This window comes from Rhodococcus sp. 06-462-5 (assembly GCF_002258315.1).
GTDB lineage: Bacteria > Actinomycetota > Actinomycetes > Mycobacteriales > Mycobacteriaceae > Rhodococcoides.
This window is the reverse complement of the sequence record NZ_NOYD01000023.1, coordinates 57,672-100,484: the sequence shown is the minus strand read 5'-3', so window position 1 is coordinate 100,484 and position 42,813 is coordinate 57,672. Positions and strand designations below refer to the sequence as shown.

Sequence of the window (42,813 nt, the reverse complement as noted above, 5' to 3'; positions counted from 1 at the left end):
GGCGGTGGCCGAGTTGCGCGACGCCCTCTCGTCGTCACTCGATCGAGCCCCGGTCTGCTGAGCGCGGTCGATACGAAAACGACTGCGCCGCCGCCGGGTTCGACCCGGCGGCGGCGCAGTGGCTATCGATGGTGCTCGAGCGGACTCAGGCAGCGGTGTTGGCTCCCAGACCGCTCAGCAGGGGTGTGAGCTCTTCACGCATGTAGTCGACGGCCGGCGGTGAGGCTTCGAGCACCGAGCCGTTGATCGGCTCGTTCGTCGTGTCGAAGAAGATCACCGATCCGGACTTGACCGCAGGCAGGTTCTGGAACAGCGGATCCTGCTCCAACCGAGCCCGGTCCTCGTCGGCGGCGAGACCGACGAACAGTACGTCCGCCTGGAATTCGCGCATGTTCTCGTAGGAGATGCCGTTGGAGGACCAGCTGTTGTCCTGGTTCGCGGCCGGCTCGAGTCCGAAGTACTCGACGGCAGATCCGTTGGGCATGTTGAACACTGCGCCGTCTCGAAGGGAGACGTAGTTGTAGGTCTTGCCCTGCAACCCGGCCAATTCACCTTCCTTGAGCGGATCGAAGCTGGCGTTCAGGTCGTCGAGCGTCTTCTGCGCCTCGGCTTCCTTGCCGACCAACTTGCCGTATGCGAGCAGCAGATCGTTGGCCGGGCTGATGCCCTCCTGGGTGCCGACGAACGTGGGTGCGATGGCCTCGTAGTCGGGGTAGATGCCCTCGTCGACCTCGAACGAACCGGTGTTGAGGATGAGGTCCGGGTCGTGGCCTGCGATCAGTTCGAGGCTCGTACCCGCGTCGGTCCAGATGTCCTCGAACTCCCCGGTGAACACACCGTCGAGCCAGGGGTAGTCCGCGGGGTCCGGTGCGTCCTCGCCGATCAGGATCGGCTGCTCGCCCAACGCAACCATGATGGCCGCTACCGTCGATCCGGTGGCCACTATCCGCTCGGGCTTGCTCTCCACCGTGACCGGTCCGTAGACCGATTCCGCCGTGGCCGGGAACGCACCGTCGCCCGATGCGGCACCTGCCGTCGCGTCGGTCGATTCACCCGACGATGAGCATCCTGCCAGCATCAACGCGGCCGACAGGCCGGCCACGATCAGCCGGTTCTTCTTGTACGTTTTCGAGGTCACTCGATTGCCTTCCGTGCCGCAGTGCGGCGTCCTCGCATCGGCACTCACCGACGCGCAAAGGTTTGCCTACGCTAATATGCCTGCTGTACGTTAATAACGGGCCAAAGCTCTCGTCAAGCCCAACTGCCCGAACCGAGTCGATAGGACACCCGAGGATGACCACGTCCGGACGAATCGACGGCACGGCGAATCACGCGGACCGGCAACCTGTTTCGCGGCAGCCGCGACTCGAAGCACGCGAGGTCACCCTCGGATACAGCGAGCGGGTCATCTCCGACGCGTTGTCCGTGGAGATTCCGGCCGAATCGTTCACGGTGATCATCGGGCCGAACGCCTGCGGAAAGTCGACCCTGCTTCGCGCCCTGTGTCGAGCGCTCAGCCCCAGCAGCGGACAGATCGTGCTGGACGGCAAGGACATCGACGCATACAAGTCCAAGGACGTCGCACGGCGGATGGGGCTGTTGCCGCAGAGCCCCCTGGCACCCGACGGCATCCGCGTCGCCGACCTGGTCTCACGTGGACGCCACCCGTACCAGTCTCTGTTCCAGCAGTGGCGGCCCGACGACGAGCGAGCCGTTGCGCACGCCCTGGCAGCGACACGAGTGACCGAGCTGTCGGGTCGTTTCGTCGACGAGTTGTCGGGGGGACAGCGCCAGCGCGTGTGGTTGGCCATGTTGCTGGCCCAGGAGACACCGACGCTGCTGCTGGACGAGCCCACCACCTTCCTCGACATCGCTCACCAGTTCCAACTTCTCGAGCTGCTCAAATCGCTTCACTCGCAACACAAGACGCTGGTCGCAGTTCTGCACGACCTCAACCAGGCGGCCCGATACGCCTCGCATCTGATCGTGATGAAGGACGGCCGCATCGTCACCACCGGGGCACCCGCCGACGTCATCACTGCCGAACTGGTCGAGGAGGTGTTCGAGCTGCCCTGCATGGTCGCCCCCGACCCGATCACCGGCACACCCAACGTCTATCCCCTCGCGCCCGAGACCTCGAAGAGTCTCGAGCGGTGAGCCCGAACCCGAACTCGCCGGCCTGGAATCCACCCCGCCGTCTCCCGGTCTTCTTCGAGGTTCCCGCGGCTCCACCCAAGCAGCGCATCACCATTCGCGAGGACATGTCTCCCCTGGCACTCGCGGCGTCCATCGTCCGGTCCGCGGGGTGGCACGCCGTTCTGGGTTGCCTGCTCCTCGTCGTGTTCAACATCGCGACGACACTGGTCCCGCTCGCCCTCGGTGCGGCGATCGACCAGGGCATCGGCCCTGTCACCACCGGGACGCCTGCGGGCGACGCGGTCGGCGGGTTCGCGATCTGGGTGTCGGTCATCGCCGGTCTCTACGTGGTGATGAATCTGACCTACCGATTCGGCGGTCGCATCGGGTGGTATTCGGTGCAGCGCGCTCAGTACGAGTTGTCCGCCCGTGTGGTCGAGCGGATCCTCGACGTCCGCGGCACGGCGGGCGGACCGCAGCTGCCCGGACGGTTGCTGTCGGTGGCCACATCCGACAACGAACGCACCTGCGCCGCCCTGTACTTCGCGATCTACCCACTCGGAAATCTCGTCGCCATCGTGGTGGCTGCGGTCTCGCTGTTCGTCATCCACCCGATCCTCGGGATCACCGTCGTGGTCGGGGCACCACTGCTGCTCGTACTGATGGCCCTGGCGGCACGCCCTCTTCGGGCGCGCACCGAGCGCGAGCAGGAGGCCATCGCCGACGCGGCAGGCACCGCCGCCGATCTCGTCTCCGGCTACCGCGTCATCGCCGGGATCCACGCACAGCGCGCCGCCGCCGGCCACTATCGAGGAGTTTCTCGCGCCGCCTTGCGGGGCACATTGGCGAGCAATACCGCCGAGGGCGCTCTCGTCGGCGTGAACGCAACCCTGACCGCCCTGTTCGCCGGGATCGTCACCGTCGTCGCGGCGCTGTTGACGTTCGACGGGTCCATCTCGGTCGGGGGACTCATCGCCGCTGCCGCGATGGCCCAGATGCTGCTGGACCCGCTGAAGATCCTCATCGAGGAGGCAGCGACGCTGGGTGCGGAAGTTCTCGCCTCCGCGCGGCGCGTGCTGAATCTGCTGTTCACCGAACCGAATCCGGACGCACTCGGTGCCGCACCGGTCGCGCCGACGCCACACCTGCGCATCGACTCACCGACCGGAGACTCGATCGACATCCGTGCCGGTGAGTTCGTCGTGATCGATCCGACCGCAGTGGACGCCGACGTTCTGACCGCTGCCCTCACCATGACGGCCCGGGCAGGCACCGCACCTCACATCACCCTCGACGGTCGAGAACTGCGAGAGCACGATCCGACCGAGGTCCGCCGTACGATTCTCGTTGCACCCCATCGAGCGGACCTGCTCGAGGACACCGTGCTCGCCAACGTTCTGCACGACTCGGACGACGTCTCCAGCGCACGGGCGGCACTGGACTCGGCCTGCTGCGGCAGCCTCGAACACGAACTGCCTCTCGGGTACGACACCTCCATCGGCGACGGCGGTCGCACGCTGTCCGGCGGACAACGACAGCGAGTCGCGCTCGCGCGCGCCCTCTTCCGGGAACCACCGGTGCTGGTGCTGCACGATCCGACGAACTCGGTCGATTCGGCGACCGAGTTCGATATCGCCCACCGACTTCGCAGTGCCCGTTCCGGTTTCACCACGGTCGTCGTCACCTCGTCGCCGGCGTTTCACGCGGTCGCCGAACGCAGCATCGGCCGCGACGAGGTGATGCAGTCGTGAGCGCAGACCAGGCCCGTCTACCGGTCGCCGACTGGCGGGAGATGCGCCGCGAGGTCGCCGATCTCGCGGTGGGACGGTGGTGGCGCATCGGCGGCATCCTGCTGCTGCTGTTGATCGCTGCGGCAGCAACTCTCGTACTGCCCTTGACGATCGGCTGGATCGTCGACACCGTGACCGACCGAAGCAGTTCCGGGATTCCCACCGTGTTCTGGTGGCAATTGAGCGCCCTGGGCGGCGCAGCCGTGGTCGGCGGAATCGTCCAGTTCTCGGGAATCGTCGCACTCGGCCGGGTCATCGACACCATGGTTGCCGAGTTGCGCGAGAAATTCATGGCCTCCGCGTTCGACCTCCCGGAACGAGAGATCGAACGCGTGGGCGTCGGCGACATCGTCACCCGCGCCGCGACCGACACCCGCAACGTCTCCGACGACCTGCCCGGCATCCTGCCGACCGTCGCGTCGGCCGCATTCACCATAGCCCTGACCGTGGCCGGAACGGTGGTGATCGACTGGCGGTTCACCATCGCGTTCCTGTTGGCCGTGCCCCTCTATGCACGGGCGCTGCAGTGGTATCTGCCTGCCGTGCCTCCGGTCTACGCCGAACTGCGATCGGCCGACACTACTCGCGGCGAACGCGTACTCACCACGCTGACGGCACTTCCCACCGTCACCGCCTTCCGCGCAGGACCGCGTCGAGTCGACCGAATCCGCACTGCCACCTGGGAAGTGGCGCGGTGGGAGATGCGCGCTCGCATCATGCAGAACCGGTTCTTCGGACGCATCAACCTGGCCGAGGCCGTCGGATTGCTCCTGGTCCTCGCCTGCGGTTTCGTCCTCGCAGCGCGGTACGGCACCACACTCGGCCAGATCACTTCGGCCTCGCTGCTCTTCCTGCAGATCACCGGACCGATCGCCGGGTTGATGTTCGTGATGGACGATCTGCAGTCTGCGGCTGCGTCACTTGCACGGGTTGTCGGGGTGACGCGGACGACGGCCGATGTCGATATGCCTGAACTCGATCCTGCGAGCCGGCGCAGCGAAGGCCCCGTCGTCCGCGTCGAGAACGTCGAATTCTCCTACCGTACAGGGCATCCGGTGCTCCTCGGAGTGAACCTCACCCTGGCGGCCGGTGAACATCTGGCGATCGTCGGCTCGAGCGGATCGGGGAAGACGACTCTCGCCCGTCTCGTCGCGGGTGTACGCGAGCCGGGCGCAGGCGTCATCCACACCGCGGTCGATCGGACGCGCATCGCCTACCTCAACCAGGAGGGTCGCATCTTCGCGGCCACGCTTCGCGAGAACCTTCTGCTCGCCGCGCCCGACGCCGCCGACGATGTCCTCCTCGACGCACTGAGAACCGTCCGCGCGGACGAGGTATTCGCCTCGCTTCCCGACGGTCTCGACACCCTCCTCGGAGAAGAGGGCCATCGCCTCGACGCAGCCGATGCTCAGCTGATCTCGTTGGCGCGGTTGGTACTTCACGATCCGTCCGTGGCCATTCTCGACGAGGCAACCGCAGAGGCGGACTCACGAAACGCCGCAGTGCTCGACGACGCCACGGTTCGAGCCCTGGACGGGCGCGCGGCGATCGTCATCGCACATCGCCTCTCGCAGGCTCGTGCGTGTGATCGCATCATGGTGCTCGAGCACGGCGTGGTCGTCGAGGAGGGGACACACGACGGCCTGGTCGCCTCGGGTGGCCGGTACGCAGACCTGTGGGCCGTGTACAGCGTGGGACGAACCGGCGTCGAGCACGCCGTAGAGAATTCGAGTTAAGTAAGGCTAAGATAAATCTTGGCCGAACCGGTCCCCGAGAAGGAGCGTGTGTTGAAGACGTGCATGGCAACCGTGTCGCTCGGCGGGACGCTGGAAGAGAAGATCGACGGTATCGCGACAGCGGGCTTCGATGGTCTCGAATTGCTCTGCACGGACGTGCTCGCGTCGACGCTGACCCCGCGTGACATTGCCGATCGATGTGCAGCTCTGGGCCTGAAAATCGATCTGTACCAGCCGTTCCGGAGAGCCGAAGGGGTCACGCCCACCGAGTTTCCCGACGTCCTCGCTCGCTTTCATCGCGAACTCGAGGTGATGGAGGCGCTTGGAGCGACATCGATTCTCGTCGTCTCCAACACCGATGGCGACGCCGACAGCAGTCGAGACCTCTCGGCCACCCAGGTGGCCGCTTTGGGTAGCGCTGCAGCCGAACACGGAGTGACGGTCATGTTCGAGGCATTGGCGTGGGGCACCCACATCAACCGCGTCGCACACGTCCGAGATGTACTGGCACGGGCCGACCATCCCAACGTATTGCTGGCCGTCGACACGTTTCATCTGGTCGCGGGCGGAGAGGGTGCCGAGGCCGTCGCCGACCTCGAACCCGGTTCGGTCGGTCTGCTCCAGGTCGCGGACGCCCCGTGGATGCCGCTCGACCTCCTCACGTGGAGTCGCAACTACAGATGCTTCCCCGGAGCGGGCGAGTTCGATCTCGTCACTCCCGTTGCCTCCGTCCTGAATTCGGGTTATACCGGGCCGGTGTCGCTGGAGATCTTCAATCCCGGATACCGCGAGCGCTCCGCCGCAGACGTCGCACGGCACGGTGCGGAATCGCTCCGACGCCTGCTGGCCGATGTCGACACGCTGGCCACCTCCACCCTGCCCGCGTAACAGCACACGAGAAAAGGACCTTGTCGCGATGTCGGTGACCGAGAATTCCGTCGTACAGAGTTCGATCCAGCCGATCGAACCTCTCCGTCTGGACGGTGCCGTTCCGTATCCGGAGGAGTTCGCCGAACGGTATCGGGCAGAGGGGATCTGGATCGATCAGACGTTCTCGGAGTTCCTGTTCGACGCGATCGAGCGCTCCTCCGGCCGGGTTGCATTCAGCAGCGGCGATGCACACACGACCTACGCCGAGCTGGGTGAGCGAGTTCTTCGGCTCGCTGCCGGATTGCAGCACGAGGGCATCGAACGGGGCGATCGGGTGGTGGTCCACCTGCCGAACGTGGTGGAGTTCGTCTCGCTCGTCTTCGCGCTGTACGAGATCGGTGCCGTTCCGGTTCTGGCACCGGTGGCGTTACGCAGACACGAGATCGAGTACATCGTCGATACCACCGGCGCTCGTGGCTACATCACCGCCGACTCCCACGACGGGTACGACCTCGCCGCACTTGCCGCCGAACTCGTCGGATCGTCGGCGTCGTTGCGGCACAGCATCGTTGTCGCCCGCGACGGCGGTGGTGCCGACCTCGAGCGACTGCTCGCCCATGGTTCGGTGGAGCACACCCGGCGTTCGCTGCCTTCGGACGTTGCGTTTCTGGCGCTGTCGGGTGGAACGACGGGTCGGCCGAAGATCGTCGCGCACACCCACGAGACCTACCTCGCGTCGGTGCGCGCGGCGGTCAGTGTCGCGGGAGTCAGCGAATCGACCGTCCAACTCATCGTGCTGCCCATGTCGCACAGCTTCGCCATGCGGTCGCCCGGATTCCTCGGCGTGCTCAGCGTCGGCGGCCGAGTTGTGTTGATGCCGAACGGAAGTCCAGACGTCGCGTTCCCAATCGTGGCGCAGCACAGGGTCACCCACGTCGCCCTGGTACCGCCGCTCGCTCTCGCGTGGCTGAACTCGACCCTGAAAGACGAGCACAATCTGTCCTCCCTCGAGGTCGTCCAGGTCGGCGGCGCGAAGTTCGGGCGAGAATCCGCGATCCGGATACGCAGCGAACTGGGTGCCACCTTGCAGCAGAGTTTCGGAATGTCCGAGGGCCTGCACACCTTCACCGGTCTGGACGAGGACGACGAGACGATCACCACCCGCCAGGGGCGACCTGCGACATCGGCCGACGAGATCAAGGTCGTCGACGACAACGGCGACGAGGTGCCGCGTGGTACGTCCGGGAATCTGTGGACCCGAGGGCCGTCGACCATTCGCGGATATTTTCGCGCACCCGAACACGATTCGAGCTTCACACCCGACGGGTACTACATCACCGGCGACATCGTGACCCAGGACGAGCGCGGATACCTGACGGTGACCGGACGGACGAAGGATCAGATCAACCGCGGCGGCGAGAAGATCGCACCGGCCGAGGTGGAAGACCTGCTGCTCGCCCACCCGGCTGTGCACGAGGTCGCCGTCGTCGGAATCCCCGACGAGTTGCTGGGCGAACGGATCAAGGCTTCGATCCTGCCCCGCGACGGTGCCGACCGAAGAGAGCTGACGCTGCCTCGAATTCGCCAGTTTCTTCGAGGTCGAAACCTCGCCTCGTACAAACTGCCTGACGTCGTCGAGATAGTCGACGCCTTCGAGCGAACTGCGGTGGGAAAGATCAGCAAGCGCAGCTAGCGTCGACTGCGCTCATTGCTGGCGTCGCTTCTGGAGATTCAGCTTCCTCCCATTCAGTTGACTGCGTCCTCGCTTCATCTGCTGATGGTGCTCCCCTGCGCCCTGACACACCTGTTGTCGCGGCGAAATTGGACAGTTCATGACATGGCCAGGAGCAGGCTTCTGACAAAGAGATTCCCCGAAAATGAGCGTCTGCTTGTGACACCCGACAAAACACGACGACATGAACCACCACCGGGGCCGTTCGATATCATGACGGGGCATCACGCCGACGCGGTACTGCGCCCGGTCGCATTCGGCGTGGACAGTCGACACTGTGGTGATGTTGGTCGCCCCGACAGTCTCGACGATCACCTTGTGACCAGTCAGAGTCATGCCACATCGGTAGATAGGGATGTGGAGAGCAAGCGATGCTCGATCTCGACTCACTTTGCTCGTCCCGGGCAACAGATGACACACGGTGATCGCCAGTCCGGTCTCCACGAACAGCGCGGCTATCTCGCCCTTCCAAGCCCGGTGCGTTACCCGTTGGAGTCACCGCCGTCAGCGCCCGATAGATGTCAGACCGCGTTGGAATGCAACAGTTTTCCAGCTCTACCGGATGCTGAGTCCGCCTAAGACCGCAAATCGGTGGCCGTGTTGTCGAGCCTACACCCGTCCGGGTTTGCTGAGTTGATGCCCAAAAACCTTTGCCGAATACTTGGACGAAGAAGCACATTGCGCATCGAGATTGGAACGAAGCATCAAGATGACCTGTAAGCCGCGCTGCGCGTAGGTATCCAGTCGATACCGGATGCGCCGATACCGTCTCCAATCCCTTTGAGCAACAATCGAATTCTCGGACACGGCAGTGTCCCGCGGGCTCTGTGTGCCGCCTGCTGCAGTTCCGCACCCTCAGCCGGTAGACGCGCGTACGCTCACACGAAGTCGGGGAACGAACACGATCAAGGGCCACGAGCGGGACCACCTGAAGTTGCCGAGGTGGTCTCGGTCCTGCTGATCGCCGACCCCGGCAAACCCACAGCTCTCGCTCACAAGCTCGCCAAAAACCTACCGGAACGCCTGCGACACCGAGACCGCAACGAGCGCCGATGGACTGTGTCCGTGCGCAGCGAGCCTTACCTCTCCGATGAGCAGGCCAACTTCGCAGACGCCATCGACGCAGTCGAACCGTCCTCGGAGAACGACGATGTCGTCGTCTACCTCACTGATCTACCGCGGCGTGACGACACCGTGCCGGTGGTCGCCGACGTCAGCGCCGCACATCTGTTCGCGCTCGTCTCCATCGCCGCCGTCGGCGGGATTCGCATCGAGGACCGGGTGCGTGCCGTCGCCGAACTCGCGATCGCGTTCGTCCTCGGTGAACCGACACTCGCGCCGGCCGGTGCACGGCGGCGGTTTCCCTCCCAGCAGATCGACAGCGGTACGCGATATTTCGCTCCCCGGGGTCTGCGACGGCTGAGGTTGCTGTCGGGGATGGTGCGTGCGAACCGGCCGTGGCGACTGGTCACCGGGCTGTCGAAAGTTCTCGTCGGCGCATTCGCCACCGGTGCGTTCGCCTTGGCGACGAACACGATCTGGCTGTTCGCCGACACGATGGGCCCGTGGCGCATGAGCGCAGCAACGTTGCTGTCGATCACGGCCATGGTTCTGTGGCTGGTCCTCGATCACCAGTTGTGGGAGCGGCCGACGTCGCCGGACGCGCGCGAGCGGTCCGTGCTGTACAACACCGCCACCGTCGTCACCCTGGTCATCGGTGTCCTCGTTCTGCACGTGGCCTTGTTCGGGTTGCTTCTGCTCACCGCATCGATCGCGTTACCCCCTCAGCTGCTGTCCAGCACGCTCGGACATACGGTCAGCTTCTCCGACTACCTCACGCTCGCCTGGCTGCTGGCATCGATCGCCACCATCGGCGGTGCACTCGGTTCAGGACTCGAGGACGACACCGCCGTCACAGACGCCGCCTACGGGATCCGGCAACGACAACGCCTCGACGAGCAGACACAGAAACGCTCGACCAAGGCGCAATGACGGTCCAATCGGCAACCTTGGCTGAACTGCGGGTCGACCGCGACGCCGGTGGTCAGCAGTACCGGTTGCCGCACCTCTGCCGGTCGGTCTGCTTGCGGCGGGCCGGTGATTGCCGACGTAAGCCCCGGAGCAATTACCGGCACATATCCACATGTAGCTACACCACCGGGGCTTCTGAATTTTCCGCGCGCGGAACCCATGTTTTGTCGGTCGACCCATCGGAGGCTCCCGTCTGTGGGCACCAAATTCAATTAAGGAACGAGTAGTGACACTGAGCGGCACGGAGCCCTATTTTGGGCCGACAAAGGCGGTCCCGGACTTCTCCGAAACCGCCTCTGGCCTGTATCTGTGTCGGGCTGACAGGATTTGAACCTGCGACCACTTGACCCCCAGCTAGATTGGCCATACTTGGATGGTTCCACCCGGACGCACCGCAAGTACCTTGACCAGGCGTTGTTGTCCGAACCGGTTCACGTCGATCCACCCCAGGTTGCACCGAGTAGTGACACGCTCGCGGCACGCTCGAATACCGATTGCTCCAGGTGGATCCACCTCGGTTCGCAGAAGATCATGTCAGTACACACGCCTGCAAAGCAGCAAATTTGTCTGCTTGCAGAGCAGCCCAACCTCAGCACGTGAGCACACGTGACCCGTTCCCGAGCTCCGCCGCCTATCGACGGACCATCACCCAGAACTCTTCTGCAACAACTCGAACGCCTTCTGCCGTCGTGCAATGAGCTTCGCATGCGTTGCGCCAACCCATTTCGATGAGTCCCCCGCATGCGCCAGCCACCGATCGACAACGGCGATTTCGCCACGCAGGTCACCGAGCTTCCGGTAGACGATGGCCGCATTGTGTGTCCAGCCCGGCGGCGTCTCACGGACTACGATCTCCTCGACCGGTCGGCCGAAATATGCCGCTCGCACGGGCGCATTCGCGTGCTCCTGCGCCTGCTCTCGCTCTGTTGCGGCGATCACCTCGAGCAACATCTCCAACGCTTCGACGAGATGACCTTCCCTCTTCAGTCTGGCAACTTCCTCACCCCACTTCAGGAAGTGCGTGCCTCTTACTAACCCCGCCTCGTACTCGACCGCGTGAAGCTCGTCGAATTTGTTCAGAGACTCCCCTGCACGCTTCTTCCGCCACGCCACCTCACCCGACCCGATCGGATCCCCAGCGAACTGGTCGGGAACTACGATCATCGACACCGCTACGCTCCCAGCCTCGCCACCATCGACTCTCGCGTCAGCGTCCGAATCGACCTCGATCCCGTACGACTCCACAAACGCAGACACGCCATCCGACCATCCTTGAGAGACCGCCCGAAGCTTCCATCGCTCTCTGGCGCGATACACCTCCACGAGCACAACGCATCTCTCCGACGTCAGCCCACCGAGCTGGTGAATTGCGTCGAACCCCTCGTCGGAACGAACCGACACGACGCCACCGTCAAAGCAAGTCCGTCCCGCACTGGTTCCACCATCCGCAACCGCTACCACTACTCTCGGCACGTCCACGGACAAGCGATCCAGCCTCAACTCGATCTGCCGAGCCCCCGCAAGCACAACACCTTGGCAAGGAGAGCTCACCCGGTTGAAGAACACCAAATCCTCGTCGGACCTCGCTCGGGAGTCTCGACCTACCAACACGGCCATCAACTCGGCATCGGAAGCCCCCTTTTGATCGGTGAATTCGATGCTCAGGTGATTGCCACCCAGCACGCAGTTTTGGCCCATCTGCAACTGCTGCATGTTACGACCCTTCGTGATTCGCGTGCGTAACTACTGGAGCAGAAGCCTAGCGACCGCGCAGGACCCATCAGGCGACATACAGATGTTCCCCCGAAACGCGGCAGGGTGTTCGTTCTTGATTCGGGCGGCGCAATCGCGAATATTTCCCGATCGACCTACAGATTTCGGGTCATGAGACCGGTCGCCCTGCGGCGTGATCGCTTGTGAGAGCCGGACGCGCCCTGGCCATGTGTGGCGGATCCCGCGGGTAGCCTGCGCTCGTGGACGAATCGTTGGTCATCTCCGCGGATAGATTCAAGTACTGGCACGTCGACTACCAGACCGGCACCTTGCGAATCGTGTACCAAAGCGGGGAGGTTCACGACGCGGAACTCGAGACCGAATACCGGCCGACCAACTCCCCGGTTGCGACCTCGACGTTCGATTGGGAAAAGTGGTGGATTTTATCGACCACGACCAGGAACGACCTCATCATTACAGAGGGATTCAACCCGACATCCCCACCCGCTCTGAAAGGTCGACCATCTGTCTACCTGGACCAAAATCGATGGCGAACCGTCGCTGACGCGATGCACGACCCGCTGCGCGTGGACAACCTCGACGAACGACACGCGGCTGAGGAGCTCATAATTCTTGCCTCCGACTCCGGCATAGTCTTGCCCCTCTCAACTGGACACCTCCTCGAAACGGCTGGGCTGCACGGCGAACTACGCTATGAGATCGGCCTGGCCATGGCACGCCTCGCCGGCGGATGGCAGATCAGGCACCCGCTCGACCTATGGAAGCACGAGGTTGACCGCTCCATACGACTGCACCTGGGACTCACCAAGGACTCACCCGTCCTGCATCCCATTGTTACCGAACCCGGCGCGTTATTCGGAAGGGACACGTCCCTCAGCATCACCGATAAAACACCCAACATCGACAAGTTCATGGCGATGCTGACCATGCCGAGCGTTATTCTGAGTCAACTCATAGACCCCAAAAAACTTGAAAAAGATCCAATCAGAAAATGGGTACGCCACCACGAGACCATCACCGCGCAAATCTGCGCGACGCGCCTCCCGAAAGAACAACGCCGCCAACTCGCACGACGCCGGTACTGGAACGAAAACATCAACTTCTACACCACTGCCTACCGCCGGCTAACCAAATCCAACGACTTCCCCACCTTCAGTGACACCGATTTGGCGTGAATGTTCGCTGACTCGCCCATGGTTGGGCTTGTCTCCGACCTGTTCGTTCGGCGTTTCATCGACCACAGAAATAAATGGCGACGCAACGACCTGGTCGACATGTTTCACCTGTCCAGCGCCGCCGGCTACGCAGACTACGTCTGCGCCGAAACTCATACCGGCACACAACTCCGAGAGGCGCAACGCACGCTCGGACGACCCGAGAACGTCTTCACGACCCTGAGCCAACTGGTCACGGCTCTGCGCGCCGACGGTGTGCAAGCCGACTCCGAGCGAGCCACTTCGAACTGAACGTCTACGCGGGTTGCGCAACGGCAATCCCCCCAAAACTGCGCGTTGTCCAGCACCAGATGCGCCAATGGCTCGCGTCGATGGTGACATTAAACCGGTGTTGTCACTCGAAGCCCACGAGTGGAAGTGGCTAGTCGGACAACAACAGTGCACCAGGTACGACCTCAAGCCTGCTTGCGCGGAAACACAGATCGTGGAATTTGCCGGCGAACACTGTCAACACATGACGTTCGTATGGCGCGGCGGCCGTGGAACCTTGACGGTAACGTTGGATGCCTTGACATCGATTGTCTCAACCGTGCCGCGATTCAGTTGTTGCTCGGATTCAACCTGGCCGACTTGCTGGCTGATCGCGAAGTGTGTCGGTACCACCAAGTATTTTCGCCGTATGCGAGGACATTGGTCAGGATCTGCACGCGGTCGATACTTCAGAGGTGATAGTTGTCCTGCATGCGTGGGCGACCAGCCGCGGTCCTCACGTCTGGAAACGCAGATTTTCGACTTGCTGAATTTTGTTCTCGGAGGCGGCGAGCAAGATTTGAAGCTACCGAGCGACGGGAGAATGCACTTGGACATGCGTTTCCGCACGGCGGGCGGTGACACGATCGGACTGGAGTACGACGGAGCGTACTGGCACGCAGGCAACGAAGCCGCAGACCAAAGAAAGGCCCACAGAGTCGTCGCAGACGGGATCGCGGATCTGGTCGTGCGTATACGCGAAGACCCGCTTGCCGCACTGTCTCCCTACGATGTATTGATTCGGCACAAGGAATCGGCACCGACAGTAGTCATCGCTACACTTCTGCACCTAGTTCACATGGCTGTGGTGGACGCGCAAACCGCGCACCGCATCTCTGCAATATTGGTGGCGTCTAGTACGGCACCGTCCATCGAGAGCATTACGTGTGACGAGTGCTGGCTGCTCGATGGTTCGATCCGGCATGCCGAATACGAGTATCGTTGGAATGAAATTAAGCGACGACGCCGCGCAGCCCGTCGACCTGCCGGGAAAACAGTCCGCCGAGCAAGCCAACGGCACCAAGTGTTTTACAGAGATTGACGGTCATGGGAGACGACGCGGTTCTATGCCGGCCCGACACTGGTCGGTATCGACGAACTCGGCTACGTTCCACAACCGGGAGAATCAGCCTCAGCCATGTTTCAAGTTGTCTCGCAACGTTGAATGAAGACATCGATCGTGATTGCCGGTAATCGTGGTGTCGGTTCGTGGGGAACGGTTCTCGGTTATGACACCGTCGCAGCAGCCGTGCCCAACGCCACACGTTCGTGCATCGATCCGAATTGGTTGCTGCAGTTGACAACTGGATGAACTTCTACAACACTCGCCGTAGGCACTCCACGATCGGAATGCTCAGCCCCCACAATTACGAACAGTCACTGAACGCGCCGATCATGGCCGCGTAGCCACTGTCCACTTTTCGGGGTGAACCTCAGTGGGTTGTTCGCGTTCCGTCGATGCGTGCGCGGTAGACGCGACTCAGCAGTTCGCATAGGTGCGAGTACTCGGCCGAGCTGAGCGGCGAGAAGAAGTCGGATTTTTCCGACCGTAGCCGATCCGTGATCGTTTCCATCAGAGTCGCCCCCTTGCTGCTGATGCGAAGCATTTTCGCGCGGGCGTCACCAATGTCCGGTTCGGCCAGTAAAAGACCACGAGCGGTCAGGCTTAAATGATGGGCACGGCGTTTCGTGCGTCGATCGCCGCTCTGGTCGCCACATCACGTTGCCTCAGACGGGCCCCCTCACTGAGCACGGTGAGGATCGTGAACTCCGTCTGAGTGAGGCCCGTCTACCACCTCAAACGAGTCCGCGCAATCGCAGCCGCAGGCAAGCCCACCCGCGGACCCGTCCACGCCTCCAAACAGGACATCACCGAAACCATCAAGTTCCTGACCGGGCTCCACGACACCCACAGCCGCACCGCCGCGACATGCCACCAACTCGACGTCGACGAATGGCTCGCCACCGGACCCACCACCCGCCAGGTGATCCGAACGTTCTTCGTCTGGGCAAAGACAACCTGCATCAACCGGAACGTGGCGATCGCCCACCGCTCCCCCGCCCCGACGGCCACCTTCGCCCAAGACGAGCGACTGCACTGGATCCGTGAACTCCTCACCGGCAGCAGTGAATCGCTACCGTATCGAGCGGCCGGCATTCTCCTACTGCTCTACGCCCAACCGATGGTCAAGATCGCCGCACTACACACCGATCACGTCATCACCGAGAGTGATGGGCTACGGATCACCCTCGGTGCCGAACCAGCCCCGGTGCCCGAACCCTTCGCGGTGCTTCTTCGAGGTCATATCGCCTCACGCACAACGCAACTCACTGGTATCGACACCGGCTGGCTCTTTCCCAGCGTCCGCACCGGCCGGCACCTGCACCCCAACACGATGATGGGCCGCATCCGATCATTGGGCATCAACCTGCTCGGCGCGCGCACAACATCTCTCCGCACTCTCGTCACCCAGGTGCCACCGCCGCTCGCCGCGGAAATGCTCGGATATAGCTACTCCGTCGCCCATCGCCACGCCGAATTGGCAGCGCAGCCGTGGGCGCGGTACTCCGCGCAGCGGAAGTAGTCTCCAGCTCGGGTGACCACCGTCAAGCTTGCCTGCTTGTGGATCTGCGCCGTGGGCGCTGCCACATTGAATGAAATTCACCATTGCCTGCGATTGCGTTCGCGAAGGTCGGCGGAGCGGGTAGTCGGGCATTTGGATTTGGGTTGTATTCGAGCGTGTATATGGTGTCGGACTTGAGAGCCATGCGATTGGGTCTGTGATGCAGCACCCCAGACAGCCAGGCGTATCTCGGATTTGCCCACATCCGTTTCTCGATCGTGAGGCCGAGAAGGTCCCAGGTGTCAGTGAATTCCTCAGACCCAGTGGGAATTTGGGGTGCGGTCGATGCAAGTGCGAGAAAGTGAGGTGAGGTGGGGTCGTGTTGTCGCTTCTTTCGGTCAATTGATTTGCGAAGCGATTCGAAGGCGGCGGCACGGTCATCGTCGTTGAAGCAAGGGTTGACGGAGTACCCGAAGGCGTGGCCGATGGACGGGCCGGAGGTGAAGGGTAGCCTGCCGTTAGCGTCTACTGCGTCCCAGTCGATGTTGCTGTCGTCTGCGAAGTGGAGCATGGGTCGCCAAGTCGCCCGGATGGGTCGTTCTGCGGCTTCGGGGGTCGTCGTAATCTGACCAGAATCATTGTTGCACACCATGTCGCAGAACTCATGGCTCCACAGTGTCGACACCAGGTCCTTGGGCGACCCGATCGGCAGTTCGACACGAATGTTCCGGGCAACGTCGCGTTTGCGCATTCGCGCGGAGAGCGTTGTACTGATCATGTTGCTCATCCGCTGCCAAGCCGCGTAGGCCTCCCAGTGCCACACGGTCACTTCTATCGTGACAAGACCTTCAGGCATCCGAAGGCCGTAGTCAGGGGACATAGGCTGGTTGCCTTTGCTGGGCCTCCAATCGCTCGGAACCAGTGGCTCGAGCAACACCGGAGTCATGCGTAACGCGAGGACACTGCCAACCTCGAGTTCCGCAAGCGCCTCCTCGTACCCGTGGTCATCAACCGGGCGCAGCACGCTCTTGATGCGCTGAATGATTGTCCGCCCGACCCCCGGCGAGACGTTCCCCGCGAGACGTTGCAGCATGTCAGCGATATTTATCAAGTAGTTCGTTGATTGTCCGTTTCCGACGCCCCGCCAATGGTTGCCGAGCGGACCCACCGGGTCCTCCGCCCAAGCCACATCATCGACGAACTCAAGAACTTGCCGGTAAAATTGCTGTACTTGCACGACTTCTTCTGGGCCACCTTCGCCCAGGTTTGCTGCCTCGGCGAGCGCCAAAGGGTCGCTGTTGTGGAAGTAGGTGTGCGGCGGATCTTCTGGGGTGCTCACGGACGGTGGGTCTGCGGAATCGGCGTCTGACGGCATGCTGAAGGCTACCGGGATTCCTTCGGGTGATGCACTGCGACCGGGGCCGCGTGTCGGGTCACTGCGTTGCGGCGAGTCCGCCGGACCTTCGTGGTGAGCGACGGGTCTACTTTCGTAGCCGTTGCGCACCCGGTCCCTTCGGCCCAGTACGTCGGCGGGGTTCGACATTGGAAACGAGGTCAAGGACAGGCTTCCGCAACCGATGCAGTTGGAGAAGTTGTCACGAAGCGCGGTGAGTTCTTCGATGTGTTCGGTGAGGGCGTCGCGCCACTGCCGCGAAATCCAGGTCGAGATGCGTGCCGTTCTTGACCTCGAGGGCGCTTCATGTTGTGAAATGCCGTCATGAACATATCCAGCACGAGCACTGGCGACATCGATGAACTGGTGTCCCTTGTGGCAGAACTCGAACGCACGCAACGCACAGAGGATGTCGACGCATTCCTGGCACTGTTCGACGATGACGCAGTGTGGGTCACGGCCGGTGGAGCCCGGCTTATCGGCAAAGCGACGATCGCAGCATTCACGAGAAAAGTCCTGCCGGGCGCGTTTGCCGACGGCAGTGTCCGATACGAGGTCGAGCATGTCAGATTCATCACCGACGACGTTGCTTTGACACGTGTGAAACAGGAGTACCTGACCGCTGGTGGGGACTCACTATTCCCACCTCAAAAAGGGAAGCCGAGCTATCTCTGGCACCGACAGCATGGTCGGTGGCTGATTGCAAGCGGGCAGAACACAACCGTCCCGATCCCTTGAAGCAGTTACCGAGCGATCAAGCGAAGTAATACCACCAGCCCTTCTATGCAGAGTTGCCGGACGGTCACGTAACCCGCAAGGACATAGTGACCAAGATTCTCGCGCTCCCGCGGCATCACGGGGCACCTGCAGGCCTCTGGCGTCCACGTCCGACTCGTTGCACTCTCGGCGTCTCGAACGATCCCTAAATCGGCGGGCGGGTTGAGTCCTGCGGCAATAACGGGCGCGTTCGCGTCGCACCACGAAAAAGTCTCCCCCACTGGTCCGCAATCTGCGTCATGAACCGATCGTAGCGGCGGAACAGACCACGCCCGGAGTCCTCGTGGGGGCGTCATTCACCCGGAATGTCGAAACGGTCCCTCAATGTCGCGATGAACTCTTCGTATCCGTCCATACCGAATGTGTCCAAGGCCCACATATAGCTTTCCAAAGCGCGATGCAACGCATCGTAGGGGACGGGTTCGTAGAATCCGGCCAGCGTCTTCACTGCCTCGTATTGCTGTAGCGACTCAAGCCTGGACGGTACGCCGGGAACGATCCGTTTCGGGATGGTCGGATCCCACTTCACACGTTCGGCCAGATCGAAATAGTCCTCGTCGAGGCGGCGCTGCGCAATCGCGCGATCCGCCCACTCGGTGACCCAAGGGTAGTTGTCGAGCCCGCTGACCGCGAAACAAGTTCTGATACAGAATGTCTTGAACTCGTCGAGCATCTCGCCGTCTTGCTGCGCGAGCCAGTCGACCAGAGGTCGGTCGAGGAAGGCCAGCGCCTTCGCATACGTTTGGTCGGTGAGCTTGCCCTCGAGCGGTCGACCACCATAAGCCAGTTTCAGCGCCCTAACAGCGCGGCCGAGATCTGACTCGGGGTCGACCTTTCGAGTGACACCGTTCTCGTCGCGGACGTAGATCATCGTCCTGTCCGGCCACAGTTCGGTGTCGTTCGACGGTTCGTCGGACCACGCCTTATCCGTCTTCTTCAGCGTTGTCACCACAGGTGGTTCGGCGAGGTCATCGAGCGGTGTGGGCCAGAATTGGAACAGGTAGTCCTCGACCGGCTCAGTCACCTCCTGCGAGGTCGACGTGTCGCGGCCACGTGCGAGGGCTCGAACACGATAGGACCCAGCGGGGATCGGCTCCAGGCCCTCCGAAGGGCGTCCCTCCAGTGAACGCACGTCGATTGCGGCCGACGCGGTGATGACCGATTCTTCGACCACTTCCCAGTTGTCGTACTCGGCCGCGGGCTCTGCCTGCCACACCTGCACAGTTACGCGAGCAGGACCGTAGGACACGCCCGTGTACGTGGCCAGAAATCCCGGACCCACCTCGATCAACGTGCCCTTCGCCTGCACGTCGAGAGTGTCCGTGTCGTCGTTCGAGACAACGAATTGATCATGGTCGACCTCGACGATTCCCGAGGTCTGCAGAACAGGTTCAGTATCTCCGGCCACGGAGACGACCCTAGCGTCGGCTTCACGCATCAGGTTGCGGGGTGCGAAGCAATACGACCAGTTCTGATACGCAGGGTTACCTGTAAACCTCTGCATATATTGTGCCACAGCGTCTTTCGCTTGCGATTGCAGTTCAGCTGTCACCGCGCAACTGAGCCCCGGTTTATGCGGTGCTCGAAAGCCAGCCGTCGAACGAATCAGGGCGCAGCGTTAGTTGGAGTCGACGTTTGGGCTGGTCAGACGATCCCGACCAGGTCTCCGATGCGCATCGTGCAACCGTTCCTGTCCTTCCACATTGCGACACCGTCGACGAGTCGGGCGCTCATGAATCCACCGTCGTCACCCCACGGCCATGCAGTCCCAAGGTCGGCCACAACGTCCTGGACCGAATCAGCCATCGCCCACAGCGCGAATTCTTCGTCCGAGTCGACGCGGGTACCGACCCAGCTACCACCGAACTGACCCGGATCGACGCCGGCAACCGTCACCGCGCTCAGCAGGAACACACCGTCGATCTCCGGGTCGTAGTCGATCTCCCAATCGACGTGTTCAATACCGTTGCCGTACTGGCGCACACGCAGGTCGCGGCCCAAACGAGACAGAGCCGACGTCCAAGGCTCAGGCAAGTCCGAGTGCACCACCCGAACCCCCAGCAAGGGAGACCACGTGGCACTCAACAATCGCTTCGACAAATCGTGGTAGCGCACCGAGTCAGTCTGTCAGCCCAGTGGTCGCGGGGCTTGTGGCCAGCGGAGCACCGCCGCTCGATCGTGACCTGCTGTGGTTGGGGCGGGGTTAGTCTGAACACGTGAATAGTTATCTAGCCGAGGCGGGTTTGAGTGAGTGCGCGAGCGCGGGCGACGCCTGCGACTTCGGATTTGGGCTCTTTCTCGTGAAGCTGGGTATCGGTGTGCTTCTGGTGCTCCTGTGGTTCGGCCTCGCTGCGTACGTGTCTGCGGCTGCTGGACCACCCTTGAACGAGCGGCGTACGGCGATTTCCATTCTGGCAGTGTGGCTTTTGCCAATCATTGGTTCGGCGTTCTTCTTCTGGTACCGCGAGGATGCACGTGAGAAAAACTGGACGCCACCTAACCAAACGTTGCCACCGATCGTGCCGAATGTCAGACCCTGACAAGTACTCTCGGATCACGCGGTAACCGCGCTCTTCGAGGAGGTCAGATGCGACGACACGCAGTCGGTGGCGCGGCACTGGGCGTAGTGACAGTCGCCTGCGCAGTTGCCTTGGTGCTCACTGGAGGACCGACTGCAGGGCAACCGAACGAAAAGGAAGGACCAGCGATGTCGACGAGCGGAAACACTCCCCCCGATCTGCCAGAAGTCATGGAAGAACCGGCACTCGACTATCTCGAGGAACCCTTGATCGACGGACCGGAACCGATGACCCGCGAGGAGTTCGCGCGGGACTCCAAACCGGATGCGTACACCGCAGACCAGCCTCTTCAACCCATTGGTGAGGAGGGAAGCGCCAGCGGCGGCGAGTCTTCGGTGATAGAACGCACCACTGAGTAGTTCGTCGGTGATGCGTACACAGTGACGGCAACGAGGGCAGTCCCGACGGATCTGGACCCCTTAGGGAACCTTGACAGCGGCTGCCTGCGCATGCCCCGTGTCGGGGCGTAAAGCTATACGACCAGTTCTGATATGCAGGGTTACCAGCAAACTACTGCATATTGTTGCAGCGCAACGCTTGTCGTCTTCTGCACGTCTCGGCAGCGGATCAATGCGACAGGTCCTGACCCACGAAAGACATCCTTGATCGGCCGCGAAACCCTGTGCCGCGGTTCATACGTTGCTCGAAACGAATTAGGTGGGCTTCTCCGGTGTCTCGGCGTCGAGGTAGCCCCACCAGTCGATACCGTTCTTGTCTTGCCGGAGGTTGTTCGCGACGGTCCCCAACGGTTCTCCGATATCGAAGTCGGCCACTTCTCGGGCGAAGCGCTCAGCGTCTGCCGTCTCCGCAGCAGGAGGCGGCCCCGATTGTGTCATTCGTATTCCCAGGGTCTTCGCGACAGTCATGTACCGGTATACAACGCAGAACACATCCGGACCGTCCGTCCACGCGTCGGCAACGCCGACACCCCACGCTTCGGACAACGAGCTCGTCGACAGGCGACGCAAGCATGAAGCCAAAGCGGATTCCGCCCAGGTCGACGACAACTCACCATACTGTTCCAACAGTTCACGGTGCCTGGAGGTGTATCGACGGGCCGATGGAGAATAAGCCTGGGCAGCAACTGTTCCGGCCGGAAAGTAGTCTTCGCGCAGTCCGTGATGGTTTCGATCCATAATCTGCAGCTTAAGACGGGCAGCGGCGCCCTCGGGGAATGTCATGGTTGTTCAGGCGACGGCTATCGGTCAGCTCGGATGATCAGCCATGGGCTCCGCGTGCGGCTGTCACGGGAGGTCCCAGGCCAGATACCCGTTTTCAACAGCAGGAACCCAGCCCCTACACGGATTATTGGAGTCGAGGGCATCGGCGACGTCTTCGATCATGTCTGCGAGCGATGGCCAGCGCATCAATCCCTGGTCGGTGTCCTCGCCGATGAACTCGACAACGCAGCCCATTTCATCACCGCTGCGGGTGTCGATGACCACGCAGTCGCCGGAGTCGTTGGCTGCGATTGGAATGTAGGACTCCAAAAAGGTGAACGCGGTGCTGCCAGCTGGAGCGGCCAGCAAATCGTCGCCCCCTACTGCCGCTGTGGTGGGTGCCCAAATGCGGCACAACGAAGTCCACTCCTGTACGAGTTCCGCGACAGTCACTGGCCGGTAGCCGGGGATCACCTGGGGAAAGCTCGGCCTTGATCACTACCGTTGTGGAGCGCGAACCATGTCCGCAAGTCCGAGGGCCATTGCCTCCCGGTTGCGGATTCAGCCCGAACAACCTCCTCGGCCTCTGCTGGTGGGTTGAGACCGGCTGCGGTCACGGGCGCTCGTTTTCGACACCACGAGATGATGCGCGCCCATTCGTCGGAGAGTTCGTGCATGAGCGAACTCTAGTCATCGAATCCAGAACGTTTCGATCACTGCCCATCCGCCAATGGGTTGCCGGTCCGCCACCTACGGCGCACTCAGTCGACGCCCGTCATCACACTGAAGACACCAGCGTGGCCGTCATCGCCATCGTGGCCGTAGCGACTGAGCTACTCGCCACGACACCGTGCGGGCTGCGGGCCCACGAAGAGTCCGCCACCGGCGACGGCGACTACCAATTGTGATTGTCAGATGGGCAACCCGCCAGTGACGTTGCAAGGATCGTCTACGGAATTTTGTTGCGCCGATCTGTTGCGCGCGTGCTCTTGCGAGCGACCGCGGCGCGGATCGCACCTAGCTCGGATCAGCGATGCGGTCTCACGCGGCCGTCGGCACCAGCTGTCGACGGCCGTGCCTGCCGCCAAAGCCGGCCCACCACGTACACGTTTGCGGCCGCCCCGGCGATGAAGGGGACCACGACAAGCAGCGCGGTGACCGGGGTGAACTGTGGGCCCCAGCTGTTCGGGTCGCGCATCTCGGGCACCACCGCCTCCGCGATCACCACGAAGGCGAGGTAGGCATAGAACAGTGTTCCTGACACAGCGCCGACTGAAGCGAGCCACCGTCCCACCCGAAAGTTGTGGCTGTTGAGCGCTGCTGCTCCGAGCAGCGAAAGGGTCGTCACGGGAACGAAGATCACCAGGCCGAACACTCCCAGGAGCATCCACGTGGCGACAACGTCACCGACAACCGTTCCGGAGTTGGCGAGGAACAGTCCGCCCGGGATCGACACACCGATAACGAATACCGGCAGTAACGCGACCCACCTCACCCACACGGCATCTCGCGAGCCTCGCCCCATAATGGCCACGCCCCGGGTACCTTTTCCGACCCCGCGTGACTTACGGGGTGCGGAGCCTTCGTCACGACCGGTCATCCTGTCAGGATGCCATACGGTCTGTTTTTCGCCCGCAGGAAACCGTGACAGCGACTGCCCGCGCATGCCTGCGTCGGGGCGTGGAGCAATACGACCACTCTTGATATGCAGGGTTACCGGCAAACCTCTGCATATGCTGTGGCGCAGCATATTTCGCTTTACAGACGGCGCTGCCGGTCTAAGGGAAGTCCCAATAGAGTTCGCCGTCCTCGACGAAGGGAACCCATCCTTTGCACGGGTGGCTGGTCTCGAGGGAGTCTGCGACGTCGTGGAGCATCGCTCCGATCGAGGGCCAGCGCATGGTGCCTTCGTCGACGACGTCATCGCTCGCGAACCCCACGACCCTTCCTGCGGCGTCCCCGTCACGGGTGTCGACGACTAGTCGGCAGCGGGTGTTGTCCGTAGCGATCGGAATGAAGCTGGGAAGATAGGTGAACGCGGTCGTTCCGGCAGGATCTGCCATCAGCTGTCGGCCCTCAATCTCCTCTAGCGCTGTTGTCGTCTCCGCCCAAATCCCCACGAGGCTACGCCTATCGACGACGAGCTCGGCAACTATCATCGGCCTGTGGCCGGCCAGAACCTGGGGAAAGACTTTGCCCTGGTCGCTACCGTTGTGCAGAGCGAACCACTCCCTCAGCTCTGGCGTCCATGTCCGACCCGTCGCACTCTCGGCGTCTCTAGCGATTCTTGGTTCGGCGGGTGGATTGAGTCCAGCGGCAGTGACAGGGGCGTTCGCGTCGCACCACAAAAGAAGTCGCGCCCACTGGTCCGCAAGCTGCGTCATGAACCGATCGTAGCGGCGGAGCAGATCACCCCTGGAGTCATCCTGGGGGTGTTATTCATCCGAGGGGTTCCGCAGCCTCTCATGTTGCAGATACCTGACCTGCGGTGATGCGGTCTCGAAAATAAACGTCAAAGTGATAAAGGACTTATCCAGTAGGGGCCGAAAGTGGTTGTCGGAAACACAATTACATTGGAATCTGTGGTCTCGACCTAGCCGAAGTCTGCCCACCCCAGCATTTCTCGATACAGATCCTCATTCGGAGTCGGGCCTGGCATCGGCCGCGGATCATCTGCCCAACAGCCCAGCATGGGGTGCTGCGCTGTCGTGATCGTAGCCAGTGTTTTGTTGCGGATGAGAAAGTGCGAGAACTCCTCGAGGTAGCGAAGCGATTCTTTGAACAGCGTTGTCGCCAATGTCGCAAGGTCGGCGGCGTATGAATACGGTTCCGCAGCTGGCCGATGCCCCTCGCGTACGCCCCGAGGGCTACGAGTTCGGCGGTGTCGGTCGGTTCAAACTTGTCGATGATCGAACGCAATTCCACCGTTGAGGTGAGTGAACCACGCTGCTTGTCGGCGGCGAGGCTCGTATCAAACAATGTCTGAGTCACACGAGCGAATCTATCCATCGCAGCACAGAGATACAGCAATATTCGGTCGAAAGCCTCCGCGGTGGTCTCAGCAGTGTCCGATCGCTGCATCGTGGATGAGCTGCCGTTGCTAAGCGCGCCGAGCAGAGTGTCGACTGCTCGCGCTGCTCGGCTGAGACGGAGTGCGATAGCGGCCATTGACTTCACGAGCTCGCGATCGCCATCCACCATCGCCATCAGGCGTATCGCGGTGAGGTGAGGAACTGAGGCGTCGATTCCGGCGAGGTACAGATCAGCGACGGAGGTGGCGTTGAACTTCCGGACAAACGTCCCTCCCCCCTGCAACCCGCCTGTCGCTGATTCCAGAACGTGATTTCCCGTAGTCCGGAGGTAATGGCCGATCAGGGGTAACAGCTGAACGGGCGTAACACTGATGACCGAGTCGTTGTCGGCCACGTCGTCGCGCAGCGCGCTCGGGGCAGTCGTCACGATTACGTCTACTCCAACCGCGCCCGCTGCCGCTGCCATCGCCGCAGCCCTGTGCCGATCAGCAAGAGTCAATCCATCGTCGGGTGTGTATGCCTTACGCGCCGCTTCGTCGAGCTGCGCGTAGATGCTAAAGAAGCTCCCTGATGTCCACAGCCAGCGTTCGCCGGCCCGGTAGCCGGAGATGCCGACAGTGGATGCGTCGGCGAACTTAGGGGTGTCCTCGACGGTCGTGAATGTGAATTGATACCACTCGTTCGCGCCGAGGACGCGAAGCCACTCTGCCGGTTCGGCCTCGTCGTTTTGGACCAGCAGAATCGGCTCCACCTCTTCGTCGCGACCGACAACCCGCAAGAGTTCTGCAGTCGGCACCTGTAACTCCTAGACATCGATGCCCACTCGCATCTTGCGGGTGGCTGGCTGGATCGGGAACAGTGGGCCCGCATCCTGTTGCCCAAATGCCTTTGCTGGAGGTCGAACGTATCGCATGTAGCGGAAGCGCGGAACGTCATCTGGCACCGTTAGACTCATGGCATACAGATACACCGTTGCTCCGACATCTCGCGTGCAGACGCAATCATTTCGTCAGGCGGACGAGTGCACATGGTGGTTGTCGGGTCGATTTCGAGCGGCGTGTGCCGCGGCCGTCCATGCGTGGTTCCTACCGCGCTGTGATGCTGGCATCGTGGTCCGTTAGGCAGGGGGCAGGGACGCGATGTGGCGTCCGTTTATTGCGCCGATTTTCGGGTCCGGCGATATACAGGCTCAAGTGGCGTGACCAGGAGCGATCCGTTCAAGAGAATAAGTCCAAAAGCGATAAAGGACTTATCCAGTAGACGCTGCATGATGCTGCAGTACAACACGTTTCATGCTACTCGCGTCTCGACGCCGGATCGATGCCACGGGTTCTGATGCCGCCCAGATGCCGTTGGGGTGAGCGCGCGACGTTGCTATTCGGTGGCTTGCTGACGGTCTGTCTGAGAGGGTGGACGAATGAGTGCGGTCGACTGGTTCCTTGCAGGCCCGCGTGGTCGTCGGTTGCTCCTCGAGTATGCGCTGCTCGCGGAGGAGGATTCGGCCGTCGAAGCAAAGGACACGTTCCGCTCTGCGGTCTTCCTGGCGTCGTACCGCCTCGACGTCGACCAAGGTGCCTCAGTGGTGATGTTCGGACCCGGCGCCGAAGAAGCACGGCGGACCGTGGTGACAGCAGAGGATGTGGCGGATCGCTTGTCTCGGGTGCCGCTCACGGACGTGACAGCAGCCGTGCTGCGCTCGGTCCTTGCTGCAGCGGTCGATAACGCGAGGTACTGGCAGCCACCGAGCGGTGAGGACGTTCTCGCGGCCACCGCACCGGTGCGGGGTGAGCTGGAGCGGATCGCTGACCACGTTGCCTCGACGCCGCACGCACAGTGGTGGTCGGCGGGTCTGGCTGCGGCTGATCAGTGGATCGTGGGGTGGGACGATGCGGACACTCAGGTCCCGGATGGCCCTGCGGCCACACCGACGACCGCGGAGACATTGCGCGACTACGGTGCTCGCACGGCGAAAGAAGAAGTGCGAGCAGCGAGCGACCGCCCGGCCGACCCGGCCGCGGCCTTTTCCGGTGAGTGGTGGTCGGTGCCTCCGACACGGGGTTCGACTCGCTCGTTGTTCGATGGCACCCCGGCGGGGCTGTGGTTCGTCGAGGACGACATGGGGTGGAAGCGGGCGGTCTCGCGGCGCATGCCTGTTCCCGGTGGTGTTCGCGTGTACGAGATCGACGGCGCGCAGGCGTGGGCGCAGCTGTGCAGGGAGTTCCCCGTCGAGGTGACCGCGCAGAAGCGGCACGACTGGTACTCCACCACCGGGCGGGTCGGCCGATGGGTCATTCCCGACTGGCCACGGGTGGCTGAGCACTACGACGGAATTCACCTCACCGTCTGCGGCTACCTTGCTGCAGCCGGGACGGCCATCACCGTGGACGACGCCAGAGCGAGTGTCATCGCGGGATGGGCACCCGACGAGACCTATTGGCTCACCGACACCGCAGCCGCCGACGGCGATGAAGCTCAGGTGTGGGTGTGCGCCACCGACGGGGAGCACCCGAGGTGGACCGCAGAAAGGCCTCGCTGACGCGGTCAGCACCGGAACGAATGTTTTGGTGATGTAGCTGAGGGCTCTGGCGCTGGACCAGACCGCGACGTCAGCGGCGCACCTGGTGATCAATGCGCAGCTCGAGAGGGTGCTCTGGCTGATCGAGCACGGATTCGATACGGCCAGTTTTGATACGGATTCACACCGGATTCCCTCTTGCGATCCGACGAATCTCACAGAGAGGGCCGTCGGAAACCAACGCAGCGCGACTGTGACACCACCACTGTCGTCGATGATTCGACCTACGACAGTGGACCGATGCACCTCTCGAACAATGCCGCTCGTCGAGGGTGTCAGTCGTGGCGGTGTTCCGCGCCCATGATGTCGTGCAGGATCCGGTGCACGATCGCGTCGGCGACTACCCGGTAGTGCACCGTCCGGCCCGACTTCGTAGTCTCGACCCACCCTCGGGCCCTGAGGGCGCGGAGCGATTGCGACGCCGCGTTCTCGGTGATGCCCACGGCGGCAGCGAGTTCGGCGACACTGGCACCGGATTTCTCGTGCATGTAGCTGACCAGGCGCAGCCGTGTCGGATCGGACAGGACGGCAAAGCGTGTCGACCATTCCTCGATGTCGTCGCTATCGGTCATCGATTCTCCCGCGCTGCTGGTTCTTCAATGCTGCTGCTACGCTACGGCACACAATATATGTCTGCCTGGACACATATTTTGATCGAGCATGAACCCGGGAGCAGTCCGTGACACCGTCCATCCACCGCATTCTGGGTCCAGCCGTTGCCCTCGCCCTCGCCGCCGCGGGATGCGCGTCGCCGTCCGACGAGGGCTCCGGTGGGGCGATCGTGCTGGCCGACAGCCAGGAACTCGGCGGGTTCAGTCCCGTGTCCGGCTACGGCGCACTCGGCGTCTCCCCGGTCTACGAGGGGTTGCTCCGCCCCGACGCCGTTTCCGACTCCGCACTTCCCGATCTCGTTCCGTCCCTGGCCGACTCGGTCCCGACGAATATTGCACCCCGGCAGTGGCGAGTGACGTTGCGTGCGGACGTCGCATTCTCGGACGGCACCGACTTCGACTCCGCGGATGTAGTGGCCACCTACGAGGCCGTGAAGAATCCCAGTGTCGCATCCGAGATCTCGACGGATTTCGATCCGATCGTCGATGTCGTCGCCGATGGATCGGATGCCGTGGTGATAACGATGACCACCGACGCAGACCCGTCGCCGTACCTCCTGCTCGGCATCGCTCCGTCGGAGCGGGTCGAGCAGGCACCCGCAGCCGACTGGGTACTGAACACCGAGCCGGTCGGAACCGGGCCGTACATGTTGGACAGCCTGCGCGCAGATCAGGCCGTGTTCACCGCACGTGAGGACTACTGGGGCGAGGCTCCCCAGGTGACGCGACTGGTGATCACCTACACCCCGGACGACAACACCCGAGTGCAGCGCGTCGCCACGGGCGAGGTCTCCGGCACGTCACTGCCTCCGACTGCCGTCGCTGCGCTCGACGGAAACGACGACGTGAAGACGGTCGGCGTGAAATCTGCTGATTGGCGCGGGGTCTCGCTTCCGGCGGGCAATGCGTTCACGTCCGACCTCCAAGCCCGGATCGCGATGAATCTCGCCGTCGATCGAAGGGGCATGGTCGACGACGTTCTCGGTGGGTACGGTCGCCCCGCGAGCACACCGGTGGCCGATGTCTACGGCGACGCCTACGAGCCGACAGCAGTGTTCCCGTTCGACCTTTCCGCCGCCGAGTCCACCCTCGATGCCGCCGGGTGGCGCGTCGGCGCAGGCGGTATACGCCAGAAAAACGGCGCCACAGCGTCGTTCGAGCTTCTCTACAACGCTCAGGATTCTGTGCGGAGGGATCTGGCGGTGGCCTTCGCCGCCGCCATGCAACCCGTCGGCATCGATGTCCGGCCCCGAGGAACCGGGTGGGACGAGATCGAGACCCGCCTCGGCGACTCGGCAGTGCTGCTCGGCGGCGGCGACACCCCGTACAGCATCGACTCGCAGGTGTTCGACACCCTGCACACCCGCGTCGACGACTCCTCGCCCTATGCCAACCCCGGCAACTTCACCGCGCCGGGTCTCGACGATGCACTGCAGCAGGCACGCGATTCCGCGTCCGGACCCGAGAACGACGCTCGATACCGGCTGATCCAGCAGCTCTACGTGGAGCAGCCGTCCTCGGTGTTCCTCACGTTCCTCGACCACGCATACGCGTATCGCGATCTCGGCTGGAACCAGAGCCCTCCCATTCTCGAACCGCACTCGCACGGTGTCTCGTGGGGTCCGTGGTGGCACCTGGCGGCGTGGACTCGTGCGCAGTAGGAATCGGGCAAGAACAGCGGGCCGAATCCTCGCCGTCCGTGCTGGTATCGCGATCCCGACGGTCGTCGCGGTCTCGGCGGCCATGTTCGCACTCGCGTCGGTATCGCCTCTCGACCCGCTCGCGGCCTACCTCGGTGACAGCTACCAGAGTGCGACTCTGTCTCAGCGGCAGCAACTTCGAGATGCTTACGGAACGGAGAGACCGTGGTACACCGCATGGTGGACCTGGCTGACCGACCTACTGCACGGCGACCTCGGATGGTCCTCGACCCAGTCCCTCCCAGTCTCCACAGTTCTTACCGAGCGTCTGCCGTTCACTCTCGGACTGTCTGCTCTCGCCCTGATTCTGGCCACCGTGGCCGCCGTCGTAGTGGGATCGTCGGCCGGTATGCGCCGCGGCGGAATGCTCGATCGGGCATGCTCGGTCCTGTCCACGACTTTCGCGGCCGTGCCGCCGTTCGTCGTATCGCTGGTTCTGGTCTCGGTGTTCGCAGTGACCTTCCGGTGGTTTCCCACCTCCGGCGCACGGGCACCGGGCACCACGTACTCCGCCGCGGGGATCGCCGCGCATGCCGTGCTCCCGCTCATCGCACTCACCATGTCGCAGATCCCGTGGCTGCTTCTGTCCATGCGGGCTGCGGTAGTCGACTCGGCCGACTCCGATGCGGTGCGCGCCGCACGGGCACGCGGGATCTACGGGTGGGCGCTGTTGCGTGGGCACGTGCTGCCGAGTTCGGTGGCTCCGACTCTGGCGCTGCTCGGCACCCGGCTACCCGAGCTGATCGCGGGTGCCGCGATTGTCGAGACCGTGTTCGGGTGGCCAGGGATGGCCGAGGCGCTGGTGCAATCGGCTGCGGCACTGGACTTCTCATTGATGGCGGCGACCACGACCGCCGCGGCCCTCGCCGTTCTGCTGGGATCGGCTTTGTCCGACGCAGCGACCGCCGCGATCGACCCACGAGTGCGGATCGCTGCATGACCGCCCGAGACGATGAGCTCGACTATCGGCGTCGATATATCCCGGATTCGCCGTGGTTCGTGGTTCTCGCGGTCTCACTCGTCGCACTGCTGATCCCGATGATCGCCGGTCGGCAGACTGCGGATTTCGCTTCCGCACTGCTGCCGCCGAGCGCCTCGAACCTGCTGGGCACCGATCACTCCGGATACGACATGCTCACCAGAACAGCAGAGGGGCTGCGGATCTCGCTGTTGATCGCAGTACTCTGCGCGGTGATCGCGTGCGCTCTCGGAGTAGTCATCGGGGTTGCCTCGGCGGCTGCCGGCGGGTGGTTCGATGCCGTCGTCATGCGCGTGGTCGATACGGTCAACGCCCTCCCCCATCTGGTGCTGGGTATCGTCATCGCGGCGCTGTGGCGAGGTGAACCACTTGCCGTGGTGGCGTCGATAGCGTTGACGCACTGGCCTTCTGTCGCCCGGATAGTGCGGGCCGAGGTCTTGGCGACGGCAGATTCCGGGTGGGTACGTACCTCCCGCCTGGCCGGCGCGTCCCGATGGTTCGTCGCACGCAGACACCTGGCACCGTCGGTAGGTGGGCAGATTCTGGTGGCTCTGGCGATGCTGATCCCGCACGCCATCTGGCACGAATCGACGCTGTCGTTCCTCGGAGTCGGTCTGTCACCCGATCGTGCGAGCCTGGGCACGCTACTCGGGCAGGCCCGCGGCGATGTAATGCTCGGCGCATGGTGGACACTCGCCGTTCCGGCCACGGCGCTCGTGGTGACGGCACTCGCGTTCACCCTGGGACTGTCGATGCTGCGACGCCGACTCACACCACCCGGGGGTTCGGTGTGGTGACCGCAGCCAGACTTCGCGAATACACCGTGGACATCGACTCACGCAGCCGCGGAGGCACTCTCGTTCACACACTCGACTCCATCGATCTCGACGTCGACTCCGGCCGAGTCACCGCCCTCGTCGGCGAATCGGGATGCGGCAAATCCCTCGTTGCGGCCGCACTGTGCGGGCTGCTGCCACCGGGGTCACACACGACCGGGACTCTCGACATAGCCGGACGCGCGGTGCCGACCGAGGCCGACTGGCGACTACTCCGCGGGCACCGCATCGGGCTGATTCCGCAGTCACCCGCTACCTCGTTCACACCCGTGCGCACTGTCGGCTCCCAGCTCGCCGAGGTCGCACGAACCCTCGGAAGCCGAAACACCCTGTCGGAGTTATTGGACCGGGTAGCACTCCCACCATCGACCGCGCGGCTGTACCCGCACGAATTGTCCGGCGGGATGGCGCAGCGCGCCGCGATCGCCGCAGCACTCGCCGGGTCACCGGATCTGGTGATTGCGGACGAGCCGACATCGGCACTCGATCCAGCTCTGGCAGAACAGGTCTGGGCACTGTTGAGCGACATCGCGGCAGACGGTCGAGCCGTGCTGATCGTCACGCACGATCTGACCTCGATGATGCGCTCCGGTACCTGTGGGTCCATCGCCGTGATGAGAGCGGGGACGACGGTCCTCCAGGCCACACCGGCGACAGTCCTGTCGCATGACGACGACTACGTCCGCGCTCTCTTCGAGGGCGTGACGATATGATCGAAGCTCGGAACGTGACCGTGACGTTCAACGGAACTGTTTCCCTACAACAGGTCTCGGTGGCAGTCGCCCCCGGCGCGATCACGGGTATCACCGGCCCGTCCGGCGTCGGAAAGACGACACTGCTCGGGGTGTTGGCCGGGTTGGTGCAGCCACATACAGGCACCGTGACGTGGGATGCGCAGGCACGGCCCTCGCGCGGGTCGATCGCTCTCCTTGCCCAGCATCCGAGACTGGTGTGCAATCCGCGGTGGTCCCTCGGCGCGATCGTGGCCGAGCCTGCAGCGATTCGCCGGAAGTCGATCGATGTCGAGGCCGTGTGCGACCGCGTCGGCCTCGATACTGCTCTGCTGCGTCGATTCCCGGCCCAGGTAAGCGATGGGCAACTCCAACGCGCATGCCTCGCGCGCATCCTCGTGCAACGGCCGATCTACATCCTCTGCGACGAGCCGACGTCCATGCTCGATCCGATCGCCACCCGCGACGTGATGCGACTGCTCACTGCACTCGCCGCAGACGGAGCCGGACTCGCTGTGGTCAGCCACGACCGGGCCGTCATCGACGCCCTCGCGCCCGAACACCTCGAACTCCGTGCACACATCGCATCCTGACCGTCATCGAACCTGAGATGATTCAGTTGACCAGCTCCCTCGAACCAGTTGTGCGCTGTGGCGGTCCAACGAGAATCGTCCGAAAAGCGAGTTGAGCATTTTCCACGCGCAAATCCGGTGCCCACAGTCGGACTCGAACCGACACTGTGCGGATTTCAATCCCTAGAAGTGGATTCACGTGAATTTTACTGGACTCGATATTCGTTTTTTTGCAACAGTTTTCGTACATCGTCGTCCGGACGAATCCACCGCGAATCGTACCGACTTGTTTCGACACCGAGTTAGTTGCGAAAATGCGCGCACAGCTCCCAATACCACGCTACGTTGACGAACACGGACAAAGGTACACCAAGCGTTGCGCTTGCTGTCTGCTGTACGAGACAACGGGATCGGACAATGCGTCAGCATGCCCGCGCCGCACACCGTCAGCCCGACTCTATGATCTCGAGGCTGCCGCACGTCGGTGCAGCTTGCGCCGATAAATGGGGAGTAGGTAGAGCAGTTACCGCACCGTCAAGCTGGGTTGATTTCTGGGCATCTACTGGCGAGGACTCCGGTAAAACGATGACTTCGCAAATGCAGAATTACCAACAAACGAACTTCAGCAGTCGACTTATGCGTGTTGTATTTCAACAACACTCGGCGACTCGCCCATGGCCTCACCGAGCGGTCCCTTTGACGTAAGGGCGGAGCCTCGTTGCGATCGCTTCGGTCTGCTCTAGGCTCAGCTCCTGGACCTTGTCCCAGTCGGTCCCTCCGCCGGCGACCGTCCCAGCTACATGAATGCGGAAGTGCGGAATGGCCTAATGTGCATCCACCCCGTTGTTCTGCCACACACTGATGCCGGGGCGCTATTCAACCTCGTCGATAGCTCGCGCAGCCGTCCTCACGAGGCGCATGACAGCTTCCGATTCGGCATCGTTGATATTGAGCACGGTAGGAGCGTTGCGCGTGGTAACGACCAGAATTGGATCGCAGAACGGTTAGGAAGCTTCGTGCTCAGGCGTACCGAGGACGATTCCAAATGGCGTCGAGCTCCCTGGGACCACGGACTCTGGTGAGTAGATCAGGCACACGGTCAGTGGTTACCTGTGTTCGACGGGAAGCAGCGATGGTCACTCGCCTCCGTGCATTCGGCTTGGTCTCGAAGTCGTAAGAGCACTTTACCGGGCACGGAGCTGCACGCGATACGAGACACCGGGGCCTTCCACTCGCACGCGAGTGTCGACCGCGCGGTCGGCGGCGGAGTACCTCAGCGGTGTCGTGGCGCTCCGGTAAGCACCTACAGCCAAGACGCCCCTAAGAATCAGGGAATCCGGCCGTTCGGGCAACCAAAAACCGCCGTCTCGCCCAGAATTGGCTTTTAGCGGATTCAAAAGCCCCGTTCTGTTAGCATCCGAACCGTACAGTTCGCGGGGGCCGCAATCTCTAACAGGGGTTCTCATGATCGCCGCGTTTGCTCACTTCAGGGCATCACCCCGCTCGGGCAGTAAGCCGTCGAATCGCTCCATCGGCCCGCCGGGTCTGGACGAACTTGCTGTCGAACGTGCCAAGCTCACGCAGTCTTTGGCGGGCGTCGCGACGCTCATCATCGGAATCATCGGATTCGTGAGCGCACCGTCAGAGGAGTACTCAGGCATCGGCGTCACCGTGGTGGTCCTGATCAGCCTCACAACACTTCCAATCGCTGTGCAGTGGTTCGTGGGAGCGTGGCCCAGCCCGAAGACACTCGTCGCGTTCGTCGTCTATGCCGACGTAACGATCACCGTCTGCCTGCTGCTGAAACAGGACCTACTGACTGCGATTGGTGGGACGGTTCTGTTCGCAGTGATCAGCACGTTTGCCGTCATTGCTGTTTCGCCGCTGGCTTGCTCGACTCACATGGCTTATTCGGTAGTCGTTCTGGGCATCATCGCGGGCAGGGCAGCAATGAACGACGCGGCTAGCTGGTGGGTGGTTGTGGCACACACGCTCACCATGCTGCTGATGTTCTCGGCACCGTTGCTGCTCATACTGTACGTCGGTGAACTTCGGTCCCGAGCGCGCGATTCCCTCGTGGACCCTTTGACCGGTCTGAGGAACCGCCGGGGCCTGTTCGCTGCAGTCGAGGCAATCATGCTCACCGAATCAACGAACCGACCGATCGCGATTAGTGCAGTGGTCATCGACGTGGACGGAATGAAAGGCGTGAACGATTCTTACGGTCACCATACCGGCGACGAGGTGTTACTGGATCTGGCACAACAGCTCCGCGCATCGACTGTGACGGACTGGGTGGTCGCCCGCCTCGGCGGCGACGAGTTCGCTTGCGTGATCGTAGGAGAAGTGGGCACCATCGAACGTCGTGTCGCACAATTGGTGACCACGCTGTCAAGCGCTCAGATGCTCTCGGGCGTATCAGTGAGCGTGGGTTCGGCCCTTTGCGAGGGGCATGACGGCAGCTCTGAACAGGCAATGCTGCATTTGCTCAGAACGGCCGACGCCGAGATGTACCGTGCAAAGAAGTCCAGGAAAGAACGTTCCGCTCATCGTGATTCAGCGGACGGCTGACCCGCCGACGGTGATCAAACGGCGACTATCGCACGTTCGAAGCCGACTATCTTGTCGCGTGCACCCGACTGCCGAGCATGACCGTAGGTTCGAGCTGACCAATTCGTGGGCACTCGAAGCAGGAGACGGCTTTAGCTGAGCTGTACGTGGCGTTGCCGCTTATAAAGACGATTATGTCGAGCTGTAGTTCCGTCATTCGCATGTTCTGCCAATAATCACTCTGTTTGTAACGAGTATCCGTGTCTTCGAAAACTACTTTGACCTGCGCAGACGTGATAGGAAGTTCAAGGCGGACGGTTCCGGCGTGTTCGAGCACGCAACATTCCGGTCGCGTTCGAGATGCACCTGAGCAGGGCTTGCGTCAGTATCCGTTGCGGTTTCTGCTCTCTGACTGCAATATATGCAGGCAGGCGAAGAGGTGGATGCGTGGATCGACGAGATGTGGGTGGACGGTTGATCTACCTTCCGTCCGACCCAGGTCCTGTTCTCGCCGAGTCGTTCCTCAAGGATGTGCTCGCCGGTTGGAGACGTGCACAGCTCACCCAGAACTTCCGTGCAGGCACTGCCGATCGGCGAATCAAACTCATCCACCGCATGGTCGACTTCGTGGGATCCCAACCGTCGCAGTGGTCCCGCATGGTGCCGATGAATTCTTCGCACATCTGCGCGGGGTGCGGAACCTTTCCCACGCAACGATTCGTGCCTATCAGTCCGACGTCAGGCTGTTTCTGGAGAACGCCACAAACCCTCTCTACGAGTAGGACGAGAACTGCGGGCGGTTGTTCGGGACCGTGTTTCGCAGGTGATCACCGACTTCATCTCGCATTTCGCCACGAATTGGAGCCTAATGCCCGTCCCTCATGGAAACGGAGAAAAGATCCAGATAGGTCCGCAACCGACTGGCATCTACGTCGCGCGGACGGCCGTGATTTGAGGGGCTCCGGCCTACCTGTTAACTTCTGTAACAGTGACACCTGTCACTACGGATCGCAGGGAGCACGGTTGTGAGACGACGCGCTAAGGCCACTCTTCTGAGCTTGGTGCTGGTGGCAGGAGGGTTGGTCGCAGCCGGTACCGCCACCGCGCAACCCGCACCCACCACGACATGGCTGTGCAATCCCGACATCGCGAATGACCCTTGCGACCTACCCGGCGACACCACCGACCTCGGTACCAATTCGACAACCCCAGCCCCCGCGGCTGTGCCGGACTCGGGCAAGCCCATCGACTGCTTCTACCTGTATCCCACAGTCACTAACGATGTCGCATTGAACGCACCCGGCTATGCCACCCCTGAAGTTGCGTCCATCGCGAGCTTCCAAGCCGCCCGGTTCAACACCCAGTGTCGAGTGTTCGCACCTATCTACCGTCAAACTCCCCTCCTCATGCTTCCTCCCGCATTGCTGGGTGCGGCCGGGCCGTCGATCGATCTGGCATACGCCGATGTACGTGCCGCCTGGGACAACTACATGGCCACCGAGAACAACGGCCGAGGCGTCCTTCTCGTCGGCCATTCCCAGGGCACGTTCATGCTGCGCAAGCTGATGCGCGAGACCTTCGACCGAGACGCAGCACTACGAACACAGCTCGTCGGCGCGTTCCTGATGGGTGGAAACGTCGAAACCGCCCGCGGCAGCACCACCGGCGGGGACTTCCAGAACATTCCGTTGTGCACCGAACGCGCGCAATTCGGTTGTGTTGTCGCGTATTCCACGAACACTCTCCGGCCGCCTCTCTCGACCTTCGGCAACGCCAATATCGATCTGTGGTCGCAGCGTTGGGGACTACCGAGCGGACCCGGTTATCAAGTGGCGTGTACCGACCCAGCGAAACTCAGTGGAGACAATCGTCCGGTCGGCGTCACCGTGCCCAGCGCGCCGTTCGCGTTCGGCATCATCTCGATTCTGTTGAACTACACCACAGCGCCCGAAGCGCTACCGACGTCAAAATCGACGTGGACTACCAGCCGAGGCCGAGTCGTCGGATCCTGCATCGATACGGGCGGCTACAACCAGTACCACCTGCAATTCGTCGTACCTCAACCGCTCAACGAGGTTCCGCTGCTCGATTCGCACTTGATCGACATGAACGCTGGTCTCGACCGACTCGTCAGCATCGCCGGTCAGCAGGCGACTGCCTGGCAATCCGCCCGCTGACCGCCGATGACGACAGCCACGACATCAAATTCACGGTGTCGAACAAGCTCGCTGCGGAGGGTTGCCATGAGATCTTCGGAACGAAGATGGCCTACGTGACTCCTGCTGGAAAAAACTCCGACTCCGGGCGGACCACTCACACGCGATTGTGTCCACCGGTACGGAATCCGATCAGGGAGCCTAAGTCGAATCATCGGTAGGGTTCACCGCTCACACCAGACTCCGCGTTCATGTGATTTCCTAGACCTCGTGCGCCCGGGCGACGACATCGGCTCGGGGGTCCGGATCCGACGTCCGACGTGGACCGTTCCTGGTCTGGTTCATCGACGGTCGCGACTCTGTGATCGTTTGATAGGCAGCAACGTCGGCGGCTACGGTGGAGGCGGCTCGTGCGTATCGCGACACGTAGGGTGGGGGCCGCTCCTGGCGACGGCGGCTCCTTTGCCGTACGGCCACACAGTCAAGCTACTGACCTACCCCGCGTTCCGCCCAATGCGACGAGCCTGGTCTCCGCGTTGTTGACGAGCGCCGATCTCGACGAGGCGCTGCGCTGGAGGGCGATGCTGCCGACGGTGTCATCCGGCGACGTTCTCATCTCGCCCACTCACCCTGATGCTGCAAGTCACCATGAAATGCAACTCTGCTCGGTTCAAGTTGATTTTGCGTCTGATACGGTCGAAATTGTCCACATGACAATCGGACGAGGACACCGTACCCGAACAGCGGCAAGACGGTGCATCGGAATGCATCATGTCATGGATTGTCCTCGTCATCTCGGGTGTTCTCGAAGCCGTCTGGGCGACAGCGATTGGTAAATCCGAGGGTTTCCACTCGACTGGGTCCCACTGCGTTGTTCGGGGTCACGCTGGTCTTCAGTATGGCCGGGCGTGCCTATGCGATGCGCACGCTGCCCGTTGGCACCGCTACGCCTTTTGGGTGGGAATCGGTGCGGTCCTCACCATCACGTACCGTGATCACCGGAGACGAAGGCGTCAGTTGGGCTAAATTCCTTCTCCTCGCGATCACTATCGGCGGGGTCATCGGATTGAAGATGCTGCACTGAGTTCTTCGAGGGAGCTCTGGGTGGGTCCACTTGGGGGCTTGTATGTGCGCGCGCTGAACTCGACAGGAATTAAGCCGACAAAATCGATTATGTCGAGCTAGCGTCGGACGCGGCTCTGGCGCAGTATTTTTTGAGTCGGACGTCATTGTCCACTTCTCGAAGGTTTACACGATTACCTCCCCTGCATCATCAGGCCCCGGAATTTAGCCCGAAACGGACCTATTCTCGACGACATTGCCTTGCAAATTCGATCGCTTGGCCCGTAGCTACCTGAGGTGATATTTGAGGACCTCGCCAAGTCGCGCGAAAGCGCCCGGATTGCACGCAGTCTGAATTCCGTCACTGAGTCGAACGGCGAACGAGACTAGTCGGCCACACACTGGGTAATCCAACGCGTCTCGATGTTTGGAGTTTTCGGTAACAACTCAATACTGTTCCAATACAATAATATCGAGTCTTGGGAATATCTCCGTCTCAGAATAGCTCTGGTGCGGCAGCAATGAGAGCGTGAGCGCGCCGCGTAGGCTTTGACGCCTCGGGCCAGGCCAGGATGACTTTCCTGTCATCGGTCTTGTCTCGAATCGTCAGGGATACCAAGGGCTTTCCTTCGTAGCTGATGTCGACCGGCCACCTTTGAACAAGAATCGAATAGCCCAGTCCGCGTGCGACGAGGCAGCGTACGACTTCGATGTTCTGCGTGACGTGCCGAATGATGGGGCTCAGCCCTTGCGCACGCAGCATTTGCGCTGCATTTCGGGCGCTGGGAACGTCGAACATGATCAGCGGTAATTCTGCAACTTGTGACAGCGACACTTCGGACTGACCTGCGAGCGGGTGGTCGGCTGCGAGAATGATGTAGGGCTTGGTGGTGCTGACCGTCGTCGTCGATAGAGTTGTATTGCTGTCGTCGCTGTAGAGGAACGCCACCTCACACCGGCCTTCGATGAGCGCGATGCGCATCTCTTCGCCTGCGCCCTCGATGATCTTGACGTCCAAATCCGGGTGGAGTGCAGCGAAGTCGTCGAGCACCGGTGGTATGACGAACGGTGCGAGGGTGACGTAGCACCCGACCGTGAGGGTTCCCTGTAACGCGTCACTCATGGTGTGCGCATCTCGCTGCAGCTCGTCCGCCGCCTCCAGGAGGCGGCGCGCGTCGGACAGAACTCGTGATCCGGCTTCGGTGAGAACGACGCCTTTGGCCTTCACGCGGATGAACAGTTGCACCCCGATGCGCTTTTCCAGGTCCGCGATAGACAGCGACACTCCGGCCTGCGAGGTATGGCACGCCGATGCGGCCGCACTGAGCGACCCGAGACGAGCGGCCGCTTCGAAGTACTCGATCTGCCGCAATGTGAAATCTGAAGGCATAAGAAAAACCAATCTTTAAGGTTGTCAGAACCAGTTTTCCATATCTTGTGATCGGTGTCATATTTATTCAATCAAGTGTTCGGTAACACAAGAGGAGGTTCACATGACATTATCTTTCGCAGCCGGGGTTCGTCTCGTCGATCTCGCTGCTGACCCGTACCCGACGTATGCCAGGTTGCGCGTCGAGGAGCCCGTTGCGTGGATACCCGAACTCGGCCGCTTTTTGGTTACGAGATTCGACGACGTGATGTTCGTCGAGCGGAACCCTCACCTGTTCAGTTCGGTCGAAGAGCCGTCCTTGATGACCCGCGCCATCGGGAACACTCTCCTACGTCAGGACGGAGAGGCGCACAAACGCATCAGAAAGGCCGCCGAGGGGCCGGTCAGGCCGAAGACCATCAAAGACCGGTGGTCGTTTGCTTTTAAAGCCAACGCCGACGAACTGATCGACACGTTCGTCGCGAGTGGGAGTGCCGACCTGGTCACCGACTTCGCTGGACCGCTTGCGGCACGAAACCTCGCGACCATCCTTGGCCTCCGCAATGCCACCGCATCGGACATGCAGCGGTGGTCGCAGGCCTTCATCGACGGGTGCGGCAACTACGCAGACGACCCGGAGGTATGGACCAGGTGCGAGACAGCATGCCGTGAACTCGACGCAGCTATCACCGAAATGCTCCCCTCTGCCCGGTGCAACGATGAACCCACTGTCATCTCCTCCATGGCCGACGCTGCGGCCGACCTGACGGACGAGGAGATCTGCACGAATATCAAGATCTTCATCGGCGGCGGGATCAACGAGCCGCGTGACGCCACCGCGGTCGCCGTGTACGGACTACTGGCCAACCCTGACCAACGACGATCCGTCACGGCAGGAGAAGTCAGTTGGCGCAAAGTCTTCGAGGAAGCAGTTCGATGGATCTCACCGATCGGTATGTATCCGCGACAAGTGACTGCCACGGTGCAACTCGGCGGCACGACACTCGAACCAGGTGACAAACTCGGCGTAAGCATCGCGTCGGCCAATCGAGACGAGAGTGTCTTCGCCGATGCCGACGTCTTCGACGTGCACCGCGAGTCGGCAAACCACGTCGCATTCGGAGGAGGCGCACACTTTTGCTTGGGCACCTGGGTAGCTCGGATCTCGATCGCCGATATTGCACTGCCGACGATGTTCAGCCGCCTACCCGAACTCGCTCTCGCCGACCCCGACGCAGTCGAGATGGCCGGTTGGGTGTTCCGCGGACCCTTGACGATGCCAGCCCGGTGGCGGAGCGGGCACCATGCCTGAGATCCAGTTTCTTCAAGCCGACGGCCGAGTCGACCGTGTCGACGCTCCCGTCGGCGTCAGCATCATGAAAGCGGCAGTAGGTGCCGGCGTTCCGGGAATTTTGGCGGAGTGCGGCGGGCAGGCGATGTGCGCAACCTGCCACGTCCACATTCGGTACACGCCGGTAGTACTACCGGAAGTCGGCGAAGACGAGGACGAGATGCTCGACTGCGCACTGTCACCGCGCGCCGAGAGCAGCCGACTCAGTTGCCAAGTGACGGTCGAGGCCAGTTACGACGGTATGTCCGTCTACGTCCCCGCCGAGGACTTGTGAACACCCGTGTCGTGATCGTCGGCTCCGGACAATCCGGCACGACGGTCGCAACGACCCTGCGCGACCGGGGATTCACCGGTGCCGTGACGATCGTGGGTACCGAAGTCCATCTGCCGTACGAACGCCCACCACTGTCGAAACAGTTCTTGACAGCCGAGACGGACACTACGAATCTCGATCTACGGCCGGCGACATACTACGAAGACCGCGACATCGAACTTGTGTTGGGACACACCGTGATCAGCATCGATCTCGGCGCACACACCGCAGCCCTCGACGACGGACGCGCGCTCGGGTACACGACACTCGTGCTGGCCACCGGAACCCGACCGGTCATCCCCGAAGTCGCCGGGACAGACCTGGCCGGTGTGCACGTTTTGCGAACCGTCGACGACGCTGCCGCGCTGCGCGAACAGTTGGCATCGTCACGCCATGTCACCACAGTAGGTGGCGGCTTCATCGGGCTCGAGCTGTCGGCGGCCGCCCAGAAAAAAGGCATCGAATCGTGCGTCCTCGACATCGCGGACCGCGTTCTCCAGCGCGCGGTCTCGCCCATCACCAGCGACTATCTCGCAGACTGGCATCGGGAACGAGGAACCAGCGTCCGCCTCGGCACCGGAATGATAGAGATAGTCGGCACGAAGGGGCGCGTAGAAGCAGTTCGCACCACAGCCGGCGAACACATCAGGACCGACACCGTCGTACTGGCAGTAGGGGTTCGCGCCAATACAGAACTTGCCGAGAGAGCGGGCCTGGTCACGCGCAACGGCGTCGTCGTCGACGAGTACCTCCGCACCAGCGACCCCTCGGTCTTCGCAGTCGGCGACTGCGCGAACTTCCCCGACAACGTCTCGGGCCTGCCCATACGAATCGAATCGGTCCAGGCCGCAACCGATCACGCACGTGCGGTGGCCCTACAGATCATCGGCGACCAGGTAGGTCCCTACGCCAGCGTGCCGTGGTTCTGGAGTAACCAGGGTTCGATGAAGTTGCAAATAGCCGGGTACACACAGTGTTCTGACACCGACG

General features: G+C 62.2%; 38 protein-coding genes, 3 pseudogenes and 1 riboswitch (1 of these 42 cut by a window edge). Of the genes and pseudogenes, 28 read left to right on the top strand and 13 right to left on the bottom strand.

Going from position 1 to position 42,813, the window contains the following annotated elements; genetic code table 11:
• Positions 1-145 precede the first annotated feature (145 nt).
• Complete coding sequence (locus CH251_RS14175) at positions 146-1,138, bottom strand: ABC transporter substrate-binding protein (protein WP_094613697.1); 993 nt, start codon at positions 1,136-1,138, stop codon at positions 146-148.
• Positions 1,139-1,293: 155 nt separating this feature from the next.
• On the opposite strand from CH251_RS14175, the gene CH251_RS14170 reads away from it, so the two are divergent.
• The 5 genes from CH251_RS14170 to CH251_RS14150 are packed head-to-tail and all read left to right on the top strand — an operon-like array spanning position 1,294 to position 8,225.
• Entirely contained in the window at positions 1,294-2,157 is an 864-nt protein-coding gene (locus tag CH251_RS14170) for an ABC transporter ATP-binding protein (protein ID WP_094613696.1), read from the top strand.
• Positions 2,154-3,887, top strand: coding sequence for an ABC transporter ATP-binding protein (locus CH251_RS14165; RefSeq protein WP_256979067.1), 1,734 nt, complete (start codon positions 2,154-2,156; stop codon positions 3,885-3,887). Before CH251_RS14170 ends, CH251_RS14165 begins: the two co-directional genes overlap by 4 nt.
• Complete coding sequence (locus tag CH251_RS14160) at positions 3,884-5,662, top strand: ABC transporter ATP-binding protein (protein ID WP_256979066.1); 1,779 nt, start codon at positions 3,884-3,886, stop codon at positions 5,660-5,662. Before CH251_RS14165 ends, CH251_RS14160 begins: the two co-directional genes overlap by 4 nt.
• An 18-nt stretch (positions 5,663-5,680) precedes the next feature.
• Entirely contained in the window at positions 5,681-6,550 is an 870-nt protein-coding gene (locus tag CH251_RS14155) for a sugar phosphate isomerase/epimerase (RefSeq protein ID WP_256979065.1), read from the top strand.
• A gap of 28 nt (positions 6,551-6,578) precedes the next feature.
• Positions 6,579-8,225: a (2,3-dihydroxybenzoyl)adenylate synthase gene (locus CH251_RS14150; protein ID WP_094613695.1), complete on the top strand. Its 1,647-nt coding sequence runs from the start codon at positions 6,579-6,581 to the stop codon at positions 8,223-8,225.
• 12 nt (positions 8,226-8,237) lie between these two features.
• Here CH251_RS14150 and CH251_RS28280 read toward each other — a convergent pair.
• Positions 8,238-8,735 (bottom strand): annotated as a pseudogene (locus CH251_RS28280) (hypothetical protein); the annotation flags it as partial.
• Between the two features lie 471 nt (positions 8,736-9,206).
• Here CH251_RS28280 and CH251_RS14140 point away from each other — a divergent pair.
• Positions 9,207-10,256 carry a hypothetical protein gene (locus CH251_RS14140; RefSeq protein WP_094613693.1) on the top strand — a complete coding sequence of 350 codons (1,050 nt, stop codon included), beginning with the start codon at positions 9,207-9,209 and terminating at the stop codon, positions 10,254-10,256.
• Positions 10,257-10,940: 684 nt separating this feature from the next.
• Here CH251_RS14140 and CH251_RS14135 read toward each other — a convergent pair.
• Complete coding sequence (locus CH251_RS14135; RefSeq protein ID WP_094613692.1) at positions 10,941-12,008, bottom strand: TerD family protein; 1,068 nt, start codon at positions 12,006-12,008, stop codon at positions 10,941-10,943.
• A 260-nt stretch (positions 12,009-12,268) separates the two neighbouring features.
• On the opposite strand from CH251_RS14135, the gene CH251_RS14130 reads away from it, so the two are divergent.
• The 6 genes and pseudogenes from CH251_RS14130 (at position 12,269) to CH251_RS14105 (ending at position 16,098) form a co-directional block, all read left to right on the top strand.
• Complete coding sequence (locus CH251_RS14130) at positions 12,269-13,204, top strand: hypothetical protein (protein WP_143537907.1); 936 nt, start codon at positions 12,269-12,271, stop codon at positions 13,202-13,204.
• Between the two features lie 18 nt (positions 13,205-13,222).
• On the top strand, positions 13,223-13,495 hold the full coding sequence (locus CH251_RS14125) for a hypothetical protein (protein WP_143537906.1): 273 nt from the start codon (positions 13,223-13,225) through the stop codon (positions 13,493-13,495).
• A gap of 454 nt (positions 13,496-13,949) precedes the next feature.
• Entirely contained in the window at positions 13,950-14,555 is a 606-nt protein-coding gene (locus CH251_RS14120; protein WP_094613689.1) for a hypothetical protein, read from the top strand.
• Positions 14,556-14,561: 6 nt separating this feature from the next.
• Positions 14,562-14,765 (top strand): annotated as a pseudogene (locus CH251_RS27935) (ATP-binding protein); the annotation flags it as partial.
• Positions 14,766-14,782: 17 nt separating this feature from the next.
• The gene (locus CH251_RS14110; RefSeq protein ID WP_094613688.1) at positions 14,783-14,920 is read left to right on the top strand and encodes an IS3 family transposase; all 138 of its coding nucleotides are present in this window, start codon (positions 14,783-14,785) and stop codon (positions 14,918-14,920) included.
• A gap of 371 nt (positions 14,921-15,291) precedes the next feature.
• Complete coding sequence (locus CH251_RS14105) at positions 15,292-16,098, top strand: hypothetical protein (protein ID WP_094613687.1); 807 nt, start codon at positions 15,292-15,294, stop codon at positions 16,096-16,098.
• Between the two features lie 22 nt (positions 16,099-16,120).
• Here the strand turns inward: CH251_RS14105 and CH251_RS27710 are convergent, their stop codons facing one another.
• Positions 16,121-17,416, bottom strand: a complete 1,296-nt coding sequence (locus CH251_RS27710) for a hypothetical protein (protein ID WP_218828301.1) — start codon at positions 17,414-17,416, stop codon at positions 16,121-16,123.
• A gap of 378 nt (positions 17,417-17,794) precedes the next feature.
• On the opposite strand from CH251_RS27710, the gene CH251_RS28275 reads away from it, so the two are divergent.
• Positions 17,795-18,208 (top strand): SgcJ/EcaC family oxidoreductase, encoded by a 414-nt coding sequence (locus tag CH251_RS28275; RefSeq protein ID WP_094613684.1) that lies wholly within the window; start codon positions 17,795-17,797, stop codon positions 18,206-18,208.
• Between the two features lie 331 nt (positions 18,209-18,539).
• Here CH251_RS28275 and CH251_RS14080 read toward each other — a convergent pair whose 3' ends face one another.
• Together CH251_RS14080 and CH251_RS14075 are read right to left on the bottom strand one after the other, a co-directional pair.
• On the bottom strand, positions 18,540-19,655 hold the full coding sequence (locus CH251_RS14080; RefSeq protein ID WP_143537905.1) for a hypothetical protein: 1,116 nt from the start codon (positions 19,653-19,655) through the stop codon (positions 18,540-18,542).
• A gap of 236 nt (positions 19,656-19,891) precedes the next feature.
• On the bottom strand, positions 19,892-20,362 hold the full coding sequence (locus CH251_RS14075) for a hypothetical protein (protein WP_094613682.1): 471 nt from the start codon (positions 20,360-20,362) through the stop codon (positions 19,892-19,894).
• Between the two features lie 101 nt (positions 20,363-20,463).
• On the opposite strand from CH251_RS14075, the gene CH251_RS27240 reads away from it, so the two are divergent.
• Both CH251_RS27240 and CH251_RS14070 read left to right on the top strand, forming a co-directional pair.
• Complete coding sequence (locus CH251_RS27240) at positions 20,464-20,787, top strand: hypothetical protein (RefSeq protein ID WP_143537904.1); 324 nt, start codon at positions 20,464-20,466, stop codon at positions 20,785-20,787.
• A gap of 167 nt (positions 20,788-20,954) precedes the next feature.
• Positions 20,955-21,185, top strand: coding sequence for a hypothetical protein (locus CH251_RS14070; protein WP_094613681.1), 231 nt, complete (start codon positions 20,955-20,957; stop codon positions 21,183-21,185).
• Between the two features lie 294 nt (positions 21,186-21,479).
• Here CH251_RS14070 and CH251_RS14065 read toward each other — a convergent pair whose 3' ends face one another.
• The 5 genes from CH251_RS14065 to CH251_RS14045 form a co-directional block, all read right to left on the bottom strand.
• Complete coding sequence (locus tag CH251_RS14065) at positions 21,480-21,692, bottom strand: hypothetical protein (RefSeq protein WP_143537903.1); 213 nt, start codon at positions 21,690-21,692, stop codon at positions 21,480-21,482.
• 378 nt (positions 21,693-22,070) lie between these two features.
• Positions 22,071-22,460: an SMI1/KNR4 family protein gene (locus tag CH251_RS14060; RefSeq protein ID WP_143537902.1), complete on the bottom strand. Its 390-nt coding sequence runs from the start codon at positions 22,458-22,460 to the stop codon at positions 22,071-22,073.
• A gap of 553 nt (positions 22,461-23,013) precedes the next feature.
• Positions 23,014-23,442 carry a hypothetical protein gene (locus CH251_RS14055; protein WP_094613678.1) on the bottom strand — a complete coding sequence of 143 codons (429 nt, stop codon included), beginning with the start codon at positions 23,440-23,442 and terminating at the stop codon, positions 23,014-23,016.
• Positions 23,443-23,764: 322 nt separating this feature from the next.
• A complete protein-coding gene (locus tag CH251_RS14050) occupies positions 23,765-24,370 on the bottom strand; it encodes a hypothetical protein (RefSeq protein WP_094613677.1) in 606 nt (201 codons plus the stop codon).
• Positions 24,371-24,554: 184 nt separating this feature from the next.
• Positions 24,555-25,814, bottom strand: a complete 1,260-nt coding sequence (locus tag CH251_RS14045; protein ID WP_256979063.1) for a hypothetical protein — start codon at positions 25,812-25,814, stop codon at positions 24,555-24,557.
• A 621-nt stretch (positions 25,815-26,435) separates the two neighbouring features.
• Between CH251_RS14045 and CH251_RS14040 the strand changes: the two genes are divergently transcribed.
• On the top strand, positions 26,436-27,554 hold the full coding sequence (locus CH251_RS14040) for a hypothetical protein (protein WP_094613676.1): 1,119 nt from the start codon (positions 26,436-26,438) through the stop codon (positions 27,552-27,554).
• Between the two features lie 314 nt (positions 27,555-27,868).
• Here the strand turns inward: CH251_RS14040 and CH251_RS14035 are convergent, their stop codons facing one another.
• On the bottom strand, positions 27,869-28,165 hold the full coding sequence (locus tag CH251_RS14035; RefSeq protein WP_032403715.1) for a helix-turn-helix transcriptional regulator: 297 nt from the start codon (positions 28,163-28,165) through the stop codon (positions 27,869-27,871).
• A gap of 107 nt (positions 28,166-28,272) precedes the next feature.
• Between CH251_RS14035 and CH251_RS14030 the strand changes: the two genes are divergently transcribed.
• From CH251_RS14030 to CH251_RS27930, 9 genes and pseudogenes are all read left to right on the top strand, one after another.
• A complete protein-coding gene (locus tag CH251_RS14030; RefSeq protein WP_256979062.1) occupies positions 28,273-29,865 on the top strand; it encodes an ABC transporter substrate-binding protein in 1,593 nt (530 codons plus the stop codon).
• Positions 29,855-30,844: an ABC transporter permease gene (locus tag CH251_RS14025; RefSeq protein ID WP_256979061.1), complete on the top strand. Its 990-nt coding sequence runs from the start codon at positions 29,855-29,857 to the stop codon at positions 30,842-30,844. The genes CH251_RS14030 and CH251_RS14025 overlap by 11 nt, the downstream gene beginning before the upstream one ends.
• Positions 30,841-31,680 carry an ABC transporter permease gene (locus tag CH251_RS14020; protein ID WP_094613675.1) on the top strand — a complete coding sequence of 280 codons (840 nt, stop codon included), beginning with the start codon at positions 30,841-30,843 and terminating at the stop codon, positions 31,678-31,680. The genes CH251_RS14025 and CH251_RS14020 overlap by 4 nt, the downstream gene beginning before the upstream one ends.
• The gene (locus CH251_RS14015) at positions 31,677-32,432 is read left to right on the top strand and encodes an ATP-binding cassette domain-containing protein (RefSeq protein WP_373454948.1); all 756 of its coding nucleotides are present in this window, start codon (positions 31,677-31,679) and stop codon (positions 32,430-32,432) included. The genes CH251_RS14020 and CH251_RS14015 overlap by 4 nt, the downstream gene beginning before the upstream one ends.
• On the top strand, positions 32,429-33,043 hold the full coding sequence (locus tag CH251_RS14010; protein ID WP_094613673.1) for an ABC transporter ATP-binding protein: 615 nt from the start codon (positions 32,429-32,431) through the stop codon (positions 33,041-33,043). The genes CH251_RS14015 and CH251_RS14010 overlap by 4 nt, the downstream gene beginning before the upstream one ends.
• A gap of 1,443 nt (positions 33,044-34,486) precedes the next feature.
• Complete coding sequence (locus CH251_RS14005) at positions 34,487-35,593, top strand: GGDEF domain-containing protein (RefSeq protein ID WP_094613672.1); 1,107 nt, start codon at positions 34,487-34,489, stop codon at positions 35,591-35,593.
• A 422-nt stretch (positions 35,594-36,015) separates the two neighbouring features.
• A complete protein-coding gene (locus CH251_RS28270; RefSeq protein WP_143537900.1) occupies positions 36,016-36,354 on the top strand; it encodes a site-specific integrase in 339 nt (112 codons plus the stop codon).
• A 243-nt stretch (positions 36,355-36,597) separates the two neighbouring features.
• Entirely contained in the window at positions 36,598-37,749 is a 1,152-nt protein-coding gene (locus tag CH251_RS13990; RefSeq protein WP_094613669.1) for a DUF3089 domain-containing protein, read from the top strand.
• Positions 37,750-38,425: 676 nt separating this feature from the next.
• A riboswitch (guanidine-III (ykkC-III) riboswitch) is annotated at positions 38,426-38,489 on the top strand.
• A gap of 10 nt (positions 38,490-38,499) precedes the next feature.
• Positions 38,500-38,812: pseudogene (locus CH251_RS27930) on the top strand (multidrug efflux SMR transporter).
• A gap of 474 nt (positions 38,813-39,286) precedes the next feature.
• On the opposite strand, the gene CH251_RS13980 reads toward CH251_RS27930, so the two are convergent.
• Complete coding sequence (locus CH251_RS13980; RefSeq protein ID WP_094613668.1) at positions 39,287-40,180, bottom strand: LysR family transcriptional regulator; 894 nt, start codon at positions 40,178-40,180, stop codon at positions 39,287-39,289.
• A gap of 103 nt (positions 40,181-40,283) precedes the next feature.
• Here CH251_RS13980 and CH251_RS13975 point away from each other — a divergent pair, with 103 nt between their 5' ends.
• The 3 genes in view from CH251_RS13975 to CH251_RS13965 are tightly spaced (each overlapping or abutting the next) and all read left to right on the top strand, a layout consistent with a single transcriptional unit that may run on beyond the window.
• Positions 40,284-41,471 carry a cytochrome P450 gene (locus CH251_RS13975; protein ID WP_094613667.1) on the top strand — a complete coding sequence of 396 codons (1,188 nt, stop codon included), beginning with the start codon at positions 40,284-40,286 and terminating at the stop codon, positions 41,469-41,471.
• On the top strand, positions 41,464-41,784 hold the full coding sequence (locus tag CH251_RS13970; protein WP_094613666.1) for a 2Fe-2S iron-sulfur cluster-binding protein: 321 nt from the start codon (positions 41,464-41,466) through the stop codon (positions 41,782-41,784). Before CH251_RS13975 ends, CH251_RS13970 begins: the two co-directional genes overlap by 8 nt.
• On the top strand, positions 41,781-42,813 hold the 5' portion of the coding sequence (locus CH251_RS13965; protein ID WP_179273594.1) for an NAD(P)/FAD-dependent oxidoreductase. Its footprint extends 206 nt past the window's final position; 1,033 of the gene's 1,239 nt are visible here — the first part of the coding sequence; it begins with the start codon at positions 41,781-41,783; the stop codon falls past the right edge of the window. The genes CH251_RS13970 and CH251_RS13965 overlap by 4 nt, the downstream gene beginning before the upstream one ends.

What these genes read in the sequence shown, in the direction of transcription:
- CH251_RS13970 (WP_094613666.1), top strand. Translation starts at nt 41,464, where the DNA reads ATGCCTGAGATCCAGTTTCTTCAAGCCGACGGCCGAGTCGACCGTGTC.
- CH251_RS14005 (WP_094613672.1), top strand. Translation starts at nt 34,487, where the DNA reads ATGATCGCCGCGTTTGCTCACTTCAGGGCATCACCCCGCTCGGGCAGT.
- CH251_RS14135 (WP_094613692.1), bottom strand. Translation starts at nt 12,008, where the DNA reads ATGCAGCAGTTGCAGATGGGCCAAAACTGCGTGCTGGGTGGCAATCAC.
- CH251_RS13980 (WP_094613668.1), bottom strand. Translation starts at nt 40,180, where the DNA reads ATGCCTTCAGATTTCACATTGCGGCAGATCGAGTACTTCGAAGCGGCC.
- CH251_RS14020 (WP_094613675.1), top strand. Translation starts at nt 30,841, where the DNA reads ATGACCGCCCGAGACGATGAGCTCGACTATCGGCGTCGATATATCCCG.
- CH251_RS28275 (WP_094613684.1), top strand. Translation starts at nt 17,795, where the DNA reads ATGAACATATCCAGCACGAGCACTGGCGACATCGATGAACTGGTGTCC.
- CH251_RS28270 (WP_143537900.1), top strand. Translation starts at nt 36,016, where the DNA reads ATGCGTGGATCGACGAGATGTGGGTGGACGGTTGATCTACCTTCCGTC.
- CH251_RS13975 (WP_094613667.1), top strand. Translation starts at nt 40,284, where the DNA reads ATGACATTATCTTTCGCAGCCGGGGTTCGTCTCGTCGATCTCGCTGCT.
- CH251_RS14065 (WP_143537903.1), bottom strand. Translation starts at nt 21,692, where the DNA reads ATGACTGTCGCGAAGACCCTGGGAATACGAATGACACAATCGGGGCCG.
- CH251_RS14125 (WP_143537906.1), top strand. Translation starts at nt 13,223, where the DNA reads ATGGTTGGGCTTGTCTCCGACCTGTTCGTTCGGCGTTTCATCGACCAC.
- CH251_RS14010 (WP_094613673.1), top strand. Translation starts at nt 32,429, where the DNA reads ATGATCGAAGCTCGGAACGTGACCGTGACGTTCAACGGAACTGTTTCC.
- CH251_RS14035 (WP_032403715.1), bottom strand. Translation starts at nt 28,165, where the DNA reads ATGACCGATAGCGACGACATCGAGGAATGGTCGACACGCTTTGCCGTC.
- CH251_RS14070 (WP_094613681.1), top strand. Translation starts at nt 20,955, where the DNA reads ATGTCGACGAGCGGAAACACTCCCCCCGATCTGCCAGAAGTCATGGAA.
- CH251_RS14040 (WP_094613676.1), top strand. Translation starts at nt 26,436, where the DNA reads ATGAGTGCGGTCGACTGGTTCCTTGCAGGCCCGCGTGGTCGTCGGTTG.
- CH251_RS14170 (WP_094613696.1), top strand. Translation starts at nt 1,294, where the DNA reads ATGACCACGTCCGGACGAATCGACGGCACGGCGAATCACGCGGACCGG.
- CH251_RS14150 (WP_094613695.1), top strand. Translation starts at nt 6,579, where the DNA reads ATGTCGGTGACCGAGAATTCCGTCGTACAGAGTTCGATCCAGCCGATC.
- CH251_RS14050 (WP_094613677.1), bottom strand. Translation starts at nt 24,370, where the DNA reads ATGACGCAGCTTGCGGACCAGTGGGCGCGACTTCTTTTGTGGTGCGAC.